Below are 47673 nucleotides of genomic sequence, written 5' to 3' on the forward strand. Positions count from 1 at the left end.
TCACGTGGGTGGCGGCGTGGTTCGGGGCCTGCTCGAACGCGGAGAACTCGGTGCTGGTGCTGGTCATCCCGGCCGGCTTGAACAGGACGTCGTCGGAGAGCTTCTGCCAGCCGGCGCCCTTGGCGCGGGCGACGGCCTCGGCGGCGGCGGTGAGGCCGAAGTTGGTGTAGGCGTAGCTCGCGCGGAACGGGGTGAGGGGTTCCAGGCGGAGGTGGTCGAGGATGTACGCCTGGTCGTAGCCGAGGTCTTCGAGGAGGTCGCCCGCGTGGTCGGGAAGGCCGCTGCGGTGGGAGAACAGGTCGGCGTACGTCACGTGTCCGGAGACCCAGGGGTCCTTGAGGGAGAACCCGGGGAGGTCGGTGTGCCGGCCCCATGCGCCGGGGTCGGTGAGCGCGCCCGCGACGACGGTCGAGGAGATCGGCTTGGAGACGGAGGCCACCTGGAAGACCGTGTCCGGGTCGACCTTCGCGGTCTCACCGGTGCGACGGAGTCCGAATCCCTTGATGTAGACGACCTTGTCGTCGTGGACCACGGCCACCGAGACGCCGGGGACGCCGGTGCGGCGCATCATCTCCGCGACGGTCCGGTCGAGGTGGTCGACTGCGTTGTCGACGGCCTCGTCGCTGATCTGCGGCTTCGGGGGCGGGGGCGGGCTGGGAGCGGTGGTCGCTCCCGTCGCCAGGAGTACGGCGGCGCCTGCCGCCCCGAGTGCGCGGAGCGTACGCATGGCGTCATTGTCCCGCCGGTCCGCCGTTGCCGCGCGCGGTGGCTGTGAGGGCGCGGCGCCGTTGCCGGGGGCTCCGCCCCCGGACCCCCGTGCCTCGAACGCCGGCGAGGCTGGATATGGCCTGTCGGGTCGCCGCGCCGGAGGCGTCAGGCCGCGGCCGCGTGCTCCTGTTCGGCTTCCACCGCCGCGTTCCAGTCGCGCTTGATCGCGCGCCAGCCCTCGTCCGTCTCGCCCAGGCGCCAGTAGCCCGAGATCGACAGGCGTTCGCGCGGGATGCCGCGCTCCAGGCGCAGCAGGTGGCGGAGTTCCTTGACGAAGCCGGCCTCGCCGTGGACGAAGGCGTGTACGTCCTGGGAGGGGAAGTCCAGGTTTCTGACGGCCTCCACCAGCGCCGCGCCGACCGGGCGGTTGCCGCGGTGGACCCAGACCGGGGCGATGCCGTCCGGGGTGGTGATCCTCTGCTCGTCGGCCGGGCCCTCGATCTCCACGAAGGCGTGCACCCGTGCGCCCGCCGGCATCCGCTCCATCGCCGCCGCGATGGCGGGCAGGGCGCTCTCGTCGCCCACCAGGAGGTGCCAGTCGGCCGCCGGCGTCGGGGCGTAGGCGCCGCCCGGGCCCAGGAACCGTACGGGTTCACCGGGCCGGGCCCGCTCCGCCCAGGGGCCGGCCAGGCCCTCGTCGCCGTGGACGACGAAGTCGAGGGTCAGTTCCCGCCGCGCCGGGTCCCAGCAGCGCACGGTGTACGCGCGCTGGCGCGGCCACTGGTCACGCGGGTATTCGGCGCGGATCCGCTCCAGGTCCCACGGCTCGGGGTAGGTCACGCCCTGCGGGGGGAAGAGGAGCTTGACGTAGTGGTCGGTGAACTCGCCCGCGCCGAAGCCGTCCAGGCCCTCACCGCCCAGCACGACCCGCACCATGTGCGGCGTCAGCCGCTCGGTGCGTACGACGGCTGCGGTACCGACATTGCGGGCGCGTCCTTGTGCCACGGTGTCTCCCCTTGACTCCCCAGAAACTTAGCCTTACCTAAGTTAGCACCTCAGGTGCGCAGTGCGCTGCTCAGGCGTTCAACTGCTCCACCCAGGCCCCACCGATGGGCTAGTGCCCCCACCAGTTCGGGCTGTGCGGGCGCCTTGGGAAGAGCCGGGTCGAAGGCCGGGAGCGGGACGTCGGAGGCGACCTTGACCACCTTGGGGGCCACGGCCAGGTACGGCCGGGACTCGTCCAGGCGCCTCCGCTGGGTGGGGGTCAGCTTCGACTTCGGGTCGTCGATCGCGGCGATGATCCCGGCCAGGTCCCCGAAGGCGTCGAGCAGCTTGGCCGCCGTCTTCTCGCCGATGCCCGGGACGCCCGGCAGGCCGTCGCTCGGGTCCCCGCGCAGCAGCGCCAGGTCCGCGTAGCCGGGGCCGTCCACCCCGTACTTCTCGCGCAGCCAGGCCTCGTCGGTCACCTGGAGGGTGCCCACGCCCTTGAGGGGGTACAGCACCCGCCGCTGCCGGGCGTCGTCCACGAGCTGGTAGAGGTCGCGGTCGCCGGTGACGATGTCCACCGGGCCGCTAGCGCGGGCCGTTAGGGTGCCGATCACGTCGTCCGCCTCGTACCCGGCGACGCCCACCCGGGCGATGCCGAAGGCGTCCAGCGCGGTCTCGATGACGGGGACCTGAGGAGCGAGGGTGTCCGGGGTCTCCTCGAGGTCGGGGCCGCTCTCGGTCTCCTCGGCGACGCGGTGGGCCTTGTAGGAGGGGATCAGCTCGACCCGCCAGTGCGGCCGCCAGTCGGCGTCCATGCACGCCACCAGGTCGTCGGGGCGGTGGTCCTGGACCAGCCGGCCGATGAAGTCGAGCAGTCCGCGGACGGCGTTGACGGGGGTGCCGTCGGGAGCCTTCACGGAGTCCGGCACGCCGAAGTACGCGCGGTAGTAGAGGGAGGCGGTGTCCAGGAGCATCAGGCGTCGAGTCGTCGTCACGGTGACGATGATGCCGCAACGCGGCCGTTGGGCCGGGCGGGAGTTCCCGCCACGGAAGGTGAACGAGCGCGCACCCGGTGCGTACGGGAATCCCGAGCACGCGAAACCGGGGGCGGATGCTGCGTAAGGTGCTTACAGCACACCGATGTGCGACGGACAAGGGGAGGGCAGCCCCGACATGAACGACACGGACGGCAAGGGCGACCACGGCGACGGGCTCGACGGGATCGACCACGACGCCGACAAGGACCCCGAAAAGGACGGCAAGGAACCTCTCCGCGTGGGCGTGGCCGTGCGCAAGCGGCGCCGCGCGCTGAGCCTGACGCTGGCGGCCGTGTCGGCGCGCAGCGGTCTGTCGGTGCCCTTCCTCAGCCAGATAGAGAACGAGCGGGCCCGGCCCAGCATGCGGTCCCTGGAGCGGGTCGCGGACGCGCTGGAGACCACCGCCGTCGAGCTGCTCGCCGCCTCCGACACCGCCCGTACGGTGGACCTCGTACGGGCCGGGGACGAATCGGGGCTCAGCCCGGTGCCGGGCGTGCGGCCCCTGGTGCGCGGTCACCACCAGCTGCACGCGCTGGAGTTCACCGGGGACCAGGACGCGGGGCGCGAGTACCAGCACCGCAACGACGAACTGATGTACGTGGTCGAAGGCGCCTGCCAGGTGGAGGCCGAGGGGCGGGCGTACCGGCTGGAGAGCGGCGACGCGCTGTTCCTGTCGGGAGGCGTGCGCCACCGCTGGCGGGCCGTCAGCGAGGACACCCGGATCCTGGTGGTCGCGGTCGGGGAGCACATCCACGCCACGTCCGAGCCGCCGTCCCCCGGACGCTGAGCGGCGTGCGCCGGGTCGTCTCGCTGGTCCCGTCGCTGACGGAGGCCGTCGCGGTGAGTGCGCCGGGGCTGCTGGTCGGGGTCACCGACTGGTGCACGCACCCCGCCGACCGGGGCGGCGCGGCGCGGATCGGCGGGACGAAGAACCCGGACGTGCCGGCGATCGTACGGCTGCGCCCGGACCTGGTGATCGCCAACGAGGAGGAGAACCGGGCCCCCGACCTGGCGGCGCTGCGTGCCGCCGGGGTGGAGGTGCTGGTCACCGAGGTACGGGGGCTGCCACAGGCGTTCCGGGAGTTGGACCGGGTGCTGGTGGGGGCGCTGGGGCTGGTGAGGCCGGGGTGGCTGGCGGACGCGGAGCGGGCCTGGGCCCGGGTGGAGCCGGTCGGGCCGCTCGACGCCTTCGTCCCGGTGTGGCGGCGGCCGTGGATGGTGCTCGGCCGGGACACCTTCGCGGGGGACCTGCTGGGGCGCCTCGGGGTGCGCAACGTGTACGCGGGGCACCCGGAGCGGTATCCCCGGGTGCCGGTGGAGGAGCTCGCGGGCGCCGGCTGCGATCTGGTGGTGCTGCCCGACGAGCCGTACCGCTTCACGGCGGACGACGGCCCGGAGGCCTTTCCGGGTCTCCCGTCCGCCCTGGTCAGTGGCCGTCACCTGACCTGGTACGGGCCCTCGCTGGCCGAGGCCCCCGCGGTACTGGCGGGGGCGCTGCGGGCCGCTCGTTAGCGGGGATCGGCGGGGATCAGCGGGGAGCGGCGAGGAGGCGGCCGGTGGTCAGGCCGCGCAGGGTGTGGGCGGCGGCCAGGAGCCAGGCGGTCAGCAGGGCCAGGAAGAGGGCCGCGGCGAGCCAGGCGAAGGCGGTCAGACCGGTGTGCCGGGCCAGGCCCGCGGCGCCCGTGACGCAGGTGCCGACGGGGAAGGTCAGGGCCCACCAGGTCATCGCGAAGCCCATCCCGTCACGGGCCGCCCGGACCAGCATCGCCGCGGAGAGGGCCAGCCACAGCAGGGCGAATCCCATCACGGGGACCCCGTACACCACGGCGAAGGCCCCGAGCGCCCCGGCGTAGGGGGCGCCGATCGACTGGGGCGCCACGTCGGCGAGCTGGTTCACGGCGGTGGTGGACTGCCCGAGGGGGCCGAGGACCAGGAAGAGGGTGGGGGTCAGGGCCAGGGGGAGGGGACCGCCCACGATCAGCCGGCCGAAGACCAGGGGCAGCATCAGCAGGGTGGCGAGCAGGCTGATGCCGAACATCGCGTAGCAGGCGAGCAGCAGGGTCTCGCGGGGCTGACCGGCGGGCAGGTGGGGTATCAGCAGGGGGCCGAGGGCCGCGGAGACCATGGGGGCCACGAGCGGCAGCAGCCAGGCGGGGGTCGCCTGCCCGGGCTCGACCTTGTGCCGGACCACCATCAGGTAGGGCACGGCCACGGCGGCGAGCAGGCCGATCGCGGTGCCGGCGGTGAAGAGCACGGTGTCCACGGCGACGGCCGCGCCGGTCCCGATGAGGTCCTTGCCGACGATGAGGGTGCCGCCGCCGACGGCCAGCAGGGCCATCGAGAGACAGCCGTAGAAGGGGGCGACGGCGGGGTCGAGGAGATGGGCGCGGGCCTGGTCGCGGTGGTGGAGCCAGTGGCCGGCCCGGGCGGTGAGCAGCACGGCGAGGGCCACGGCGGACAGCGCCCAGACGAGCCGGCAGGCCACGCGCTGACCGGGGAGCTGGTACGGGAGGGTCGCGCCGGCGTTGGCGATGATTGCCGTGCCCATGACGGAGGCGTACCAGTTGGGGCCGAGGTGCCGCAGCGCGGGGGCCTTGTGGGCGCGGGGCGCGGGCTCGGTGGCGAGGGTGCGGGGTCGCACGGTGGTGGTGGCCATGGATCCAGCATCGGCGCAGGTGGGAGCGGGTGGCAGAGGTCATCTTGTTATCAGGCCATAAACTGGTGTTATGGGTGAAGAGGAGTGGGTGCCGCTCGCGCACCGGGTGCCGGATCTGGGCGCCCTGGAACTGCTGCTCGCGGTCGCGCGCGTCGGGAGCCTGAGCGGGGCGGCGCGGCGGCTGGGCATCACGCAGCCGGCGGCCAGCAGCCGGATCCGGGCGATGGAGAGCCGGCTCGGGGTGGCCCTGGTCGACCGCTCGCCGCGGGGGTCGACGCTTACGGCGGAGGGCGCGCTGGTCACGGACTGGGCCCGGCAGGTGGTGGAGGCGGCGGAGGCCTTCGACGCCGGGGCGCAGGCGCTGCGCGGGCGGCGGGACTCGCGGCTGCGGGTGGCGGCCAGCATGACGATCGCCGAGTACCTGTTGCCGGGGTGGCTGATCGCGCTGCGCGGCCAGCGTCCGGACACGGCGGTGTCCCTGCACGCCGGGAACTCCGCGGTGGTCGCCCAACGGGTCCTCGGGCACGACGCGGACCTCGGGTTCGTGGAGGGGCTCACGGTGCCGGACGGGCTGGACTCGGCGGTGATCGCGCAGGACCGGCTCGTGGTCGCGGTGGCGCCGGGGCACGCCTGGGCGCGGCGGGCACGGCCGGTGGAGGCGGCGGAACTGGCGGCCGCGGCGCTGATCCTGCGCGAGCGGGGTTCGGGAACCCGGCAGGTGCTGGACGCCGCGCTGGCCTCGGCCGGGGGGCTCGCGGCGCCGCTGCTCGAACTGGCGTCGACCACCGCGGTGAAGGCGGCGGCGCTGAGCGGGGCGGGGCCGTGCGTGCTGTCGGAACTGGCGGTGCGGGATGAGCTCGCGGCGCGGCGGCTGGTGGAGGTTCCGGTGGCGGGGGCCGCGCTCGGGCGGGCCCTGCGGGCGGTGTGGCCGACCGGGGCCCGGCCGGCGGGGCCTGCGCGTGATCTGCTGTCGCTGACCCGGCGCGGCGCCTAGCGGCGGGCCCCATGGTCCTGTGTGTGCCGGGTGCGGCGCCGTTGCCGGGGGCGCTGCCCCCGGACCCCCGCGCCTCGAACGCCGGCGGGGCTGAATCGGCCTCCGGTGGGGTCGGATCTATGCGATGGGGTCGGAGGTGCGTGCCCCGAGGGTCTTCGTCAGGAGGGAGCCCGCGACGATCAGGGCCGCGCCCAGCCACCACATGTTGTCGAAGATCAGCACCGCGATCCCGATCGGTACCAGCAGGCCCGCCAGGGGCAGCGCCAGACCGGCCCAGGGCAGCGGTCCGGGGTCCTCGCCGGCGGCCTCGCGGGCCGCGCGGGCGCGGACGACGTCCGGGTACCAGACGGTGAACTTCAGGGCGGCGACGATCGCGAGGATCTGGATGATCCAGCCGGTCCAGATGTTGTTCGGGTTGTGCAGGACGAGGTCCCCGTAGGCGCCGGCGGCCGCCGCCACCAGGAACGCGGCGCCCCACGCTCCCGTGATCATGTAGTTGGTGCGCAGGAAGGTCGGGCTGTGCCAGATCGACGGGTCCACCTGCTCACGGGCGTACTGGAGGGTGAACGGCATCCGCACGGCCATCGAGCCGAAGGCGATCACGGCCAGGGAGATGTTGGCGACCTCCCCGGCGTACGTCTCCAGCCAGCGCCGGGTGCCCTCGCTCGCCAGGAGTCCGATGACGGCCATCGCGGCGAAGAACACCACGTCGGCGAGTTCCAGCAGCTTCCAGGACGTGCCGCGGTTGACCAGGCGGCTCAGCACGATCAGCGCGACGGCCGAGGCGAGCGCCAGCCCGACCGCGAGCTCGAACCGCCCCGGGCCGACCAGCAGCGAGAAGATGATCCACGGTGCCATCCCGACGATCGGGTTCTCCAGGAACGCCGACACCCGCCCGGACACCGCGCCGTTCGTCTCGGTCCGCATCCTTCCAGCCTGCGCGCCCGGCGGGCGGCCTGCCAATCGGGCAGCGGACCGCCGCCGGGGCGCGGGGGCGCCGGGGCGTCGGGGCGTAGGGGCGCCGGGGTCAGCCCACCGGGACCGCGGTGCGGACGGAGGCCAGGACGGAGGCCGCCTCGACGAGGGCGGACATCACCCTGGTGTCCGTGTCCCGCTCCGGGTGCCACTGCACGCCCACGACCCACCCCTCGGGGCCGGGCAGTTCGATCGCCTCCACCGTGCCGTCCAGCGCGTACGCGGAGGCGACCAGGCCGCTGCCCAGGCGGTCGACCGCCTGGTGGTGGTAGGTCGGGACCTGCGCCTCCTCCGGGACCAGTTCCGCGTACCGGGTGCCCGGGACCGGGCGGACCGGGTGCCAGGAGGTGACGCCGGGGGTGTCGACGTGGCCGTCGATGTGCTGGATCAGCGTGCCGCCGAGGGCCACGTTCAGCGCCTGCATGCCCCGGCAGATGCCCAGCAGCGGCGTGCCCGATTCGAGTGCCGCCCCGATCAGGGCGAGTTCCCACCGGTCGCGGACGGTGGCCGGGGCGCCCGTGCGCGGGTCGCGCACCGCCCCGTAGCGGGCCGGGTCCACGTCCGGGCCGCCCGCGACGATCAGGCCGTCCACCCGGCCCAGCACCTCCGCGGCCGCCCCGGGTTCGTCGGGCGGGAGCAGCACGGCCGCGCCGCCCGCCGCCTGGACGAGCTCGTAGTACCCGGACGGTACGAGGGACGTCGGGAGGTCCCACACCCCGTAGCGGGTGGATTCCTCGACGTAGGTGGTGATGCCGATGAGCGGCCTGGGCACGTTCGATACCTCCGGACGGGCGAAGAGCGAGGGGTTGGGCGAAGGCGGGACGAAGGCAGGATTTCAGTCGCGGGTCAGTTCCGCCTCGGCTTCCGCCAGAGCCGCGAACTCCTCCTCGGGGGCCGAGGCCACGAGGTGGTGCCGACTGTAGAACGCGAAGTAGGCCAGGGCGACGGCGTACACGGCCAGCGCGATGAATGCCGCGTCCTTGTCCACCAGGAAGGTGGCGACCAGGGCCGAGAGGGCGAGTACGAAGGCCACGGAGGAGGTCAGCATCCCGCCGGGGGTGCGGTAGGGGCGCTCCAGGCCGGGCTCGCGGCGGCGCAGCACGATGTGGGAGAGGGCCATCAGGGCGTAGGAGATGGTGGCGCCGAAGACCGCGATGTTGAGCATCCGCGCGCCGTTCCCGGTGGCCGCGGCGAGGGCGAAGCCGATCGCGCCGGGGATGACCAGGCCCAGGTACGGGGCCTTGCGCCGGGAGGTCAGGGACAGGAAGCGGGGCAGGTAGCCGGCCCGGGAGAGGGCGAAGAGCTGGCGAGAGCCCGCGTAGATGAGGGAGAAGAAGGAGGCCACCAGGCCGGCGAGGCCCGCGTAGTTCACGAAGCGGCTCAGCGCGGTCGGGCCGCCGTCCCCCTCCAGGGCCACCACCAGGGGGTTTCCGGCGGTCTTGACGGCGTCCGCGCCCTGCGCGCCGGTCGCGGCGAAGAAGGTGATCAGGGCGAGGAGGGCGAGGATGCCCATGGAGATGGCGAGCGCCTTGGGCATGGAGCGGACGGGGTCCTTGGCCTCCTCGGCCGCGAGCGGTACGCCTTCCACGCCGAGGAAGAACCACATGCCGAAGGGGAACGCGGCCCAGATGCCGAGGACGCCCAGCGGCAGCCAGGAGTTGGAGCCGAAGGCCTGCGGGTCGACGGGGATGTCGTTCAGGCCGTCGGCGCTGAACTCGGTGAAGGCGCCGATCGCGAAGATCAGCAGGGCGGCCACGGCGACGGCGGTCACGACGAGGCTGAAGCGCAGCGCCTCGCCGACGCCCCACAGGTGCACGCCGATGAAGATCACGAAGCAGCCGAGGTAGACGGGCCAGCCGGAGGTCAGGCCGAAGAGGCCGAGCGACTCCACGTAGTCGCCGATGAAGATGACGATCGCCGCCGGGGCCAGGATGTACTCGATGAGGATCGCGGTGCCGGTGAGGAATCCGCCCCAGGGGCCCAGCGCGCGGCGGGCGAATCCGTAGCCGCCGCCCGCCGTCGGCAGGATGGTGGACAGCTCGGCGAGGGAGAAGACCAGGCAGGCGTACATCGCGCCCATGAGGACGGTGGCGATGGCGAGGCCGCCGAAGCCGCCCTTGTCGAGGCCGACGTTCCAGCCGGAGAAGTCCCCGGAGACGACGTACGCGACGCCGAGGCCGGTCAGCAGCAGCCAGCCGGCGCTGCCGCGGCGCAGCGTGCGGCGCTCCAGGTACTCGTCCCCGCCGCCGTCGGGGGAGTCGGGGGTTCCGGGCACGGCTTTCAGCCGTGCCGCGACGTCGTCGGCCATCGTGCGCTCCTGCCTGCGGGCGTTGCTGCAATGGTTTTGCTGCGTACCTTTGCCGTAGGAGAGTGGAGTGCGCAAGACCTCTGCGTTAAACGGGAGTTACGAAGACCTCTCCGGCGCCCTCTTTGGCCGGGTCACGCCAGGAACCCGCGCAGCAGCGCGGCCGTGCCGCAGCAGTGCTCGCGCATGGTCTCGCGCGCCCCGGCGGGGTCCCGGTCCAGTACGGATTCCACCAGCGCGGTGTGCTGCTGCTGGGAGTGCTCCAGGTTCCGCACGAGCAGGGGGATGCAGTCCAGCAGGTCGTTGACCGTGGCCCGGACGGCCGCGTACTGGGCGGTCAGGGTCGCGGAGCCGGCCAGTTCGCACAGGGTGAGGTGGAAGAGGGTGTCCTGGCGGCGGTAGTCGGCGAGCGGGGCGTCGTGGGTGGCGGCCAGCGCCCCGAGGAGCCGGTCGGTGGCCTCCTCGGTCAGCCCCTGGGAGGCGCACAGTCCGGCCGCCCCCACCTCCAGGACCTCGCGGAAGCGCAGTACGTCCTCGATGTCCACACCCGCGACACGCCGGCGCAGCTCCTCCTCGGCGCCGCCCGCGGGCGTGTCGGGGCGCGGCAGCACAAACGTTCCGCCGTACCGGCCGCGCCGGGCCTCCACGAGCCCCTGGTCCTGGAGCACCTTCAGCACCTCGCGCAGCGTGACCCGGCTGATTCCCATGCGTTCCGCCAACTCGCGCTCGGGCGGCAGTCGTTCGCCGCCGGAGACCAGGCCGAGCCGGACCACCTGGAGGATCTGCTCCAGGGCCTCCTCGAAACCGTTGCCCGCCCGCACCTGTCGCAGCACGGGATCCAGCCGCCGCGCGGCGTCCCCTTCGCTCGCCGTGTCGGTCATCTTGGCTCCTCCCCTTCCCAAGCAATGGTTCTGTTCAATACCTTAGGCGCACTCGGCTCACCGAAGGAGAGAATCCAGTGGTAGACCGCAAGCCGCCGCTCGCGCCGGAGGAGCTTCGTGCCCTCGTCGCCAGCGGTGAGATCGACACAGTCGTCCTGGCCTTCCCCGACATGCAGGGGCGGCTCCAGGGCAAGCGGTTCGCCGCACAGTTCTTCCTCGACGAGGTCCTCGCGCACGGCACCGAGGGGTGCAACTACCTGCTCGCCGTCGACACGGACATGAACACCGTCGACGGCTACGAGATGTCCTCCTGGGACCGGGGCTACGGCGACTTCGCCATGCACCCCGACCTCGCCACCCTGCGCCGGATCCCCTGGAACCCGGGCTCCGCCTTCGTCCTGGCCGACCTCGCCTGGAACGACGGCTCGCCCGTCGTCGCCGCGCCCCGGCAGATCCTGCGCCGCCAGCTGGAGCGCCTCGCCGAGCTCGGCTACACGGCGATGGTCGGCACCGAGCTGGAGTTCATGGTCTTCAAGGACACCTACGAGCAGGCCTGGGACGCGGGCTACCGCGGCCTGACCCCAGCCAACCAGTACAACATCGACTACTCCGTCCTCGGGACCGGCCGCATCGAACCCCTGCTGCGGCGCATCCGGGGCGAGATGCAGGCCGCGGGCCTGGTCGTCGAGTCCGCGAAGGGCGAGTGCAACCTCGGCCAGCACGAGATCGCCTTCCGTTACGACGAGGCGCTGACCACCTGCGACCAGCACTCCGTCTACAAGACCGGGGCGAAGGAGATCGCCTCCCAGGAAGGCGTCTCGCTCACCTTCATGGCCAAGTTCGACGAGCGCGAGGGCAACTCCTGTCACATCCACCTCTCGCTCAGCGACACCGAAGGACGCAACGCCATGGCCGGGGACGGTCCAGGGGGAATGTCACCGGTGATGCGGCACTTCCTGGCCGGCCAGCTGGCCGCGCTGCGCGACTTCTCCCTTCTCTACGCCCCCAACATCAATTCGTACAAGCGTTTCCGGCCCGGATCCTTCGCGCCCACCGCGGTCGCCTGGGGAGTCGACAACCGGACCTGCGCGCTGCGCGTGGTCGGCCACGGCCGCTCCATGCGGTTCGAGAACCGCCTCCCCGGCGGTGACGTCAACCCCTACCTCGCCGTCGCCGGCCTGGTCGCGGCCGGGCTCTACGGCATCGAGAACCGGCTGGAACTCCCCGAGGTGTGCGCCGGCAACGCCTACACCGCCGACTACGCGCACGTTCCCACGACCCTGCGCGAGGCCGCCGAGCTCTGGGAGAACAGCGAGATCGCCAAGGCCGCCTTCGGCCCCGAAGTGGTCGCCCACTACCGCAACATGGCCCGCGTCGAACTCGACGCCTACGACTCCGCGGTGACCGACTGGGAGCTGCGCCGCTCCTTCGAACGCCTGTAACCCTCACCCTCCCCGAACCCGAACGTCTGTGAGGCACCACGTGTCCGATGTGCTGGCCCCCGACCATCTAGAGGTCCTGAATCCGGCCACCGAGGAAACCGTCGCCATCGTCCCGGCCGCCACACGGGACGATGTCGACGCCGCCGTCGCCCGGGCCGCCGCGGCCCAGCGCGCCTGGGCGGCGGCCGCCCCCGCGGACCGCGCGCGGCTGCTGCGCCGCTTCGCCGCGGTCGTCGACGCGAACATCGAGGAACTGGCCCTGCTGGAGGTCCGTGAAGCAGGCCACACCATCGGCAACGCCCGCTGGGAGGCGGGCAACGTACGCGACCTGCTCGACTTCGCCGCCGGGGGAGTGGAACGCCTCTCGGGCCGCCAGATCCCCGTCGCCGGCGGCATCGACGTCACCTTCCTCGACCCCCTCGGCGTGATCGGCGTGATCGCCCCCTGGAACTTCCCCATGCCGATCGCCGCCTGGGCCCTGGCACCCGCCCTCGCCGCGGGGAACGCCGTCATCCTCAAGCCCGCCGAGACCACCCCCCTCACGGCGCTGCGCCTCGCCGAACTCGCCCTCGAAGCCGGGATCCCCGAGCACCTCTTCCAGGTGCTCCCCGGCCGCGGAGCGGTCACGGGCGACGCGCTCGTCGAACACCCGGGCGTCGCCAAGATCGTCTTCACCGGCTCCACCCGCGTCGGCAAGCAGATCATGGCCAAGTGCGCCGACCGGGTGAAGCGCGTCACCCTCGAACTCGGCGGCAAGAGCCCCAACATCGTCTTCGCCGACGCCGACATCGAGGCCGCCGCGGCCGCGGCCCCGATGTCCTTCCTCGACAACACCGGCCAGGACTGCTGCGCCCGCACCCGGATCCTCGTACAGCGCTCCGCCTACGACCGGTTCCTGGAGCTCCTCGCCCCCGGCATCGAGTCCGTCCTCGTCGGAGACCCGCTCGACGAGAAGACCCAGATGGGCCCGCTCATCTCGCGCGCCCAGCTGGAGCGCGTCCGCTCCTACGTCACCGGCGACCTCACCACCATCCGCGGCAAGGCCCCCGAGGGCCCCGGCTTCTGGTACCCGCCGACCCTCGTCACCGGCGTCGACCCCACCGCGCCCGTGGCCGCCGAGGAGGTCTTCGGCCCGGTGGCCGTCGTCCTGCCCTTCGAGGACGAGGAGGACGCCGTACGCCTGGCCAACGCGACCGAGTACGGCCTCTCCGGCTCCCTCTGGACCCGCGACGTCGGCCGCGCCCTGCGCGTCTCGCGCGCCGTCGCCGCGGGCAACCTGTCCGTCAACTCCCACAGCAGCGTCCGCTACTGGACCCCCTTCGGCGGCTACAAGCAGTCCGGACTCGGCCGCGAGCTCGGACCCGACGCCCTCACCGCTTTCACCGAGACCAAGAACGTCTTCATCAGCACGGAGGCCTGAAGCACATGAGCACTGAAGAGACCGGAACGATCGTCTGCCGCCGCCTGGTCGGCCGCACCGCCGTCATCACCGGAGCCGGCAGCGGCATCGGCCTCGCCACCGCCCGCCGCCTGGCCTCCGAGGGCGCCCACGTCGTCTGCGGCGACATCGACGAGACCGCCGGCAAGGCCGCGGCCGAGGAGGTCGGCGGCACCTTCGTGAAGGTCGACGTCACCGACCCCGAGGAGGTCGAGGCCCTCTTCAAGACCGCCTTCGACACCTACGGCTCCGTCGACATCGCCTTCAACAACGCCGGCATCTCGCCCCCGGACGACGACTCGATCCTCACCACCGGCCTGGAGGCGTGGAAGCGGGTCCAGGACGTCAACCTCACCTCCGTCTACCTCTGCTGCAAGGCCGCCCTGCCCTACATGCAGCGCCAGGGCCGCGGCTCCATCATCAACACCGCCTCCTTCGTCGCCATCATGGGCGCCGCCACCTCCCAGATCTCCTACACCGCCTCCAAGGGCGGCGTCCTGGCCATGTCCCGCGAGCTCGGCGTGCAGTTCGCCCGCGAGGGCATCCGCGTCAACGCCCTGTGCCCGGGGCCCGTCAACACCCCGCTCCTCCAGGAACTGTTCGCCAAGGACCCCGAGCGCGCGGCCCGCCGCCTCGTGCACATCCCGCTCGGCCGCTTCGCCGAACCCACCGAGATCGCCGCCGCCGTCGCCTTCCTCGCCAGCGACGACTCCTCCTTCATCAACGCCACCGACTTCCTCGTCGACGGCGGCATCTCCGGCGCGTACGTCACCCCGCTGTAGACCACACCGCCCCACCGGCCTTCCCCCAGCCGGGCGCCCCGCCAGGCGCCCGGCTGTGCCGTATCCCCACCCCCCCCGAGGAGCAGCATGCGCAGGAACAGAACCGCCACCCTCGCCCTCATCGCGGCCACCGGCTCCGGACTCCTCTTGGCCGCACCCGCCCGGGCGGACCAGAGCTCCTGCCGACCGGCGGTCGTCGGACCCGGCTGGTACGGGGACAACCAGGCCCGCCTCCAACAGCTCGTCGACCGGTACGGCAGCTGCGGCGGACGGCGGCACAAGCCCGTGGCCGTCTTCGACTGGGACAACACCGTCGTCAAGAACGACGTCGGCGACGCGACCATGTACTGGCTGCTGCGCAACGGGAAGATCCGCCGCCCGGCCGACTGGTCCGCCACCAGCCGCTTCCTGACCCCCGCGGCCGCCACCGCCCTCGCCGAGGCCTGCGCCCCCCTCGCCCGGCCCGGAGAACCGCTGCCCACGGGGACCCCGGAGGGAGCCGGCTGCGCCGACGAGATCAACGCCGTCTACGGCACCGCCGCGACCCGCACCGGCGCCCCCGCCTTCGCGGGCTGGGACCGCCGCACCACCGAGCCCTCGTACGCCTGGCTGGCCCAGCTGACGCAGGGCTGGACGGCCCGCGACGTACGCGGCTTCGCCGCCGCCGCCCGCACCGAGAACCTCGCGGCCCCCATCGGCACCACCCAGCAGGTGGGCACGGGCACCGCCACCGGCTGGGTCCGCTACTACGACCAGCAGAAGGACCTGATCAACACCCTGCGCGGGGCAGGCTTCGACGTCTGGATCAGCTCGGCCTCACCACAGCCCGTCGTCGAGGTCTGGGCCAAGGGCGTGGGCATCGACGCCGGCCACGTCATCGGCATCCGCAACACCACCACCCGAGGCGGGAAGTTCACCTCCCGCCTCCAGGGCTGCGGATCCGTCCCGGACGGCGCCGACACGATGATCACCTACATCGACGGCAAGCGCTGCTGGATCAACAAGGAGATCTTCGGCGTGCGCGGCGCGGACGCCGAGAAGGTCCAGCCGCCCGCCCGCCGCCAGGTGTTCGCCGCCGGCGACTCCGACACCGACGTCACGTTCCTGCGCGACGCGACCGCCCTGCGGCTCGTCCTCAACCGCAACAAGAACGAGCTCATGTGCCGGGCGTACGAGAACGGCGACGGCCGCTGGATCGTCAACCCCATGTTCATCGAACCCAAGAAGCAGAAGGCCGCGCCCTACCCGTGCGCGACGACGGGCTACGTCGACCACGACGGCACCAAGGGCCCGGTCCTGCGCCCCGACGCGAGCGTCGTCCCGGACCAGACGGACTCCGTGTACTGACGGGTCGACGGGTCGACGGGACGACCGGGCCCGCCTACAGGAAGGTCTTCCCCTCGCCCCGGTACGTCGGCGCGCTCCCCGTCACCCGGTCGCCCTCGACGAAGTGCAGGGTGTCGAACCGCTCGCACAGCTCCCCGGCCTTCGCGTGCCGGAACCAGACCCGGTCGCCGATCAGCAGGTCGTCGGCCGGGCTGCCGAGCAGCGGCGTCTGGACCTCCCCGGCGCCCTCCTGGGGGTCGTAGCGGAGCCCCTGCGGCAGGTACGGCACCGGCGAGCGGTCCGCACCGGCCGCGCCCGAGGCCGGGTACCCGCCCCCGAGGACCGTCACCACGCCCACCCCGGGCCGTCGGACCACCGGCTGCGCGAACAGCGCCGCCGGACGCCCGCTGAACGTCGTGTAGTTGTCGAACAGTCGCGGCAGGTACAGCCCCGACCCGGCGGCGATCTCGGTGACCGCGTCCTCGGCCGCGGTCTCGGCGACGCTGCCCGTGCCGCCCCCGTTCACGAACTCCAGGTCCGGCACCACCGCCCGCACGGCCCGGACCACCGCCGCCCGCCGGGCCGCCAGCTCCCTGCGGGCCGCGCCCTGCATCAGCCGGATCGCGCGCGAGCGCACCGGCCGGCCGGTCAGCGAGTCCCCGACCCCGGCGACGTGACCCTCGTACGCCATCAGGCCCACCACCCGGAAGCCGGGCCGCTGCGCCACCACCCGCGCCAGCTCCGCCAGTTGCTCGGGATCCCGCAGCGGAGAGCGCCGCGCCCCGACCCGGACCCGCCCGCCGAACAGGTGCAGCGCCGTGTCGAGTTCGAGACAGACCCGGATCTCCTCGGAGCCGCCGTCCCGGGCCCGGTCGATGAGCTCCAGCTGCGCCGGATCGTCCACCATCACCGTCACGGCGGCGGCCAGCTTGGCGTCCCCGGCCAGCTCCCCGAACCCGGCCCGATCCACGGACGGATAGGCGAGCAGCACGTCCTCGAAGCCCGCCCGGGCCAGCCAGATCGACTCCGCCAGGGTGTACGACATGATCCCGGCGAACCCCGGCCGCGCCAGTACGCGTTCCAGCAGCGCGCGGCACCGTACGGACTTGCTGGCCACGCGCACCGGCTTCCCGCCCGCCCGGCGGACCAGGTCGTCGGCGTTGGCGTCGAACGCCTCGAGATCCACGATGGCCAGCGGCGCGTCGAGATGCGCGGTCGCCCGGTCGTACCGGGCCCGGTCGGAAGACATGGCGGCAGCTTGCCAGAGGTCTCTACCGGTGGGTAGGGGTATCCGCGCCTCCGGCGGACCGGGGGCCGCGTACGCACCCCGTAAAGTAGCGGGCAGGCAGCCGTACGGAACGGGGGGCGGAGCCGCCGGATGACCACGACGACACCGCGGAGCGCGGTCACGGCCGAGCCCGACCCGGACCGACCCCCGCCCGCCCGGCCCCGCCGCGGCCCCGCACGGGTACTGGCCGCAGCGGTGTGCGCGACCCTCGGCACCGGCCTCCTCGCCGGAGCCGGCCTCACCGTCTGGTCCGAGCACCGCGCCACGCACCACGCACCCTCCGCCGACGCCGCCTACGGCAAGGCCCGTTCGCTGTGGCACTCCAGTCCGGTGGACAGCCTCCTGCCGCCCGTCCTCTCCGGCCCCGCGGCCGGACCCGGCGGCGCCGACCGCAACTGGACCCGCACCGCCCTGGCCCCCGACGCCGACTGCCCGGTCGCCCTCTCCTCCGAGTGGCAGCACCTGCTCGCCGACACCGGCTGCACCCGCGTGCTCCGCGCCACCTACACCGACGCCACCGGCAGCTCCCTGATCACCGTCGGCCTGGTCTTCACCCCGGCCGACGCCCCCGCGATGGCCGCGCTCACCGGGCGGTTCACCGCCCCGCCCGCCTACGGCTTCGCCGACGCGCAGCGCGGCGCCTGGACCGCGTCCGTGCTCCCCGACGCCCCCGTCGTGCTCTACACGGTGGCCGCCTTCGCCGACGGCCGCCACCTGGACGCGCCCCTGCCCGCCGAGGAACTGATGAAGAAGGACGCCGCGGCCCCCGCCGCCCGGGCCGGCCTCGGCCACGAGGCCAAGGGCCTCGCCGGCCGCGTCGCGGCCGCCGTACGCACCCTCGCCGGCCCGCCCACCCCGGCGCAGGTCCGATGAGCGCGGCCGGCCGTACGGTCGCCGTCGCGCTCGCCACCCTGCTCGCGACCGGCGCCGGCACGCCGCCCGCCGCCGCGGACACCATCCGGGACCGCGAATGGGGCCTGCTGGCGCTGCGCGCCGAGGAGGCCTGGGGCACCACCCGCGGCGACGGGGTCACCGTCGCCGTCCTCGACACCGGGGTCGACGACTCCCACCCCGACCTCGCCGGCCAGGTCCGGGAGGGCACCGACCTCGTCGGCATGGGCGCCGGCCGGGGCGACCGCGCCTGGGCCCGCCACGGCACCGCGATGGCGAGCATCATCGCCGGCCACGGCCACGGCCCCAACCGGGGCCAGGGCGTGCTCGGCGTCGCCCCGCAGGCCAAGATCCTGCCGGTCCGGGTGATCCTGGAGGAAGGGGACCCGGGCCGCGCCCAGGCCCGCGAGTCCAAGGGCGGAGCCCTCGCCGAGGGCATCCGCTGGGCCGCCGACCACGGCGCCGACGTGATCAACCTGTCCCTCGGCGACGACAGCGACTCCGCCCACCACGAGGCGGGCGAGGACGAGGCCGTCCAGTACGCGCTCTCCAAGGGCGTGGTCGTCGTCGCCTCCGCGGGCAACGGAGGCGAGAGCGGCGACCGCGTCTCCTACCCGGCCGCCTACCCGGGCGTGATCGCGGTGACCGCCGTCGACCGGCGCGGCAGGAAGGCCAGGTTCTCCACCCGGAACTGGTACGCCACCGTCAGCGCCCCCGGCGTGGACGTCGTCATCGCCGACCCGGACCGCTCCTACTACGAGGGCTGGGGCACCAGCGCCGCGGCGGCCTTCGTCTCCGGCGCCGTGGCCCTGATCAGGGCCGCCCACCCGGAACTGTCCCCGGCCCAGATCAAGCGGCTGCTGGAGGAGACGGCCTCCGACTCCCCGGCCGGCGGACGCGACGACGCCCGCGGCCACGGGATGGTGGATCCGGCAGCCGCCCTGCAGAAGGCGGAGTCGCTGCGCCCGCAGACTCCGGTGCCCACCCCGGTCCCGGCCGGGCGGACCTACTTCGGCGCGGGCCCCGACCCGGTCCGCCCGCCCGAGCGCGCGGCCCGGCTCGGCGCCCCGGCGGCGGCGGTCCTGGGCGCGGCGCTGCTCGCGCTGGCCTGCGTACTGGCCCGCCGCCCGCGCCCGGGCACCCGGGGGCGGGACGAGGCCGCCGCACAGTGACGGGGCCGCCGCACAGTAGGGTCGGACCGACCGTGGCGAACGAGGCGAACGTGGGACAAGTGGCGAACAAGAACATTCCCGACCCGGGCTTCTCCGACGACGACGGCTCCGCGGACCCCCGGCTGACCGCGGCCCTGGCCGCCTGGTCCGAGGACCGGGCCAAGGAGCCCGAGGTGCTCGCGGCGCTGAAGGGCGCTCGGCTGCTGGTCCCGGTCGTCGCCGTGCTCGGCGAGGTGGAGACCGACCCGGAGACCGGTCTCAAGCGCGAGAAGACCAGCGACATGGCCGTCCCCACGCTGCGGGCGGGCGACCGGCGGGCGCTGCCCGCCTTCACCTCGATCGCCTCGCTCGCCCTGTGGGACCCGGCCGCCCGCCCGGTGGCCGTCCCGCTGCACCAGGCCCTGGCGGCCGCCGCGCACGAGAAGGCCGACACCGTGGTGCTCGACCTGGCCGGCCCGGTCACCTACCAGCTGACCGGCGCCGCGCTGCGCGCGCTCGCCGAGGGCCGCACCGACGCGGACCCGCTGGCCGATCCCGCCGTCCGGGAGGCCGTACGGGCCGCCGTGGCGGCGGAGCCGGCCGTGATCCGCGCCCACCTGGGCCGGGGCGGCGCCGACGCCGACGGGACCCTCGCCGTGGTCCTGGCCGCGGGCGCCGAGACCCCCGCCGCCGCGGGCCGGGTCGCGCGGGCACTGGCGGCGGACGAGACGCTGCGCGCCCGGCTGGTGCGCGGGCTGGACCTGGCGCTGCTGCCGGCCGACGGGCCGGTCCCGCCGGGGCAGCCCCTCTTCAGCCGCTGACCCGGGGACGGACGACGAAAGGGGCCGGGCCCGCCGGGACCTTGCGGGCGGCCCCGCCCCCTCCTAAGCGGGGGGGGGGGGGGATCCGGGGGGCTGCGGCCGGCCGCGGGGCGGGCCCCGCGGGGCCCGCCCCTCTCCCGCCGCGGCCCGGGGCCCGCCCGCCCACGGGGGCCGGCCCCGCCGCACCGTCCCGGCGGGCCCGGCCCCTTCGTACGCGGGGGAGTGCGGGGATCAGGCGTAGACGGGACCGGTGAACTTCTCGCCCGGACCCTGGCCCGGCTCGTCCGGGACGATCGAGGCCTCGCGGAAGGCGAGCTGGAGCGACTTGAGGCCGTCGCGCAGCGGGGCGGCGTGGAAGGAGCTGATCTCGGTGGCGCTGGCGGTCACCAGGCCGGCCAGGGCGTTGATCAGCTTGCGGGCCTCGTCGAGGTCCTTGTGTTCGGAGTCCGGCTTGTCCAGGCCCAGGTTGACCGCCGCGGCGCTCAGCAGGTGCACGGCCACCGTGGTGATGACCTCGACGGCCGGAACCTCCGCGATGTCGCGGGTCATGTCGTCGTAATCGGGAGTGGAAGCGGAAGGCGTCGCGTCAGTCATGCGGACCACGATAGGCCGTGGAGCGGGTTGCCAGGCACGGTGCTAGTATGTACTTCGACCGGCCGGACACCTGCGTGCCCGGCCCACAAGTGGAGGCTCCGATTCTCCCACCTGACCACCCTCCGGGGAGGCAGGTCACCGGTCAGGCGGCATCCATCGTTCCGTACGGACGATGGAAAGCTGCCCGATACTGCGCCCCGCGGTTCGCACGCGATGGTGCTCCGGTTGCTTTGGAGCCCCCGCCTGTGCCCGGCGGGGTTTTTTGATTCTCCCGCTCGGTCGGTCTGACGGAAATACACGTCAGCGGCTGTCTGCCAGGCAGTCGTGTGGTGCTACCGAGGAGGATCCATCAGCACCGAGCCCCGCATCAACGACCGGATTCGCGTTCCCGAGGTTCGACTCGTCGGTCCCAGCGGTGAGCAGGTCGGCATCGTGCCGCTTGCCAAGGCGCTTGAGCTCGCGCAGGAGTACGACCTCGACCTGGTCGAGGTAGCGGCCTCCGCACGCCCGCCGGTCTGCAAGCTCATGGACTACGGCAAGTTCAAGTACGAGTCGGCCATGAAGGCCCGTGAGGCGCGCAAGAACCAGGCGCACACGGTCATCAAGGAAATGAAGCTCCGGCCGAAGATCGACCCGCACGACTATGACACCAAGAAGGGTCACGTCGTTCGGTTCCTCAAGCAGGGCGACAAGGTCAAGATCACGATCATGTTCCGTGGTCGCGAGCAGTCCCGGCCGGAACTCGGCTACCGACTGCTGCAGCGTCTCGCTTCGGACGTCGAGGAGCTCGGCTTCATCGAGTCGAACCCGAAGCAGGACGGCCGAAACATGATCATGGTCCTCGGTCCGCACAAGAAGAAGACCGAGGCCATGGCCGAAGCCCGCGAGGCGCAGGCCGCCCGCAAGGCCGAGCGCCAGGGTGTCGCCGCCACCGACGAGGCGGCTCCTTCCGAGGAGACCGCTCCCGCCGAGGCGTCCGCCACCGAGGGATCCGAGGTCACCGAGGCGCCCGCCGACGAGGCGAACGCCGAGGCCTGATTCCGAGGCAGCCTGTCTCGGAATCACCCGACACAACATGACGCTCCCGCCCGCCGGTCCCATTCGGGCCGGCGAGGGAGCGCCACCGACGAGGAGATAACGGCGCCATGCCGAAGAACAAGACGCACAGCGGTACCAAGAAGCGCTTCAAGGTCACCGGCTCCGGCAAGGTGCTCCGCGAGCGCGCCGGCAAGCGCCACCTGCTCGAGCACAAGTCGTCCCGTGTCACCCGCCGCCTGACCGGCAACGCGGAGATGGCTCCCGGCGACGCCGCGAAGATCAAGAAGCTTCTCGGCATCTGACGTCTCCGCTCCCGTACCGGGAGCGGATGAACGTCGAGACCGGGACCCCATCGAATTTCCGGGTCGTGTGAAGACACCCACGGCCCCGCTACAAGGAGTAAAAAGTGGCACGCGTCAAGCGGGCAGTCAACGCCCACAAGAAGCGCCGGGCGATCCTCGAGGCGGCCTCCGGCTACCGCGGTCAGCGTTCGCGCCTGTACCGCAAGGCCAAGGAGCAGGTCACCCACTCGCTGGTCTACAACTTCAACGACCGCAAGAAGCGCAAGGGCGACTTCCGTCAGCTGTGGATCCAGCGCATCAACGCCGCTGCCCGCCAGAACGGCATGACGTACAACCGCCTCATCCAGGGTCTGAAGGCCGCGAACATCGAGGTGGACCGCAAGATCCTCGCCGAGCTCGCCGTCAACGACGCCAACGCGTTCGCCGCGCTGGTCGAGGTCGCGCAGAAGGCCCTCCCGGCCGACGTCAACGCCCCCAAGGTCGCTGCCTAAGGGCTAGCCGGCCCGCTCCACGCGGCCGGCCCCCACGGACCCGCAGGCATTCGCCTGCGGGTCCGTGTGCTTTGCAGGCACCACACCGCCACGGAACCCCGAAAGAGAACCGCAGACACATGGGTCACCCCGACGAGCTGATCTCCCCCCGATCCCCGCGGGTGGCCGCAGCCAGGCGCCTGGCGCGGCGCAACTTCCGCACCAAGGAGCGCCGGTTCATCGCCGAGGGCCCCCAGGCGGTCCGCGAGGCCGTCGAGCACCGCGGAGCCGAGGGCGCGTCGACCCTGATCGAGCTGTTCGCCACCGTCGAGGCGGCCGAGCGCTACGCGGACATCGTCGAAGCCGCCCGCAAGGCCGGGGCGCGCGTGCACCACGCCTCCGACGAGGTGCTCGCCGAGGTCTCCCAGACCGTCACCCCGCAGGGCCTCGTCGGTGTCTGCCACTTCCTCGACTCGCCGTTCGAGGAGATCCTGGGGGCCCGGCCCAAGCTGGTCGCCGTCCTCGCGCACGTCCGCGACCCCGGCAACGCCGGCACGGTGCTGCGCTGCGCCGACGCCGCCGGCGCCGATGCCGTCGTCCTGACCGACGCCTCCGTGGACCTGTACAACCCCAAGTCCGTACGGGCCTCCGTGGGCTCCCTGTTCCACCTGCCGGTGGCGGTCGGCGTCCCGGTGGAGCAGGCCGTCGAGGGGCTGCGCGCGGCGGGCGTACGGATCCTCGCGGCAGACGGGGCCGGCGAGGACGACCTGGACGCCGAGCTGGACGCCGGCACCATGGGCACCCCCTCCGCCTGGGTCTTCGGCAACGAGGCGTGGGGCCTGCCCGAGGAGACGCGGGCGCTCGCGGACGCCGTCGTACGGGTCCCCATCCACGGCAAGGCCGAGAGCCTGAACCTCGCGACGGCCGCCGCCGTGTGCCTCTACGCGTCCGCGCGTGCACAGCGGGCGCCCGGAGGGTGCCGCTCCGTGACCCCCAGCTAGTACTGTGGCGGCCCGGGGGCCCACTGTGCCACTCGGAGATGTGGGGTACGGGGACATGACCGTCGGTACGAACAGCACACCGGGAGCCACGGGCGCCGCGGACGCGGCCGCGGAGCGGTTCCGGGGTGCCTCCGAAGCCCCGGCAGCCGCCCACGAGCTGCGCGGAGTGCCCCCGCAGGGGGTGGGACGCGCCCGCGACCGCGCGCAGCCGCCGTCCGCGCCCGTCCCCGGCGCGGCCGCCCGCATCGGTGTTCCCGCGCGGGCCGCCGCCGGCTCGGGCCCAGGGTCCGCCCGTGCGGCCCACGAAGCCCGTGACACCGGTGACGCGAGAGGTGCCCGCGATGCCCGCGATGCCCGTGATCCCCACGGCGTGAGCGGCGACGAAGGGCACGGCTTCGGGGTCGATCCCGACGAGCTGCCCGACGGGCTGGTCGTCGCCGACGACACCGGCCGCGTGATCTGCTTCAACCGGGCGGCCGCCCGCATCACCGACATCGCGGCGCACGAGGCCCTCGGAACCCGCATCGACCGGGCCCTCCCACTGGAGGACCTCGAAGGCCGCCGCTGGTGGACTCTGACCGACCCGTACGGGGGGCTCGCGACCCGGCGCGGGCAGCCCGAGCGGAACCTCCTGCTCCCCGGCGGCCGCGAGGTGCTCGTGTCGGCCAGCTACGTCCGTACGCACCCCACGGGCCCGCTGCGCCGCCTCGTCGTCACCCTGCGCGGCACCGAGGCCCGCCGCCGCACCGAGCGCAGTCACGCCGAGCTGATCGCCACCGTCGCCCACGAGCTGCGCTCCCCGCTGACCTCCGTCAAGGGCTTCACCGCTACGCTCCTCGCCAAATGGGAGCGGTTCACCGACGACCAGAAGCGGCTGATGCTGGAGACCGTCGACGCCGACGCCAACCGGGTCACCCGCCTGATCGCCGAGCTCCTGGACATCTCCCGGATCGACTCCGGCCGCCTGGAGGTCCGCCGCCAGCCGGTGGACATCGCCACCGCCGTCGGCCGCCACGTGCAGGCGCTGACCGCCAACGGACAGGAACCGGAACGGTTCCTCGTCAGCGTCAGCCGTCCGCTGCCCGATCTGTGGGCCGACCCGGACAAGATCGACCAGATCCTGGGCAACCTCCTGGAAAATGCGGTGCGGCACGGGGAAGGAACGGTCACCATCGACGTGATGCCGCACGAGAAGGGAACCGCCGTCACCGTGACCGACGAAGGCCCCGGGATCCCCGAGGAGTCGATGAGCCGCGTCTTCACCCGTTTCTGGAGGGGGAGCAAGCGCGGCGGCACCGGCCTGGGCCTGTACATCGTCAAGGGGATCGTGGAGGCGCACGGCGGCACCATCACGGTCGGCCGCGGCCCCGGCGGCGGCGCCGAGTTCCGATTTATCCTGCCCGTGAGCGCCCCGGCGTACCTCACGCAGTAACCCTGCGGAGAGTCTTGCCAGGCGGCCCACGGGCTCCTTCACCCCCGGCGGCCTTTAGACTCGTCCTTTGGCACCTTTGTGTCCCGATGACGAACTTCTCGAGTCGCGCACGGGACCACCAGCCAGCCATCGGAAGTACGGGAAGAGATGTCGGCACCGAACAAGTCGTACGACCCTGTCGAGGTCGAGGCACTGAAACCGGAAGAGATCGAGCGCATGCGGGACGAGGCGCTCGCCGCCTTCGCGTCCGCCGGCGACCTCGACGCGCTGCGCGAGGCGAAGACCGCGCACATGGGCGACCGCTCGCCCCTGGCGCTCGCCAACCGCGAGATCGGCGCCCTGCCGCCCCAGGCCAAGGCCGAGGTGGGCAAGCGCATGGGCCAGGCCCGCGGCGCCGTGAACAAGGCCTTCGGGGCCCGCACGCTGCAGCTGGAGGCCGAGCGCGACGAGCGGGTGCTGGTCGAGGAGGCCGTGGACGTCACGCTGCCTTACGACCGCGTCCCGGCCGGCGCCCGCCACCCCCTGACCACCCTGATGGACCGCATCGCGGACATCTTCGTGGGCATGGGGTACGAGGTCGCCGAGGGCCCCGAGGTCGAGGCGGAGTGGTTCAACTTCGACGCCCTCAACTTCACGCCCGACCACCCGGCACGCCAGATGCAGGACACCTTCTTCGTCCGGGGCCCCGAGGGCACCGAGGGCGACGAGTCCGGTGTCGTGCTGCGCACCCACACCTCCCCGGTGCAGGCGCGCTCGCTGCTGGAGCGCAAGCCCCCCGTCTACATCGTCTGCCCGGGCCGCGTGTACCGCACCGACGAGCTCGACGCGACGCACACCCCCGTCTTCCACCAGGTCGAGCTGCTCGCCGTGGACGAGGGCCTGACCATGGCGGACCTCAAGGGCACCATGGACCACATGGTCCAGGAGCTCTTCGGCGAGGGCACCACCACGCGCCTGCGCCCGCACTTCTTCCCCTTCACCGAGCCGTCCGCCGAGATGGACATGCAGTGCTACGTGTGTCGCGGCGAGTCGGTGGGCAACCCCGACCGCCCGTGCCGTACCTGCTCCAGCGAGGGCTGGATCGAGCTCGGCGGCTGCGGCATGGTCAACCCCAAGGTGCTCGTGGCCTGCGGTGTGGACCCCGAGAAGTACAGCGGGTTCGCCTTCGGGTTCGGCATCGAGCGGATGCTGATGTTCCGCCACAACGTTGAAGACATGCGAGACATGGTCGAAGGTGACGTTCGTTTCACCCGGCCGTTCGGGAGTGAGATCTGATGCGCGTCCCGCTTTCCTGGCTGCGGGAGTACGTCGACCTCCCCGCGGGCGAGACCGGCCGTGACGTGGCGGCCAAGCTCGTCGACGCCGGCCTCGAGGTCGAGACCGTCGAGCAGCTCGGCGCCGGCCTCAAGGGCCCCCTCGTCGTCGGTCAGGTGCTGACCATCGAGGAGCTCGAAGGGTTCCGCAAGCCGATCCGCTTCTGCACGGTCGACGTCGGCCGGGCCAACGGCACCGGCGAGCCGCAGGAGATCGTCTGCGGCGCCCGGAACTTCGTCGTCGGCGACAAGGTCGTCGTGGTCCTGCCCGGCGCCGTGCTGCCCGGCGACTTCGCGATCGCCTCGCGCAAGACGTACGGCCGCACCTCGCACGGCATGATCTGCTCCGGCGACGAGCTCGGCATGGGCGACGACGGCGGGCACGGCATCATCGTGCTGCCGCCCGAGCACGAGGTCGGCACCGACGCGATCGAGCTGCTCCAGCTCGTCGACGAGGTCCTCGACATCGACATCACCCCGGACCGCGGCTACTGCATGTCCATGCGCGGTGTCGCCCGCGAGGCGGCGACCGCGTACGGCCTGCCGCTGCGCGACCCGGCGCTGCTCGACGTCCCGGCGCCGAACTCGTACGGCTACCCGGTGAAGATCGCCGACCCGTCCGGCTGCGACCGCTTCACCGCGCGCACCGTCACCGGTCTCGACCCCGACGCGCGCTCCCCGATCTGGCTGACCCGCCGCCTGCAGAAGGCGGGCATGCGCCCGATCTCGCTCGCCGTGGACATCACGAACTACGTGATGCTGGAGCTCGGCCAGCCGCTGCACGCCTACGACCGCTCGCGGATCGACGGCGCCATCGGCGTCCGCCGTGCCGAGCAGGGCGAGAAGTTCACCACCCTCGACGGGGTCAAGCGCACGCTCGACGCCGAGGACCTGGTGATCACCGACGACAGCGGCCCGATCGGCCTCGCCGGTGTCATGGGCGGCGCCAACACCGAGATCGCCGACTCCGTCACCGACCCGGAGACCGGCGCCGTCACCGGCACCACCGAGGTGGTCGTGGAGGCCGCGCACTTCGACTCCGTGTCGATCTCGCGCACCGCCCGCCGCCTCAAGCTGTCCTCCGAGGCGTCCAAGCGCTTCGAGCGGGGCGTCGACCCGCAGGCCGCCGCCGCGGCCGCGCAGCGGACCGTCGACCTGCTCGTGCTGCTCGCGGGCGGCACCGCCGAGGCCGGCGTCACCGAGGTCACCGCCCCGGGCGCGCCGCGCACCATCGCGATGGCCGCGGACCACCCGGACCGGGTCGCGGGCATGGAGTACGGCCGCGAGACCGTCGTGCGCCGCCTTCAGGAGATCGGCTGCGACGTCTACGGCCAGGACGAGCTCGTCGTCACCGTGCCGTCGTGGCGGCCCGACCTCGCCGCGCCCAACGACCTCGCCGAAGAGGTCATCCGGCTGGAGGGCTACGGGAACCTCCCGTCGACGCTCCCGCAGGTGCCGTCCGGCCGCGGTCTGACCGCCCGGCAGCAGCTGCACCGCCGGGTGGGCCGCGCGCTGGCCGGCGCGGGCTACGTCGAGGCGCTGAGCTACCCGTTCATCGGCGAGGGCGTCTTCGACCAGCTCCAGCTCCCGGCGCACGACGCGAGCCGCCAGGTCGTCAAGCTGGTCAACCCGCTCTCCGACGAGGAGCCGGCGCTGCGCACCACGCTGCTGCCGGGTCTGCTCGGCGCGCTGCGCCGCAACGACAGCCGGGGTAGCCACGACCTCGCGCTCTTCGAGACCGGTTCCGTCTTCCGGGCGGGCGACCGGCCGGGCGTCGCCGTACGACTGCCCGTCGACCGGCGTCCCACGGACGAGGAGATCGCCACCCTGAACGCGGCCCTGCCCGCGCAGCCGCGGTACGCCGCGGTCGTGCTGGCCGGCGCGCGCGAGCAGGCCGGCTGGTGGGGCAAGGGCCGTCCGGCCGACTGGGCCGACGCGGTCCAGGCGGCGCGTGCGCTGGCCGTCGAGGCCGGTGCCGAGCTGGTGGTCCGCCAGGGCCAGTACGGCCCGTGGCACCCGGGCCGGTGCGCCGAGCTGCTCGTCACCCTGGACGGGGTGGAGACGGTCATCGGTCACGCCGGTGAACTGCACCCGCGCGTGGTCAAGGCCATGGGCCTGCCGGCCCGTAGCTGCGCGATGGAGCTCGACCTGGACCGCCTCGCGGCGGCCGGCGGCGAGGCCCTGCGGGCGCCCCGGATCTCCTCCTTCCCGGTGGCGACCCAGGACGTCGCGCTGATCGTGGACGAGTCGGTCCCGGCGTCGGCGGTGGAGGCCGCGCTGCGCAAGGGCGCGGGCGAGCTGCTGGAGTCGCTGCGGCTGTTCGACGTGTTCACCGGTGCGCAGGTGGGCGAGGGCAAGAAGTCCCTGGCGTACGCGCTGCGGTTCCGCGCGGCGGATCGCACGCTGACGGCGGAGGAGTCCACGGCTGCCCGTGACGCGGCCGTTGCCCTCGCGGGCGAGCGGACCGGGGCGGTGCTGCGCGGCGCGTAGCGCCGTAGTTCCCCTGAGGGGTGTGCCTGGTTCGCCGGGTACACCCCTCACCCGTTCCGGTGACCCGCCCGTGCGCCCCCGCGGCACCGCTGTCGGGGGCGCCGCCCCCGAACCCCCGCGCCTCAAACGCCGGCGGGGCCGGATGTGGCTGAGGCTGGATTGCCCGCAGGGCAATTTCAGCCTCGCCGGCGTTTGAGGCGCCGCCGGAGGCAAACCAGCCCGCCGGCGTTTGAGGCGCGGGGTCTGGGGCGGAGCCCCGGAGAGGGGGGAGGTCCGGCTCGGCCGGGCCGGGCGACCAACCTGGCACCGGCGGAGCCGGACGGCGCCGCCCGCCTGCCGTGGAGTGTCGGGCAGACAGCAGAGCGGGCGGCGCTGTGACGGGTCGTCGCACTGTACGAGGGGGAGCCGACGACCCGGGCTGCCTCTTTGGCGAGGCCCTTAAGTGAAGCGCTCCACACGGTCCGTGCGGCAGAGTGCGTATCGCATTTATGCGCGTACTTGGTTCACACCCCGTGTGAACCCCGCACCCACTAGCCTGGGAGCGACGAGCCCCGGGAGCGGCCCATGCAGCCCAATGTCCTGCTCGATGCCCTCCTCTCGGAGGCGGGCATGTCCCACGCCGGACTCGCCGCGTACGTGAACCAGGCGGGCCGCAGCCGGGGTCTCGCCCTGCGCTACGAACACACCGCCGTCACACGGTGGTTGAAGGGCCAGCGCCCCCGCGGCCAGGTCCCCGACCTGATCTGCGAGGTGCTCGGCGGCCGGCTGCGCAGGCCCGTGGGGCTGGACGACATCGGGCTCGGGGTGCCCGGCCAGGCCGCCCCGCCGGGGGCCTCGCCGCTGAGCGGGTTCGTGGACCGGGCGGCGGCCCTGTGGCGGTCGGACGGGCAGGCGCGGCCGCACCTGCTCACCGCGGAGGCCGTCACCGGGACCCCCGCGGTCATCCCGGTGTGGGAGTGGGAGAACCCGCCCGAGGACGCCGACGTGTCGCGGGACGGCCCCGACCGGATCGGGCCCGAGCACATCGAGATCCTCAAGGCGGCCCGCGCGCACTACGAGTTGATGTACCGCCGGGCCGGCGGGGTGGCCACCCGGGACCGGATCGTGCGCTTCCTGGGCACCGAGACCGCGCCGATGCTGCGCGGGAGTTACTCCGACGATCTCGGCCGCCGGCTCCACCGGGCCACCGGCTCCCTCGTGGCGGTCGCCGGGATCTGCGCGTACGACTCGGACGCGCACGGGCTCGCCCAGCGCTACTTCCACCAGGCGCTGCGGCTGGCGAAGGCGAGCGGGGACCGCGGGCTCGGGGCGTACGTGATCGCGCTGATCGTCAACCAGTGCCTGCACCTGCGCGAGTACCGCCAGGCCGTCGCCTTCGCCGAGGCCGCGCTGCGCGCCGCGGGCCGGCACACCACGCCGGCGCTGGCCTCCGACCTCTACGCGATGCAGGCCAAGGCGTACGCCCAGCTCGGGGACACGGCGGCGGCTCTGGAGTGCATCCGCAGCGCCGAGGCGGCCGCCGAGCGGATCCGGCCGGGCAGCGAGCCGGACGAGACGGGCTACGTGCAGCCCGGCCTGGTCAACGTGCAGGTGGCCGAGGCGCTGTTGAGCCTCGGGGACCTGTCCGCGGCCCACGAGCAGGCCACCGCGGCCGTCGGCACCCCCGCGCACGACCGGGGGCGGGTGCACCGGCTGGCGATGCTGTGCGAGATCCAGTTGCGCCAGGGCGAGGCCGACCGGGCGGTGGCCGCGGCGGCCGAAATGGCCCACCGGGCCAGGGGGATGGAGTCGCTGCGCCTGCGGGACCGGCTGCGGGCGGTCCGCGAGCAACTGCTGACCAGCGGCTGCTCGGGTGCGGAGGAGACCGCGGAGCTCATCGACGGGGCGCTGCGCGTTCCCCTGTGACGGCGCGAACTGCTGCCATGTTGCCACCAATTCCGAACGGAAGGCGGCAGGACCGTGCAGTGGACGAACCTGAGTGAGCAGACCGTGTACAAGAACCGCTGGTTCGACGTGAACCTGGCGGACGTGGAACTCCCCGACGGCCGGCACCTGGACCACTTCGTCATCCGGCTGCGCCCGGTGGCCGTCGCCACGGCCGTCAACGAGGCGAACGAGGTGCTGCTGCTGTGGCGGCACCGCTTCATCACCGACAGCTGGGGCTGGGAACTGCCCGCCGGGGTGGTCGAGGACGGGGAGTGCGTCGAATCGGCGGCGGCCCGTGAGATGGAGGAGGAGTCGGGCTGGCGGCCCGGCCCGCTCCACCACCTGATGACCGTGGAGCCGTCCAACGGGCTGACCGACGCCCGTCACCACCTGTTCTGGGCGGACGGGGCCACGTACGTCGGCCATCCCGAGGACGACTTCGAGTCCTCACGGCGCGAGTGGGTCCCCCTGGGGCTCGTGCCGGACATGATCGCGCGCGGTGAGATCCCGGCCGCCAACATGGCGGCCGGGCTGCTGCTCCTGCATCACCTCAGGCTGGGCGGACGGCCGTAGGGACGTCTTGCGGAGCGGGCGGGGTCAGCCGTACGGGTAGAAACCGGAGCCCGTCTTGCGGCCCAGGCGGCCCGCGTCGACCATCCGCTGGAGCAGCGGGGGAGCGGCGTACAGCGGCTCCTTGTACTCGGCGTACATGGAGTCGGCGATGGAGACGATGGTGTCCAGGCCGATCAGGTCCGACAGCTTCAGCGGGCCCATCGGGTGGGCGCAGCCGAGCTCCATGCCGTTGTCGATGTCCTCGCGGCTCGCGATGCCGGACTCGAACATCCGGATCGCCGAGAGCAGGTACGGGACGAGGAGCGCGTTCACCACGAAACCGGACCGGTCCTGGGCGCGGACGGCGTGCTTGCCCAGCACGTCCCGCACCAGGGCCTCGGCGCGCTTGACCGTCTCGTCGCCCGTGGTCAGCGCGGGGATCAGCTCGACGAGCTTCTGCACCGGGGCCGGGTTGAAGAAGTGGATGCCGATGACCTGGTCGGGCCGCGAGGTCGCGACGGCCAGCTTGACCAGCGGGATCGAGGAGGTGTTGGAGGCCAGGATCGCGTCCGGGCGGGTGATCACCTGGTCGAGGATCTGGAAGATCTCCGTCTTGACCTGCTCGTTCTCGACGACGGCCTCGATGACGAGGTCGCGGTCGGCGAACTCGCCGAGGTCGGTGGTGAAGGTGAGGCGGGCCAGGGTGGCGTCCCGCTCCTCCTCCGTGATCTTGCCGCGTTCGGCGGCCTTGGTCAGCGAGTTGTACAGCCGGGTACGTCCGATCTCCAGGGCCTCGCCCGTGGTCTCGGCGACCTTGACCTCAAGGCCACTGCGGGCGCACACCTCCGCGATACCCGCGCCCATCTGGCCACAGCCCACTACGCCGACCCGTGTGATGTCGGAAGGGAGGTCAGTCACTTCGTGCCTTTCGCTGCTCATCCGTCGGCGGGTCCCCCGTACGATTCCGGCGCCCGCCACGCCCCCCGACGTTACTCCCGACCTTGCGCCGGGCGGGGGGCCGGGGCGGGCATGCTGGGTCACACCGTCCAATGTCACTCAGCGAAACGGAGCAGTCACATGGCGCGCATCGGTCGACGGGAACTGCTGGCGGGAGCGGCGGGGGTGATCGCGGCGGCCACGGCCGGGCCGGGCGCCGCGGCGGCCCCGAGGACATCGGCGCCGCCGGCCGGAGGGATCCCGGCCCGGGCGACCGCCGCGGAGTTCCGGGGGATGTGGATCGCCACCGTCTCCAACGTGGACTGGCCCTCCCGGGCCGGGCTCTCCGCCTCCCGGCAGCGGGCCGAGCTGATCTCCCTCCTCGACACGGCCGTCAAGCGGCGGCTCAACGCGGTGATCCTCCAGGTGCGGCCGGCCGCCGACGCGTTGTGGCCCTCGCGGCTGGAACCCTGGTCGCAGTGGCTGACCGGGCAGCAGGGGGAGGACCCGGGCTGGGACCCGTTGGGCACGGCCGTCACCGAGGCGCACGCCCGCGGGCTGCAGCTGCACGCCTGGTTCAACCCGTACCGCGTGGCCAACCACACCGACCTCGACCTGTTGGCGGAAGGCCACCCGGCCCGGCGCAACCCCGACTGGACCGTCGAGTACGGCGGGAAGCTCTTCTACAACCCCGGCATGCCCGAGGTGCGGCGCTTCGTGCAGGACGCCATGCTCGACGCCGTCACCCGGTACCCGGTCGACGGGGTGCACTGGGACGACTACTTCTACCCCTACCCGGTGGAGGGGGAGTACTTCGACGACGACGAGGCCTACGAGGAGCACGGCGGCGACTTCGCCTCCCGCGCCGCCTGGCGCCGCTCCAACACCGACGCCCTGGTCCGCGAGATGTCCGCGCGACTTCGCGCGCTGCGGCCCGCGGTGCGGTTCGGCATCAGCCCGTTCGGGGTGTGGCGCAACTCCGACACCGACCCGCTCGGATCACCGACGCGGGCCGGCGTGGCGACGTACGACGACCTGTACGCGGACACCCGCAAGTGGGTCAAGGAGGGCTGGATCGACTACGTCGTGCCCCAGGCGTACTGGTACATCGGGCACCCGAGCGCCGACTACGCGGCCCTCGTCCCCTGGTGGGCGCGCACCGTGGCGGGTACGAACGTACGGCTGTACGTGGGGGAGGCGCTCTACCAGTGCAGCCCCGACAGCTCCACCGCCGCCTGGCGCGACCCGCGCGAGATGTCGCGGCACGTGACGTTCGCGCGGAAGTACCCGCAGGTCCGCGGCCACGTCTGGTTCTCCGCCAAGAACGTGGCCGCGGATCCCAACGGGGCGATGGCCAGGGCGGTCGCCGATCACTACCCGACGGCGGCGGCGCTTCGTTGAGTCAGTGTGCGGGCTCCGCCGGGTGCTTCACGACGCAGTCGGGGCCCGGAGACATGACTGCCTCGTGGCCGTCCTGGAAACGGACCCGGTAGGGAGGGGTGCCGTTCTCTCCGAGTACCTGAGTGATCTCACCGATCTTGTCGTGCTGTCCCACGACCCGGCCGTGCTGCACCAGCTGGTCGCCCTCGGTCGCTCGCATAACTGACCTCCTCGGTGGCGGTCCGATCCGGTGCTAGCAGTTTAGGTCGACTCGGGGTCATTTGACCCGCTGGGTCACCGCGATGCAGACCAGGACCGCGCAGGCGGCGACCGGCGCGGCCGGGGAGAGGTGCTCGCCGAGCAGCGCGATCGACCAGACCAGCGTCAGCAGCGGCTGCGCGAGCTGGAGCTGGCTGGCGCGCGGGGCTCCGATCTCGGCCATGCCGCGGTACCAGACGTACAGCCCGAGGAAGGTGGAGCCGGCCGCGGCCCAGATCAGGCCCGCCAGCCCCTGGCCGGTGAGGTGCACCGGCTCGTACGCGAGACCGAGCGCGGAACCGGCCAGGCTCAGCGGCAGGCACAGCACCAGGGCCCAGCCGATCACCTGCCAACCCGGCATCAGCCGCGCGAGGCGCCCGCCCTCGGTGTACCCGGCCGCGCACACCAGCAGCGCGGCGAACAGGTAGCCGTCGCCGAGCGAGAGGGCGCCGCCGCTCTGGCCGAGGGTGAAGCCGAGCACGACCAAGGCGCCGGCGACGGCCGCGATCCAGAAGGTCCGCGAGGGGCGGGCGCCGGTGCGCACGGCGGACAGCGCGGCGGTGGTCAGCGGCAGCAGTCCGACCACGACGGCGGCGTGCGAGGTCGTGGAGGTCCGGAGGGCGAGCGTGGTCAGCATCGGGAAGCCGACGACCACGCCCGCGGCGACGACGACGAGACCCACCCGGTGCTCGCGGCGGGGGAGCGGCACGCGCAGGGCGAGCAGGAACCCGGCCGCGAGGAGGGCCGCGAGCACGCTGCGCAGGGAGACCAGCGACCACGGTCCGAAGCTCCGCAGCCCCCACGCCGTGGCGGGGAAGGTCAGCGAGAAGGCGAAGACGCCGAGCGAGGCGAGGATCGTGCCGCGGCCGAGCGATCCGGAGAGCGGGCTCGTCACCGCTATCGTGGTCGGGCGGGTAGCGCTATTGTGTGCTGTCATGTATGAGCGTAGCAGTGTCGCGGAATTGGCGGATTCGCTGAGGTCCGAACTCAACCGCTACTCGATAGGTGGAAAGCTCCCGTCGAGTCGGGCCCTGGTCGAGCGCTATCGGGTCAGCCCGGTCACCGTCTCGCGGGCGCTGGCGCAACTCGCCGCCGAGGGCCTGGTCGTCACCCGCCCCGGCTCCGGGGTCTTCCGGGCCCGGCCGCGCACGGCGGTGCAGCCGGCCGGGGACACCTCCTGGCAGGAGGTCGCGCTCAGCGCGGAAGGGGCCGGGGACATCGTCCCGCGCTCCGTCGACGCCGGAGGGGTCCTCGTCTCGCTGGCCACTCCGCCGGCCGGGGTCATCGAGCTCAACGGCGGCTACCTGCACCCCTCCCTCCAGCCCGAGCGGGCCATGGCCGCCGCGCTGGCCCGGGCCGGGCGGCGCCCCGGGGCCTGGGGGCGTCCTCCCGTCGAGGGGCTGCCCGAGCTGCGCGACTGGTTCGCGCGGGAGATCGGCGGCGCGGTCGTCGCCGCGGACGTGCTGATCACCGCGGGCGGGCAGAGCGCGCTGGCCGCGGCCATGCGGGCGCTCGCCCCGCCGGGGGCCCCGATCCTGGTGGAGTCGCCGACCTATCCCGGGCTGTTGGCCATCGCCCGGGCCTCCGGATGCCGGCCGGTGCCCGTCCCGGTGGACGCGGACGGGGTCCGGCCGGAGCTGCTGGCCGCCGCCTTCGAGGCCACGGGTGCGCGGGTGTTCGTGTGCCAGCCGCTGTTCCAGAACCCGACCGGGTCCGTGCTGGCCGCGGAGCGGCGGCCCGAGGTGCTGCGCATCGCGCGGGCCGCCGGCGCCTTCGTCGTTGAGGACGACTACGCCCGCAACCTGGCCCACGAGGACAGCGGGCCGCTGCCCGCGACCCTGGCCGCCGAGGACGCGGACGGGGTGGTGGTGCACGTCCGGTCGCTGACCAAGCCCACCTCGCCCAGCCTGCGGGTGGGCGCCATCGCGGCCCGCGGCCCGGTCGTGGACCGGCTGCGCGCCATCCAGGTCGTCGACAGCTTCTTCGTGCCCCGGCCGCTCCAGGAGGCCGCCCTGGAGCTCGTGGGCGCCCCCGCCTGGCCCCGCCACCTGCGCAACGTCGCCGCCGATCTGCGCCACCGCCGGGACGTCCTCGCCGGAGCGCTGCGGCGGGAGCTGCCCGGGCTGACGCTGCCGCACCTGCCCATCGGCGGCTACCAGTTGTGGGTGCGACCACCGGGAAGCGGCGACGACACCGCTTACGCGGCGGAGGCCATGCGGGCGGGGGTCGCGGTGTCGCCGGGGCGCCCGTACTTCTGTGCCGAACCGCCGGGTCCGCACGTCAGGCTGAGTTTCGCCGGGGTGTCCGGTCCGGGGGAACTGGTGGAGGCGGTCCGGCGGCTGCGCGCGGCCCTGCCGTCGGGCGGGGTCGGTCAGGACGCTTGACCCCGTGCGGCGCGGGGCTCACCATCGCCGCATGCATGTTCGGGTTTCGCTCGTCGCCGCAGCCCGTGGTTCCTCGCTGCTCGCCGAGCGCTTCGACGACGACCGCCCCCTCGACGGTCCGGGCCGGCACGCGGTGGCGAGTGCCGCACCCGAGCTCGCCCGGCTGGGCGCGGCCGAGTTGCGCTACTGCTCGCCGAGTTCGCGCAGCCGGGCCACCGGCCAGGCCCTCGGGTACGCGCCGCTCGTCCAGCCCGCGCTGCGGGAGTGCGACATGGGCCGCTGGCGGGGGCTGACCCTGGCCGAGGTGACCGCCCACGAGCCGGGTGCGGTGGACGTGTGGCTCACCGACCCGCGGGCGGCGCCGCACGGCGGGGAGTCCCTGCTCGCGTTCATCTCGCGGATCGGCGGCTGGCTCGACACCCGGCCGGCGGACGACGGGGGCGCGATCGTGGCGGTGGCGGAACCCTCGGTCGTCCGGGCGGCCCTGGTCTACGCGCTGAAGGCGCCCCCGCTGACGTACTGGAACGTGGACGTCCGCCCGCTGTCCACGATGACCCTCACCGGGTGGTCCGGACGCTGGCACCTCTCGCTCCAGGCCCCGGTCCAATTCGGTTGAGGGCCTGGTGGGAGGCGGTCTAGCCTGCCCCGATGAGCGGAATCGAGATCACCACCCTGGCGGAGCGACCCGAACTGGCCGGTCGGCTCTGGGACATGAAGGACTCCTGGCCCGAGTTCGCCCAGCACGACGCGTTGGCCTGGCTGCTGTACCCGCGGATGGTCGCCGAGTTCCCCGAGTACGTCCTGATCGCCACCGACGGCGACACCGTCGTCGCCCGGGGCTTCAGCCTGCCGTTCGCTCAGCACGCGCCGGGCCGCGACGGTGTGCTGCCCGCCCAGGGCTGGGACCGCATCCTGATGTGGGCCTTCTCCGACCGGCGGCGCGACGTCGAGCCCGACACGGTGAGCGCGATCGAGATCAGCGTGGCCGTCGACCGGCAGGGCGAGGGACTGTCCGGCCGGATGCTCGCCTTCATGCGGGAGAACGCCCGCGCCCGGGGCTTCGCCGAGGTGGTGGCCCCCGTACGCCCCAGCGGGAAGCCCGCCGAGCCGGACACCTCGATCCACGAGTACGCGTACCGGACGCGCGAGGACGGGCTCCCGCACGACCCGTGGCTGCGCGTCCACGTCCGCGCGGGCGGGTTCGTCGACTCGGTGGCCCCGCTGTCGATGACGATCAACGGCTCGCTCGCCCAGTGGCGCGAGTGGACCGGCCTGCCCTTCGACGCACCGGGCCCGGTCCACGTCCCCGGCGCCCTCGCCCCGGTCCACTGCGTCCCGGAGCAGGGCTACGCGGTCTACGTCGAGCCGAACGTGTGGGTGCGGCACCCGCTGGTCCGGCCGGAGACCGGCTGAGGTGGCGTTGCCGCGGCGCGGGAGGGCATCCATCCGTGGCGGTTCGGCGGCGGTGGTGCTCGGCCTCTTCCGTGAGTCCTAGCGGCTACGCGGCTGGTTGAAGCGGAGCATGTTGCCCGCCGGGTCGCGGAAGGCGCAGTCGCGGACGCCGTAGGGCTGGTCCGCCGGCTCCTGGAGGACCTCGCCGCCCGCGGCGCGGATCTTCTCGAAGGTGGCGTCCACGTCGTCCGTCTGGAAGATCACTCCCCGCAGCAGCCCCTTGGCCAGCAGTTCCGCCATCGCCTGCCGGTCGGCGGGCAAGGCGTTGGGGTCGGCGAGCGGCGGTTCCAGGACGATCTCCACGTCCGGCTGCTCGGGCGACCCGACCGTCACCCAGCGCATCCCCTCGAAACCGACGTCGTTGCGCACCTCCATGCCGAGGACGTCGCGGTAGAAGGCGAGCGCCTTGTCGTGGTCGTCGACGGCGATGAAGCACTGCGAGAGCCTGATGCTGTTCATGCCTCCGAACCTACGAGACGGTGCGGGAATCCGCTTCTCCGGTGCGGGACGGTCCGCCGCTCCGCGCCGGACGGGTGTGGATCTTGGCCACGCACGCCGGGATCGCCGCGCCCGCCTCGTGCTCGCGCGCCCGGTACGCGCTCGGGGTCTCGCCGACCAGCTCGGTGAAGCGCGAGCTGAACGAGCCCAGCGACGTACAACCGACCGCGAAGCAGACCTCCGTCACGCTCAGGTCGCCCCGGCGCAACAGAGCCTTGGCCCGCTCGACGCGGCGGGTCATAAGGTAGCTGTAAGGCGTCTCGCCGTAGGCGGCACGGAAGCTGCGGGAGAAGTGCCCGGCCGACATCAAGGCGACTTGGGCCAGTGCCGGGACGTCCAGGGGCTCCGCGTAGTCCCGGTCCATCATGTCTCGCGCGCGGCGCAGCCGTACGAGGTCCTCGAGGGATGTCACGCTCCTCAGGATCGCATGCACCTGGAAGATCTTTGCATAAACGTGCGGCGATACGTATAGTCATGCCATCGATGAGGAGGGTCCGATGGTGGTACGTGTAGCGGTGGCCGGAGCGAGTGGATACGCGGGCGGTGAGGTCCTGCGCCTGCTCCTGAACCACCCCGAGGTCGAGATCGGCGCCCTGACCGGCCACTCCAACGCGGGTGAGCTCCTCGGCAACCTGCAGCCCCACCTCGGCCCGCTCGCCGGCCGGACCCTGGAGGCGACCACCCCCGAGGTGCTCGCCGGCCACGATGTCGTCTTCCTCGCGCTCCCGCACGGCCAGTCCGCCGCCGTCGCCGCCGAGCTCGGCGACGACGTGCTCGTCATCGACATGGGCGCCGACCACCGGCTCAAGGACTCCGCCGACTGGGACGCCTTCTACGGCGGCACGCACGCCGGCACCTGGCCCTACGGCCTGCCCGAGCTGCCCGGCGCCCGCGCCGCCCTCACGGGTGCCAAGCGCGTCGCCGTCCCCGGCTGCTTCCCCACCGCCGTCTCCCTCGCGCTGTTCCCCGCCTACCAGGCGCGCCTCGCCGAGCCCGAGGCCGTGATCGTCGCCGCCACCGGCACCTCCGGCGCCGGCAAGGCCCTCAAGACGAACCTCCTCGGCTCCGAGGTGATGGGCACCGTCACCCCCTACGGAGTCGGCGGCGGCCACCGCCACACCCCCGAAATGGTGCAGAACCTCACCCCGCTCGCCGGGGAGCGGGTCTCCGTCTCCTTCACGCCGACCCTCGTGCCCATGGCGCGCGGGATCCTCGCGACCTGCTCCGCCAAGGCCCTCCCCGGCACCACCGCGGAATCGCTGCGCGCCGCCTACGAGAAGGCCTACGCGGACGAGCCCTTCGTCCAGCTGCTCCCCGAGGGCCGCTGGCCCACCACCAAGTCCGTCCAGGGTTCGAACGCCGTCCACGTGCAGGTCGCGTACGACGAGTCCGCCGGCCGCATCATCGCGATCAGCGCCATCGACAACCTGACCAAGGGGACCGCCGGCGGCGCGGTCCAGAGCATGAACATCGCCCTCGGGCTCCACGAGAGCCTGGGTCTTTCCACGATCGGAGTGGCACCTTGAGCGTCACGGCAGCACAGGGATTCACGGCGGCGGGCATCGCCGCCGGGATCAAGGCGAACGGCAACCCCGACCTGGCCCTCGTGGTCAACAACGGGCCGCGGCTGGCCGCCGCGGGCGTCTTCACCTCGAACCGGGTCAAGGCCGCGCCCGTGCACTGGTCCGAGCAGGTCCTGCGCGGCGGCACCGTCTCCGCGGTCGTCCTGAACTCCGGCGGCGCCAACGCCTGCACCGGCCCCAAGGGCTTCCAGGACACCCACGCCACCGCCGAGAAGGTCGCCGAGACGTTGGGCGGTGACGTCAACGCGGGCGAGGTCGCCGTCGCCTCCACCGGGCTGATCGGCGTCCTGCTCCCCATGGACAAGCTGCTCCCCGGCGTCGAGACCGCCGCGGCCGCCCTGTCCGCGGACGGCGGCGAGGCCGCCGCCATCGCCATCAAGACCACCGACACCGTGCACAAGACGGCCACCGCCTCCCGGGGCGGCTGGACCGTCGGCGGCATGGCCAAGGGCGCGGGCATGCTCGCCCCGGGCCTCGCCACCATGCTCGTCGTCCTCACCACCGACGCGGACCTGGACAGCGCGACCCTCGACCGGGCCCTGCGCGCCGCCACCCGCACCACCTTCGACCGGGTCGACTCCGACGGCTGCATGTCGACCAACGACACCGTGCTGCTGCTGGCCTCCGGAGCGTCCGGCCGGGTGCCCGCGTACGAGGAGTTCGCGGAGGCCGTACGGACGGTCTGCGACGACCTGGCCCGCCAGCTGATCGGCGACGCCGAGGGCGCCAGCAAGGACATCCGCATCGAGGTCATCGGCGCGGCCAGCGAGGACGACGCGGTCGAGGTCGGCCGCTCCATCGCCCGCAACAACCTGCTCAAGTGCGCCATCCACGGCGAGGACCCGAACTGGGGCCGGGTGCTCTCCGCCATCGGCACCACCAAGGCCGCGTTCGACCCGGACCGGCTGAACGTCGCCATCAACGACGTGTGGGTCTGCAAGAACGGATCGGTCGGCGAGGACCGCGACCTGGTCAGCATGAAGGACCGCGAGGTCCGCATCACCGCCGACCTGTCCACCGGCTCCGAGTCCGCGGTCATCTGGGCCAACGACCTGACCGCCGACTACGTCCACGAGAACTCGGCGTACTCCTCATGAGCACCGCACGCAAGCACACGGCACTGCCCAAGGCGGAGATCTTGATCGAGGCCCTGCCGTGGCTCACCCGGCACAACGGCAAGATCGTGGTGATCAAGTTCGGCGGCAACGCCATGATCGACGACGAGCTCAAGGCGGCCTTCGCCCAGGACGTGGTCTTCCTGCGGCAGGCCGGCCTCAAGCCCGTCGTGGTGCACGGCGGCGGCCCCCAGATCAACGCCCAGCTCGACAAGGAAGGCCTGGTCAGCGAGTTCAAGGCCGGCCTGCGCGTCACCACGCCCGATGCCATGGACGTCGTACGGATGGTCCTGGCGGGCCGGGTCCAGCGCGAGCTGGTCGGGCTGCTCAACCAGCACGGACCGCTCGCCGTCGGCCTGACCGGCGAGGACGCGCACACCATCACCGCGGTCAAGCACAGCCCCGAGATCGACGGCGAGCTCGTCGACATCGGGCGGGTCGGCGAGATCACGGCCATAGACACGGGCGCGATCGAGGCGCTGCTGGCGGACGGCCGGATCCCGGTCATCTCCTCCATCGCGCGCAGCGCCGACGACCACCACGTCTACAACGTGAACGCCGACACGGCCGCCGCGGCGCTCGCCGCCGCGCTCGGCGCCGAGACGCTGATGGTCCTCACCGACGTCGAGGGCCTCTACGCGGACTGGCCCAACAGCGACGAGGTCATCAGCCGGCTCACCGTCAGCGAGCTGGAGAAGCTGCTGCCCGAGCTGTCCAGCGGCATGGTGCCCAAGATGGAGGGCTGCCTCCACGCGGTGCGCGGCGGCGTCGGCACCGCCCGCGTGATCGACGGGCGGGTCCAGCACTCGATCCTGCTGGAGATCTTCACGGACGAGGGAATCGGCACGATGGTCGTGCCGGACCGGAAGCAAGGGGGAGCGAAGTGACCGGCAACGAGGACTACCGGACCCGGTGGCAGGGTGCGCTGACCAACAACTACGGCACCCCGGCGCTGGCCCTCGTACGCGGTGAGGGCGCCCAGGTCTGGGACGCGGACGGCAGGCAGTACACCGACTTCGTCGGCGGCATCGCGGTCAACGCCCTCGGCCACGCCCACCCGGCGATCGTCGAGGCCGTCACCACGCAGATCCAGAGCCTCGGGCACGTCTCGAACCTCTTCGCCTCCGAGCCGGTCATCGCGCTCGGCGAGCGGCTGCTCCAGCTCTTCGGCCGCCCCGGCAAGGTGTTCTTCTGCAACTCCGGTGCAGAGGCGGTCGAAGCGGCCTTCAAGATCGGCCGACTGACCGGGCGGACCCACATGGTCGCCACCGACGGCGGCTTCCACGGCCGGACCATGGGCGCGCTCGCGCTCACCGGCCAGCCGAAGAAGCAGGAGCCCTTCCTGCCGCTGCCGGGCGACGTCACGCACGTCCCGTACGGAGACGTCGAGGCCCTGCGGGCCGCCGTCACCGAGGAGACCGCGATCGTCGTCATCGAACCGATCCAGGGCGAGAACGGCGTCGTCGTACCGCCCGCCGGGTACCTGACGGCCGCCCGCGAGATCACCCGGGCCACCGGCACCCTGCTCGTGCTCGACGAGGTGCAGACCGGCATCGGCCGCTGCGGCCAGTGGTTCGAGCACCAGGCCCACGAGGGCGTGGAGCCCGACCTCGTCACCCTCGCCAAGGGCCTCGGCGGCGGCCTGCCGATCGGCGCCGTCGCTGCCTTCGGCGCGGCGGCCGACCTGCTCCAGCCCGGTCAGCACGGCACCACCTTCGGCGGCAACCCGGTCGCCTGCGCGGCCGGCCTCGCGGTGATCGACACCATCGCGAGCGACGGGCTGCTGGACCGGGTCAAGGAGCGCGGCGAGCGGCTGCGCTCCGGAATCGAATCCTCCGCACACCCGCTCGTCTCCCACGTCCGCGGCTCCGGGCTTCTGCTGGGTATCGTGCTGACCGAGCCGCTCGCACCCCGCGTGCAGCAGGCGGCTCAGGACGCCGGCTTCCTGGTCAACGCGCCCGCCCCCGACGTCGTACGGCTCATGCCGCCGTTCGTGCTCACGGAGGCCGAGGTGGACGCGTTCCTCCGGGCACTGCCCGGCATCCTCGACGCAGCCCATGGGGACGGATCCGGAGAATGAGACGACGATGAGTCAGCCGCAGGACAACGAGCACGGCGGCCCGGCCGTTCCACAGACCCGCACCGCCCGCCACCGCCGGATCGTGGACATCCTCAACCGGCAGCCGGTCCGCTCCCAGAGCCAACTGGCCAAGCTGCTCGCCGACGACGGGCTGAGCGTCACCCAGGCGACGCTCTCCCGCGACCTCGACGAGCTGGGCGCGGTGAAGATCCGCAACACCGGCGGCGAGCTGATCTACGCGGTGCCCAGCGAAGGCGGCTTCCGCACCCCGCAGGCACCGCTGGGGGAGTCGGCGAAGGAGGAGCGCATGCGGCGCCTCTCCGGGGAACTGCTCATCTCGGCGGAGGCCTCCGCCAACCTCGTGGTCCTGCGCACCCCGCCGGGCGCGGCCCAGTTCCTCGCCTCGGCGATCGACCAGGCCGAACTGAGGGCGATCCTCGGCACGATCGCGGGGGACGACACCCTGATGCTGATCAGCCGCGACCCGGACGGCGGCCAGGCGCTCGCCGACCACCTCCTGCGCCTGGCGCAGAAGGAGGGCTGACGAGGGGCCCTGTCCCTGACCCGGTGCCTAGTACCGGGTGACGGACAGGGCCCCCGACGCGGTGCCGATCGCGATGTGCGGTCGGCGCCGCGGGTCCGCCCAGCGCAGGATCTCCCGCATCGCCCGCTCCGGCACGGACACGCAACCGGCCGTCGCGCCCTTGCCGTTGACGTGCAGGAAGATGCCCGCTCCCCGGCCGCGCACCGGCTCGTCGTAGTTGAAGGCGACGAGCAGCGCGTGCGCGTACTGCTTCTCGTACTTCACCAGGTGCTCGGCCTCGCCCGGCGCGCAGTCCGCGGGCAGCGGCTCCACCCAGCGGTTGTAGGCGGTGGAGGCGTTGTCCTGGCACCACCACGAACGGTCCGTCACCCGCCGGTACCCGTAGGCCGTTCCGGCCGGCGCGCGCCGGATGCCGAAGGCGTAGGGGAGCGCGTAGAGCCCCGTCGGGGTGGTGTTCGTGCCCTGGGTGCGGGTCGCGCCCTCGGTCAGGCCGTTCGCCCCGAAGCGGGCGGGCGCGCTCCCGGCCTCGTACCAGCGCCCCGCCCGGCGGTCCCACCAGGTCAGCCGACCGGTCGTGGAGCCGGCGGCGGGCGCGACGGCGGTGATCAGTTGGCTCCCGCCACCGGTCGCGGCGAGCCGGGCGGGCAGTGCCGCCCGGTCCGGCAGGCCTTGGGGGAGCAGGGCCGTGACGATCAGTGAGCCCGTGACGAGGGCGGTACGCAGCACATGTCAGACGGTACGGGGAGGAAGGGGCACGGGCAGCGCAGGCAGGCCGTCGAGGCTGGTCTCGACCTTCTTCTCGCAGTACTCGGCGAACTCCTCGTCGGTCTTGCGCCCGAAGTACTCGGCGTGGAGGGTGCGCTCGCCCTGGTACTCCATGAAGGGCACGGCGAACCCGCACACATCGGCGATCCGCTTGGCGCGCACCAGGATCACGGCCCGCGCGGCCGGCCCGTCGGCGTCGCCGAACAGGGCGACCAGCTCCTCCCAGCGCGGGTCGTCGCGGAAGACCGCCTCCCCCTCGCCGTGGATGCGCACGATGTTCGGCGGCCCGGAGAACGCGCACCACATCAGGGTGATCCGGCCGTTCTCGCGGACGTGGGCGATGGTCTCGGCACCGCTGCCACCGAAGTCGAGGTACGCGAGGGTCTGCTCGTCGATGACGACGAGGGTCCCGGCGCGGCCCTTGGGGGACAGGTTGACGTGACCGTCACCGGAGAGCGGGGCGGTCGCCGTGAAGAAGACCGGCTGCTCTTCGATGAACTTGCGCATCCGGTCGTCTATGCGTTCGTGGAGTTTTCCCATGACGCCGATTATCGGTCACGGCCATCCGAGGCGACCTCGGCCTTCCGGCGGAGGAAAAGGGGCCGACCCGGTTCCGACCAGGGCCTGTCGGGCGGCTAATCCGGTCGCAGGGTCTTCTCCCAGTCCCACGCCCGCAGCATGCTCTTGGCGAGCTCGCGCAGCCGGGCGTCGGGTACGTCCAGCAGGCTGACGGCGGCCCGCAGGGCGGGGAGACCGCCCTGGGCCCGGAGCAGCCGGAAGGCGGCGCGGCGGGTGTGCGTCGCCAGGTCGGGGGCCATGCGCTCGGCCAGCCACTCCGGGGGCAGCCGGTGGGCGTACGGGTGCAGGCTCCGGGCGACCTCGCGGGCCACCCCCGGGCACGGGTCGTCCAGGAGCGGCCTCAGCAGCTCGACGTGCGAGGTGTCCAGCCGGCGCAGCCCGGCCACGGCCGCGGCCCGTACCGCGCCGGAGGGGTGCCCCAGCAGGGCGCGGAGCAGCGGCCCGTCCTCGCGGCCCGCGCACTCGGCGAATCCGGCCACCGCGTACGGGGTCACCCGGTCCGGGTCCGCGAGCAGCTCGCGGTAGCGGGCGTACGGGTCGCCGCCGTCCTGGCGGACCAGCCAGCGGGCGCACGCCCGGACCAGCTCGGAGCGGTCGGCGAGGTGCTCCCCGGCCTCGGCGGCCCGGCCGGCCCCGCGCAGGGCGGTGACCCCGGCGGAGCGGGCCATCGGGACGCGGGCGCCGAGCAGGGCGTCGATCGCCCCGTCGTCCGGCCCGTCGGCGGCCATGGCCGCGAGCACGGCGTCCGCCCACAGCCGGGCGGTCAGGGGGTCCCTCTCGCCGGCCGCCAGCAGGGCCTGGTCCCGCAGGCCGAACCGGCCGCTCTCCAGCGACAGCCGCACGGCGAACCGCCGGGTCGCCGGATCGGCGCTCCTGCGCAGGCAGTCGAGGATCTCGTCGCGCTGCGGGACGGTCAGGGAGTTCCAGCTCCACGTCGTCGACGGCTGCCCGGGTCGCCACCACGCGGCGAGGACGGAGTACCGGCCGCTCAGGGCGGCCTCCAGCTGCTCCAGCGCCCAGGCGCCGTGCTCCCGCGAACCCAGCCGCAGGACGAGCGGGGTGAGTTCGGCCAGCGTGCGGGCGGGGTCCTTGGCCACGAGCCTGCCGAGCACCCGCCGGGCGCGCTCCCGCACCGGTGGGGCCCAGTCGGCGCACCGGATCAGGACGAGTTGCGCCGGCGGGTTGCGCCACGCGGCCAGCGCGGACGCGCGGACCCGCCCGTCGGGGTCACACAGCCGGGCTTCGATCCGGTCGCGGCGCAGCGGCGCGTACGAACGGGAGTGAAGGCGCCTGACCTCCTCGTCGAAGGCCGTCCAGGCCGCCGGCCCGTTCGAGGCGAACCGGCCGGCGACGAGCAGCGGGTACTCCCGTGTCAGCAGAGTCGCCGCCACGGAGCGGCCTTCCTCGGTGTCCTGTCGTACGCCCGTCACGTGCCCTCCCCAGATGTGCGGTGCACGCCGATCCTAGGCAGCCGACCGCGGCCGCTGCCGCTGATATTCGGGCTGGTCAGAGCGCACGGCGGGGGCTCGATTGACGAAACATACGGAGTAATGCATAGTTATGCCTACGAGGTGCGCTGTAAGGCGGAGCCTGGCGCCGACCTCGGCCGATCTTCCCAGCAGTACCCGACCGCCTCCCCGTTACCTCCGCGGCGGGGAGGCGGTTGCACGTCCGAAGCCTTACCGGCAGTCAAACCCATGCAGTCTTGAGGAGCAGTAGCTGTGAGCAGCAACAACGGTGACGTCCGGCTCTGGGGCGGCCGGTTCGCCGACGGCCCCGCCGAGGCCCTCGCGAAGCTGTCCGCGTCGGTCCACTTCGACTGGCGCCTCGCGCCCTACGACATCGCCGGATCCCGCGCCCACGCCCGCGTGCTCCACAAGGCGGGGCTGCTCACCGCCGACGAACTCGACCGCATGATCGCCGGGCTGGACCGGCTGGAGGCCGACGTCGCCGACGGCTCCTTCACCGGCACCATCGCCGACGAGGACGTGCACACCGCGCTGGAGCGCGGCCTGCTGGAGCGGCTCGGCGCCGACCTCGGCGGCAAGCTGCGGGCCGGCCGGTCCCGCAACGACCAGGTCGCCACCCTCTTCCGGATGTACCTGCGCGACCACGCCCGGATCATCGGCGGCCTGATCGCCGACCTCCAGGACGCGCTGGTCGGCCTCGCCGAGACCCACGCGGACGTGGCGATGCCCGGCCGCACGCACCTCCAGCACGCGCAGCCGGTGCTCTTCGCCCACCACGTGCTCGCCCACGTGCAGTCCCTGTCCCGGGACGCGGAGCGGCTGCGCCAGTGGGACACCCGGACCGCGGTCTCCCCGTACGGCTCGGGCGCCCTGGCCGGCTCCTCCCTCGGTCTGGACCCGGAGGCGGTCGCCGCGGACCTGGGCTTCGAGCGGGGCTCGGTCGGCAACTCCATCGACGGCACGGCCTCGCGCGACTTCGTCGCCGAGTTCGCCTTCGTCACCGCGATGATCGGGATCAACCTCTCCCGGATCGCGGAGGAGATCATCATCTGGAACACGAAGGAGTTCTCCTTCGTCACGCTGCACGACGCCTTCTCCACCGGGTCGTCGATCATGCCGCAGAAGAAGAACCCGGACATCGCCGAGCTGGCGCGCGGCAAGTCGGGCCGGCTCATCGGCAACCTGACCGGTCTCCTCGCGACCCTCAAGGCGCTGCCCCTGGCCTACAACCGCGACCTCCAGGAGGACAAGGAGCCGGTCTTCGACTCCTGCGACACCCTGGAGGTCCTGCTCCCGGCCTTCACCGGCATGATGGCCACCCTCACCGTCAACCGGGAGCGGATGGAGGAGCTGGCTCCGGCGGGCTTCTCGCTCGCCACGGACATCGCGGAGTGGCTGGTCAAGCAGGGCGTCCCGTTCCGGGTGGCCCACGAGGTCGCCGGCGAGTGCGTCAAGGAGTGCGAGGGGCTCGGCATCGAGCTGGACGAGCTCACGGACGAGCAGTTCGCGAAGATCTCGGAGCACCTGACCCCCGAGGTCCGCACCGTCCTCAACGTCCCCGGAGCCCTCGCCTCCCGCAACGGCCGCGGCGGCACCGCCCCGTCCGCCGTCGCCCTCCAGCTCACCGAGCTGAAGGCGGACCTGGTCATCCAGCACGCCTGGGCGGCCCACAAGCAGTAGCAGCACGCGTGCCCGGAGGGGCGGGGGGGCCCCGGGGGGCCCCCCCCCCCCCCGCGGGGGCCCCCCCCCGGGCCGGGGCCCCCCCCCGGCAGCCGGCCGCCGCCCCCGCCCCCCGGTGGTCGCATGCGGGGGGGGGCAGGGCCCAACCCC

Annotated in this window: 47 protein-coding genes (1 of these 47 running past the window's edge); 29 read left to right on the forward strand and 18 right to left on the reverse strand. The window is 73.1% G+C overall.

The window, feature by feature from the left end:
* The 3 genes from ACFYZL_RS17005 to ACFYZL_RS17015 form a co-directional block, all read right to left on the reverse strand.
* Positions 1-727 carry the 5' portion of a serine hydrolase gene (locus tag ACFYZL_RS17005; protein ID WP_384750409.1) on the reverse strand. Its footprint begins 806 nt before the window's first position, so 727 of the gene's 1533 nt are visible here — the first part of the coding sequence; its start codon is at positions 725-727; the stop codon falls past the left edge of the window.
* Between the two features lie 146 nt (positions 728-873).
* Positions 874-1713 (reverse strand): siderophore-interacting protein, encoded by an 840-nt coding sequence (locus ACFYZL_RS17010; RefSeq protein ID WP_388679638.1) that lies wholly within the window; start codon positions 1711-1713, stop codon positions 874-876.
* 50 nt (positions 1714-1763) lie between these two features.
* Entirely contained in the window at positions 1764-2669 is a 906-nt protein-coding gene (locus tag ACFYZL_RS17015; protein ID WP_388679718.1) for a 5'-3' exonuclease H3TH domain-containing protein, read from the reverse strand.
* A 199-nt stretch (positions 2670-2868) separates the two neighbouring features.
* On the opposite strand from ACFYZL_RS17015, the gene ACFYZL_RS17020 reads away from it, so the two are divergent.
* The gene (locus ACFYZL_RS17020; protein ID WP_384755816.1) at positions 2869-3519 is read left to right on the forward strand and encodes a helix-turn-helix domain-containing protein; all 651 of its coding nucleotides are present in this window, start codon (positions 2869-2871) and stop codon (positions 3517-3519) included.
* A 5-nt stretch (positions 3520-3524) separates the two neighbouring features.
* Positions 3525-4244, forward strand: coding sequence for a helical backbone metal receptor (locus ACFYZL_RS17025; RefSeq protein WP_388679642.1), 720 nt, complete (start codon positions 3525-3527; stop codon positions 4242-4244).
* A gap of 16 nt (positions 4245-4260) precedes the next feature.
* Here the strand turns inward: ACFYZL_RS17025 and ACFYZL_RS17030 are convergent, their stop codons facing one another.
* The gene (locus ACFYZL_RS17030; protein WP_384755818.1) at positions 4261-5388 is read right to left on the reverse strand and encodes a TDT family transporter; all 1128 of its coding nucleotides are present in this window, start codon (positions 5386-5388) and stop codon (positions 4261-4263) included.
* 70 nt (positions 5389-5458) lie between these two features.
* Between ACFYZL_RS17030 and ACFYZL_RS17035 the strand changes: the two genes are divergently transcribed.
* The gene (locus ACFYZL_RS17035; protein ID WP_384755821.1) at positions 5459-6382 is read left to right on the forward strand and encodes a LysR family transcriptional regulator; all 924 of its coding nucleotides are present in this window, start codon (positions 5459-5461) and stop codon (positions 6380-6382) included.
* 117 nt (positions 6383-6499) lie between these two features.
* Here the strand turns inward: ACFYZL_RS17035 and ACFYZL_RS17040 are convergent, their stop codons facing one another.
* The 4 genes from ACFYZL_RS17040 to ACFYZL_RS17055 form a co-directional block, all read right to left on the reverse strand.
* Positions 6500-7309: a hypothetical protein gene (locus ACFYZL_RS17040; protein WP_384755824.1), complete on the reverse strand. Its 810-nt coding sequence runs from the start codon at positions 7307-7309 to the stop codon at positions 6500-6502.
* Between the two features lie 100 nt (positions 7310-7409).
* On the reverse strand, positions 7410-8129 hold the full coding sequence (locus ACFYZL_RS17045; protein WP_388679647.1) for a gamma-glutamyl-gamma-aminobutyrate hydrolase family protein: 720 nt from the start codon (positions 8127-8129) through the stop codon (positions 7410-7412).
* A 63-nt stretch (positions 8130-8192) separates the two neighbouring features.
* Positions 8193-9665: an ethanolamine permease gene (gene eat, locus ACFYZL_RS17050; protein ID WP_384755828.1), complete on the reverse strand. Its 1473-nt coding sequence runs from the start codon at positions 9663-9665 to the stop codon at positions 8193-8195.
* A 131-nt stretch (positions 9666-9796) separates the two neighbouring features.
* The gene (locus ACFYZL_RS17055) at positions 9797-10543 is read right to left on the reverse strand and encodes a FadR/GntR family transcriptional regulator (RefSeq protein ID WP_384755831.1); all 747 of its coding nucleotides are present in this window, start codon (positions 10541-10543) and stop codon (positions 9797-9799) included.
* A 77-nt stretch (positions 10544-10620) separates the two neighbouring features.
* Here ACFYZL_RS17055 and ACFYZL_RS17060 point away from each other — a divergent pair, with 77 nt between their 5' ends.
* The 4 genes from ACFYZL_RS17060 to ACFYZL_RS17075 all read left to right on the forward strand — a co-directional run bounded on the left by ACFYZL_RS17060 (position 10621) and on the right by ACFYZL_RS17075 (position 15552).
* Positions 10621-11985 (forward strand): glutamine synthetase family protein, encoded by a 1365-nt coding sequence (locus ACFYZL_RS17060; protein ID WP_388679651.1) that lies wholly within the window; start codon positions 10621-10623, stop codon positions 11983-11985.
* A gap of 40 nt (positions 11986-12025) precedes the next feature.
* Positions 12026-13405: an aldehyde dehydrogenase family protein gene (locus ACFYZL_RS17065; RefSeq protein WP_388679654.1), complete on the forward strand. Its 1380-nt coding sequence runs from the start codon at positions 12026-12028 to the stop codon at positions 13403-13405.
* A gap of 5 nt (positions 13406-13410) precedes the next feature.
* A complete protein-coding gene (locus ACFYZL_RS17070; RefSeq protein WP_384755839.1) occupies positions 13411-14205 on the forward strand; it encodes a 3-oxoacyl-ACP reductase in 795 nt (264 codons plus the stop codon).
* An 87-nt stretch (positions 14206-14292) separates the two neighbouring features.
* Positions 14293-15552, forward strand: a complete 1260-nt coding sequence (locus tag ACFYZL_RS17075) for a haloacid dehalogenase-like hydrolase (RefSeq protein ID WP_388679657.1) — start codon at positions 14293-14295, stop codon at positions 15550-15552.
* Positions 15553-15586: 34 nt separating this feature from the next.
* On the opposite strand, the gene ACFYZL_RS17080 is transcribed toward ACFYZL_RS17075, so the two are convergent.
* Complete coding sequence (locus ACFYZL_RS17080; RefSeq protein ID WP_384758560.1) at positions 15587-16780, reverse strand: amino acid deaminase/aldolase; 1194 nt, start codon at positions 16778-16780, stop codon at positions 15587-15589.
* A gap of 129 nt (positions 16781-16909) precedes the next feature.
* On the opposite strand from ACFYZL_RS17080, the gene ACFYZL_RS17085 reads away from it, so the two are divergent.
* The 3 genes from ACFYZL_RS17085 to ACFYZL_RS17095 are packed head-to-tail and all read left to right on the forward strand — an operon-like array spanning position 16910 to position 19682.
* A complete protein-coding gene (locus ACFYZL_RS17085) occupies positions 16910-17692 on the forward strand; it encodes a hypothetical protein (protein ID WP_388679660.1) in 783 nt (260 codons plus the stop codon).
* The gene (gene mycP / locus ACFYZL_RS17090; RefSeq protein ID WP_388679663.1) at positions 17689-18882 is read left to right on the forward strand and encodes a type VII secretion-associated serine protease mycosin; all 1194 of its coding nucleotides are present in this window, start codon (positions 17689-17691) and stop codon (positions 18880-18882) included. Before ACFYZL_RS17085 ends, mycP begins: the two co-directional genes overlap by 4 nt.
* A gap of 59 nt (positions 18883-18941) precedes the next feature.
* On the forward strand, positions 18942-19682 hold the full coding sequence (locus ACFYZL_RS17095) for an SseB family protein (RefSeq protein ID WP_384758568.1): 741 nt from the start codon (positions 18942-18944) through the stop codon (positions 19680-19682).
* Positions 19683-19913: 231 nt separating this feature from the next.
* Here the strand turns inward: ACFYZL_RS17095 and ACFYZL_RS17100 are convergent, their stop codons facing one another.
* Positions 19914-20276 carry a DUF1844 domain-containing protein gene (locus ACFYZL_RS17100; protein ID WP_376662463.1) on the reverse strand — a complete coding sequence of 121 codons (363 nt, stop codon included), beginning with the start codon at positions 20274-20276 and terminating at the stop codon, positions 19914-19916.
* 324 nt (positions 20277-20600) lie between these two features.
* Here ACFYZL_RS17100 and infC point away from each other — a divergent pair, with 324 nt between their 5' ends.
* The 9 genes from infC (at position 20601) to ACFYZL_RS17145 (ending at position 30821) form a co-directional block, all read left to right on the forward strand.
* The gene (infC, locus tag ACFYZL_RS17105) at positions 20601-21314 is read left to right on the forward strand and encodes a translation initiation factor IF-3 (protein ID WP_384757730.1); all 714 of its coding nucleotides are present in this window, start codon (positions 20601-20603) and stop codon (positions 21312-21314) included.
* 107 nt (positions 21315-21421) lie between these two features.
* Positions 21422-21616, forward strand: coding sequence for a 50S ribosomal protein L35 (gene rpmI / locus ACFYZL_RS17110; protein ID WP_030012385.1), 195 nt, complete (start codon positions 21422-21424; stop codon positions 21614-21616).
* A 104-nt stretch (positions 21617-21720) separates the two neighbouring features.
* Positions 21721-22107, forward strand: coding sequence for a 50S ribosomal protein L20 (rplT, locus tag ACFYZL_RS17115; protein WP_030157251.1), 387 nt, complete (start codon positions 21721-21723; stop codon positions 22105-22107).
* 119 nt (positions 22108-22226) lie between these two features.
* Entirely contained in the window at positions 22227-23087 is an 861-nt protein-coding gene (locus ACFYZL_RS17120) for a TrmH family RNA methyltransferase (RefSeq protein WP_384757727.1), read from the forward strand.
* Between the two features lie 55 nt (positions 23088-23142).
* Entirely contained in the window at positions 23143-24519 is a 1377-nt protein-coding gene (locus ACFYZL_RS17125) for an ATP-binding protein (RefSeq protein ID WP_388679668.1), read from the forward strand.
* 147 nt (positions 24520-24666) lie between these two features.
* Positions 24667-25794: a phenylalanine--tRNA ligase subunit alpha gene (gene pheS, locus ACFYZL_RS17130; RefSeq protein ID WP_388679671.1), complete on the forward strand. Its 1128-nt coding sequence runs from the start codon at positions 24667-24669 to the stop codon at positions 25792-25794.
* Positions 25794-28322: a phenylalanine--tRNA ligase subunit beta gene (gene pheT, locus ACFYZL_RS17135; protein WP_384757721.1), complete on the forward strand. Its 2529-nt coding sequence runs from the start codon at positions 25794-25796 to the stop codon at positions 28320-28322. Before pheS ends, pheT begins: the two co-directional genes overlap by 1 nt.
* A gap of 564 nt (positions 28323-28886) precedes the next feature.
* Positions 28887-30227 carry a transcriptional regulator gene (locus tag ACFYZL_RS17140; RefSeq protein WP_388679674.1) on the forward strand — a complete coding sequence of 447 codons (1341 nt, stop codon included), beginning with the start codon at positions 28887-28889 and terminating at the stop codon, positions 30225-30227.
* A 54-nt stretch (positions 30228-30281) separates the two neighbouring features.
* Positions 30282-30821, forward strand: coding sequence for an NUDIX hydrolase (locus ACFYZL_RS17145; protein ID WP_384751452.1), 540 nt, complete (start codon positions 30282-30284; stop codon positions 30819-30821).
* A 24-nt stretch (positions 30822-30845) separates the two neighbouring features.
* On the opposite strand, the gene ACFYZL_RS17150 is transcribed toward ACFYZL_RS17145, so the two are convergent.
* Positions 30846-31739 carry a 3-hydroxybutyryl-CoA dehydrogenase gene (locus ACFYZL_RS17150; RefSeq protein WP_376659208.1) on the reverse strand — a complete coding sequence of 298 codons (894 nt, stop codon included), beginning with the start codon at positions 31737-31739 and terminating at the stop codon, positions 30846-30848.
* Positions 31740-31877: 138 nt separating this feature from the next.
* On the opposite strand from ACFYZL_RS17150, the gene ACFYZL_RS17155 reads away from it, so the two are divergent.
* Complete coding sequence (locus ACFYZL_RS17155; protein ID WP_388679678.1) at positions 31878-33137, forward strand: glycoside hydrolase family 10 protein; 1260 nt, start codon at positions 31878-31880, stop codon at positions 33135-33137.
* Position 33138: 1 nt separating this feature from the next.
* Here ACFYZL_RS17155 and ACFYZL_RS17160 read toward each other — a convergent pair whose 3' ends face one another.
* Both ACFYZL_RS17160 and ACFYZL_RS17165 read right to left on the reverse strand, forming a co-directional pair.
* Positions 33139-33336: a DUF1918 domain-containing protein gene (locus tag ACFYZL_RS17160; RefSeq protein ID WP_376659210.1), complete on the reverse strand. Its 198-nt coding sequence runs from the start codon at positions 33334-33336 to the stop codon at positions 33139-33141.
* Between the two features lie 57 nt (positions 33337-33393).
* A complete protein-coding gene (locus ACFYZL_RS17165) occupies positions 33394-34311 on the reverse strand; it encodes a DMT family transporter (RefSeq protein WP_388679681.1) in 918 nt (305 codons plus the stop codon).
* Between ACFYZL_RS17165 and ACFYZL_RS17170 the strand changes: the two genes are divergently transcribed.
* Genes ACFYZL_RS17170 through ACFYZL_RS17180 form a run of 3 tightly spaced genes read left to right on the forward strand, consistent with a single transcriptional unit; the run spans position 34310 to position 37171 of the window.
* Positions 34310-35758: a PLP-dependent aminotransferase family protein gene (locus tag ACFYZL_RS17170; protein WP_388679684.1), complete on the forward strand. Its 1449-nt coding sequence runs from the start codon at positions 34310-34312 to the stop codon at positions 35756-35758. The two genes, ACFYZL_RS17165 and ACFYZL_RS17170, sit on opposite strands and share 2 nt — an antisense overlap.
* Before the next feature lie 31 nt (positions 35759-35789).
* A complete protein-coding gene (locus tag ACFYZL_RS17175) occupies positions 35790-36374 on the forward strand; it encodes a histidine phosphatase family protein (protein WP_384751441.1) in 585 nt (194 codons plus the stop codon).
* A gap of 32 nt (positions 36375-36406) precedes the next feature.
* Positions 36407-37171 carry an N-acetyltransferase gene (locus ACFYZL_RS17180; RefSeq protein ID WP_384751438.1) on the forward strand — a complete coding sequence of 255 codons (765 nt, stop codon included), beginning with the start codon at positions 36407-36409 and terminating at the stop codon, positions 37169-37171.
* A 78-nt stretch (positions 37172-37249) separates the two neighbouring features.
* On the opposite strand, the gene ACFYZL_RS17185 is transcribed toward ACFYZL_RS17180, so the two are convergent.
* Positions 37250-37669, reverse strand: coding sequence for a VOC family protein (locus tag ACFYZL_RS17185; RefSeq protein ID WP_384751435.1), 420 nt, complete (start codon positions 37667-37669; stop codon positions 37250-37252).
* 10 nt (positions 37670-37679) lie between these two features.
* On the reverse strand, positions 37680-38120 hold the full coding sequence (locus tag ACFYZL_RS17190; RefSeq protein WP_388679688.1) for a helix-turn-helix domain-containing protein: 441 nt from the start codon (positions 38118-38120) through the stop codon (positions 37680-37682).
* An 85-nt stretch (positions 38121-38205) separates the two neighbouring features.
* On the opposite strand from ACFYZL_RS17190, the gene argC reads away from it, so the two are divergent.
* Genes argC through ACFYZL_RS17215 form a run of 5 tightly spaced genes read left to right on the forward strand, consistent with a single transcriptional unit; the run spans position 38206 to position 43030 of the window.
* Positions 38206-39234 carry an N-acetyl-gamma-glutamyl-phosphate reductase gene (argC, locus tag ACFYZL_RS17195; RefSeq protein ID WP_384751429.1) on the forward strand — a complete coding sequence of 343 codons (1029 nt, stop codon included), beginning with the start codon at positions 38206-38208 and terminating at the stop codon, positions 39232-39234.
* On the forward strand, positions 39231-40388 hold the full coding sequence (argJ, locus tag ACFYZL_RS17200; protein WP_384751426.1) for a bifunctional glutamate N-acetyltransferase/amino-acid acetyltransferase ArgJ: 1158 nt from the start codon (positions 39231-39233) through the stop codon (positions 40386-40388). The genes argC and argJ overlap by 4 nt, the downstream gene beginning before the upstream one ends.
* Positions 40385-41293, forward strand: coding sequence for an acetylglutamate kinase (gene argB / locus ACFYZL_RS17205; protein ID WP_384751423.1), 909 nt, complete (start codon positions 40385-40387; stop codon positions 41291-41293). The genes argJ and argB overlap by 4 nt, the downstream gene beginning before the upstream one ends.
* The gene (locus ACFYZL_RS17210) at positions 41290-42486 is read left to right on the forward strand and encodes an acetylornithine transaminase (protein ID WP_384751421.1); all 1197 of its coding nucleotides are present in this window, start codon (positions 41290-41292) and stop codon (positions 42484-42486) included. Before argB ends, ACFYZL_RS17210 begins: the two co-directional genes overlap by 4 nt.
* Before the next feature lie 7 nt (positions 42487-42493).
* Entirely contained in the window at positions 42494-43030 is a 537-nt protein-coding gene (locus tag ACFYZL_RS17215; protein WP_384751418.1) for an arginine repressor, read from the forward strand.
* A 27-nt stretch (positions 43031-43057) separates the two neighbouring features.
* On the opposite strand, the gene ACFYZL_RS17220 is transcribed toward ACFYZL_RS17215, so the two are convergent.
* From ACFYZL_RS17220 to ACFYZL_RS17230, 3 genes are all read right to left on the reverse strand, one after another.
* The gene (locus ACFYZL_RS17220; protein ID WP_384751458.1) at positions 43058-43753 is read right to left on the reverse strand and encodes a L,D-transpeptidase; all 696 of its coding nucleotides are present in this window, start codon (positions 43751-43753) and stop codon (positions 43058-43060) included.
* A 6-nt stretch (positions 43754-43759) separates the two neighbouring features.
* Positions 43760-44335 carry a pyridoxamine 5'-phosphate oxidase family protein gene (locus tag ACFYZL_RS17225; protein WP_385128828.1) on the reverse strand — a complete coding sequence of 192 codons (576 nt, stop codon included), beginning with the start codon at positions 44333-44335 and terminating at the stop codon, positions 43760-43762.
* 95 nt (positions 44336-44430) lie between these two features.
* Positions 44431-45804 (reverse strand): HEAT repeat domain-containing protein, encoded by a 1374-nt coding sequence (locus tag ACFYZL_RS17230; RefSeq protein WP_384751412.1) that lies wholly within the window; start codon positions 45802-45804, stop codon positions 44431-44433.
* A gap of 291 nt (positions 45805-46095) precedes the next feature.
* Between ACFYZL_RS17230 and argH the strand changes: the two genes are divergently transcribed.
* Positions 46096-47523, forward strand: coding sequence for an argininosuccinate lyase (argH, locus tag ACFYZL_RS17235; RefSeq protein WP_388679695.1), 1428 nt, complete (start codon positions 46096-46098; stop codon positions 47521-47523).
* The last annotated feature ends 150 nt before the right edge of the window (positions 47524-47673 follow it).

It is taken from the genome of Streptomyces sp. NPDC001717, from assembly GCF_042892775.1.
Lineage (GTDB): Bacteria > Actinomycetota > Actinomycetes > Streptomycetales > Streptomycetaceae > Streptomyces.

Coding starts and splice junctions, on each gene's coding strand:
- argB (WP_384751423.1), top strand. CDS start 40,385: ATGAGCACCGCACGCAAGCACACGGCACTGCCCAAGGCGGAGATCTTG.
- ACFYZL_RS17085 (WP_388679660.1), top strand. CDS start 16,910: ATGACCACGACGACACCGCGGAGCGCGGTCACGGCCGAGCCCGACCCG.
- ACFYZL_RS17155 (WP_388679678.1), top strand. CDS start 31,878: ATGGCGCGCATCGGTCGACGGGAACTGCTGGCGGGAGCGGCGGGGGTG.
- pheS (WP_388679671.1), top strand. CDS start 24,667: ATGTCGGCACCGAACAAGTCGTACGACCCTGTCGAGGTCGAGGCACTG.
- ACFYZL_RS17170 (WP_388679684.1), top strand. CDS start 34,310: ATGTATGAGCGTAGCAGTGTCGCGGAATTGGCGGATTCGCTGAGGTCC.
- ACFYZL_RS17120 (WP_384757727.1), top strand. CDS start 22,227: ATGGGTCACCCCGACGAGCTGATCTCCCCCCGATCCCCGCGGGTGGCC.
- ACFYZL_RS17075 (WP_388679657.1), top strand. CDS start 14,293: ATGCGCAGGAACAGAACCGCCACCCTCGCCCTCATCGCGGCCACCGGC.
- ACFYZL_RS17035 (WP_384755821.1), top strand. CDS start 5,459: ATGGGTGAAGAGGAGTGGGTGCCGCTCGCGCACCGGGTGCCGGATCTG.
- ACFYZL_RS17070 (WP_384755839.1), top strand. CDS start 13,411: ATGAGCACTGAAGAGACCGGAACGATCGTCTGCCGCCGCCTGGTCGGC.
- ACFYZL_RS17165 (WP_388679681.1), bottom strand. CDS start 34,311: ATGACAGCACACAATAGCGCTACCCGCCCGACCACGATAGCGGTGACG.
- ACFYZL_RS17020 (WP_384755816.1), top strand. CDS start 2,869: ATGAACGACACGGACGGCAAGGGCGACCACGGCGACGGGCTCGACGGG.
- ACFYZL_RS17160 (WP_376659210.1), bottom strand. CDS start 33,336: ATGCGAGCGACCGAGGGCGACCAGCTGGTGCAGCACGGCCGGGTCGTG.
- mycP (WP_388679663.1), top strand. CDS start 17,689: ATGAGCGCGGCCGGCCGTACGGTCGCCGTCGCGCTCGCCACCCTGCTC.
- ACFYZL_RS17080 (WP_384758560.1), bottom strand. CDS start 16,780: ATGTCTTCCGACCGGGCCCGGTACGACCGGGCGACCGCGCATCTCGAC.
- eat (WP_384755828.1), bottom strand. CDS start 9,665: ATGGCCGACGACGTCGCGGCACGGCTGAAAGCCGTGCCCGGAACCCCC.
- ACFYZL_RS17140 (WP_388679674.1), top strand. CDS start 28,887: ATGCAGCCCAATGTCCTGCTCGATGCCCTCCTCTCGGAGGCGGGCATG.
- ACFYZL_RS17180 (WP_384751438.1), top strand. CDS start 36,407: ATGAGCGGAATCGAGATCACCACCCTGGCGGAGCGACCCGAACTGGCC.
- ACFYZL_RS17150 (WP_376659208.1), bottom strand. CDS start 31,739: ATGAGCAGCGAAAGGCACGAAGTGACTGACCTCCCTTCCGACATCACA.
- argC (WP_384751429.1), top strand. CDS start 38,206: ATGGTGGTACGTGTAGCGGTGGCCGGAGCGAGTGGATACGCGGGCGGT.
- ACFYZL_RS17225 (WP_385128828.1), bottom strand. CDS start 44,335: ATGGGAAAACTCCACGAACGCATAGACGACCGGATGCGCAAGTTCATC.
- ACFYZL_RS17100 (WP_376662463.1), bottom strand. CDS start 20,276: ATGACTGACGCGACGCCTTCCGCTTCCACTCCCGATTACGACGACATG.
- ACFYZL_RS17175 (WP_384751441.1), top strand. CDS start 35,790: ATGCATGTTCGGGTTTCGCTCGTCGCCGCAGCCCGTGGTTCCTCGCTG.
- ACFYZL_RS17015 (WP_388679718.1), bottom strand. CDS start 2,669: ATGCTCCTGGACACCGCCTCCCTCTACTACCGCGCGTACTTCGGCGTG.
- ACFYZL_RS17125 (WP_388679668.1), top strand. CDS start 23,143: ATGACCGTCGGTACGAACAGCACACCGGGAGCCACGGGCGCCGCGGAC.
- ACFYZL_RS17040 (WP_384755824.1), bottom strand. CDS start 7,309: ATGCGGACCGAGACGAACGGCGCGGTGTCCGGGCGGGTGTCGGCGTTC.
- pheT (WP_384757721.1), top strand. CDS start 25,794: ATGCGCGTCCCGCTTTCCTGGCTGCGGGAGTACGTCGACCTCCCCGCG.
- ACFYZL_RS17055 (WP_384755831.1), bottom strand. CDS start 10,543: ATGACCGACACGGCGAGCGAAGGGGACGCCGCGCGGCGGCTGGATCCC.
- rpmI (WP_030012385.1), top strand. CDS start 21,422: ATGCCGAAGAACAAGACGCACAGCGGTACCAAGAAGCGCTTCAAGGTC.
- ACFYZL_RS17215 (WP_384751418.1), top strand. CDS start 42,494: ATGAGTCAGCCGCAGGACAACGAGCACGGCGGCCCGGCCGTTCCACAG.
- ACFYZL_RS17030 (WP_384755818.1), bottom strand. CDS start 5,388: ATGGCCACCACCACCGTGCGACCCCGCACCCTCGCCACCGAGCCCGCG.
- ACFYZL_RS17185 (WP_384751435.1), bottom strand. CDS start 37,669: ATGAACAGCATCAGGCTCTCGCAGTGCTTCATCGCCGTCGACGACCAC.